This window comes from Pseudomonas sp. BN415, assembly GCF_029871195.1.
Classification (GTDB): domain Bacteria; phylum Pseudomonadota; class Gammaproteobacteria; order Pseudomonadales; family Pseudomonadaceae; genus Metapseudomonas; species Metapseudomonas resinovorans.
The window spans coordinates 1-46,089 of the sequence record NZ_SSOK01000039.1; the positions used below are offsets into that span (position 1 = coordinate 1).

At 63.7% G+C, this 46,089-nt stretch carries 36 protein-coding genes; 16 read left to right on the forward strand and 20 right to left on the reverse strand.

Going from position 1 to position 46,089, the window contains the following annotated elements; genetic code table 11:
• Positions 1 to 1,376, forward strand: a 1,376-nt coding sequence (locus E8F20_RS10220) for an L-serine ammonia-lyase (protein ID WP_280283624.1), incomplete at its 5' end; no start/stop codon positions are given.
• Positions 1,377 to 1,772: 396 nt separating this feature from the next.
• Positions 1,773 to 2,873: a GlxA family transcriptional regulator gene (locus tag E8F20_RS10225; RefSeq protein WP_028630517.1), complete on the forward strand. Its 1,101-nt coding sequence runs from the start codon at positions 1,773 to 1,775 to the stop codon at positions 2,871 to 2,873.
• Between the two features lie 216 nt (positions 2,874 to 3,089).
• Here E8F20_RS10225 and E8F20_RS10230 read toward each other — a convergent pair whose 3' ends face one another.
• The 7 genes from E8F20_RS10230 to E8F20_RS10260 form a co-directional block, all read right to left on the reverse strand.
• Positions 3,090 to 3,335: a hypothetical protein gene (locus E8F20_RS10230; protein ID WP_028630518.1), complete on the reverse strand. Its 246-nt coding sequence runs from the start codon at positions 3,333 to 3,335 to the stop codon at positions 3,090 to 3,092.
• A gap of 31 nt (positions 3,336 to 3,366) precedes the next feature.
• Entirely contained in the window at positions 3,367 to 4,146 is a 780-nt protein-coding gene (locus E8F20_RS10235) for an electron transfer flavoprotein subunit beta (protein ID WP_280283625.1), read from the reverse strand.
• Positions 4,136 to 5,368 carry an electron transfer flavoprotein subunit alpha/FixB family protein gene (locus E8F20_RS10240; protein WP_280283626.1) on the reverse strand — a complete coding sequence of 411 codons (1,233 nt, stop codon included), beginning with the start codon at positions 5,366 to 5,368 and terminating at the stop codon, positions 4,136 to 4,138. Before E8F20_RS10240 ends, E8F20_RS10235 begins: the two co-directional genes overlap by 11 nt.
• A 130-nt stretch (positions 5,369 to 5,498) precedes the next feature.
• Entirely contained in the window at positions 5,499 to 7,457 is a 1,959-nt protein-coding gene (gene dgcB / locus E8F20_RS10245; RefSeq protein ID WP_280283627.1) for a dimethylglycine demethylation protein DgcB, read from the reverse strand.
• Positions 7,458 to 7,621: 164 nt separating this feature from the next.
• Positions 7,622 to 9,682 (reverse strand): dimethylglycine demethylation protein DgcA, encoded by a 2,061-nt coding sequence (gene dgcA, locus E8F20_RS10250; RefSeq protein ID WP_137823423.1) that lies wholly within the window; start codon positions 9,680 to 9,682, stop codon positions 7,622 to 7,624.
• A gap of 15 nt (positions 9,683 to 9,697) precedes the next feature.
• Positions 9,698 to 10,228 carry a DUF5943 domain-containing protein gene (locus tag E8F20_RS10255; RefSeq protein ID WP_028630523.1) on the reverse strand — a complete coding sequence of 177 codons (531 nt, stop codon included), beginning with the start codon at positions 10,226 to 10,228 and terminating at the stop codon, positions 9,698 to 9,700.
• 152 nt (positions 10,229 to 10,380) lie between these two features.
• On the reverse strand, positions 10,381 to 11,358 hold the full coding sequence (locus E8F20_RS10260; protein WP_028630524.1) for a dipeptidase: 978 nt from the start codon (positions 11,356 to 11,358) through the stop codon (positions 10,381 to 10,383).
• Positions 11,359 to 11,861: 503 nt separating this feature from the next.
• Between E8F20_RS10260 and E8F20_RS10265 the strand changes: the two genes are divergently transcribed.
• Genes E8F20_RS10265 through E8F20_RS10280 form a run of 4 tightly spaced genes read left to right on the forward strand, consistent with a single transcriptional unit; the run spans position 11,862 to position 16,988 of the window.
• A complete protein-coding gene (locus tag E8F20_RS10265; RefSeq protein ID WP_280283628.1) occupies positions 11,862 to 12,344 on the forward strand; it encodes a formate dehydrogenase subunit gamma in 483 nt (160 codons plus the stop codon).
• On the forward strand, positions 12,338 to 13,897 hold the full coding sequence (locus tag E8F20_RS10270; RefSeq protein WP_280283629.1) for a formate dehydrogenase beta subunit: 1,560 nt from the start codon (positions 12,338 to 12,340) through the stop codon (positions 13,895 to 13,897). The genes E8F20_RS10265 and E8F20_RS10270 overlap by 7 nt, the downstream gene beginning before the upstream one ends.
• Positions 13,894 to 16,770 carry a formate dehydrogenase subunit alpha gene (gene fdhF, locus E8F20_RS10275; protein WP_280283630.1) on the forward strand — a complete coding sequence of 959 codons (2,877 nt, stop codon included), beginning with the start codon at positions 13,894 to 13,896 and terminating at the stop codon, positions 16,768 to 16,770. The genes E8F20_RS10270 and fdhF overlap by 4 nt, the downstream gene beginning before the upstream one ends.
• Positions 16,767 to 16,988 (forward strand): formate dehydrogenase subunit delta, encoded by a 222-nt coding sequence (locus tag E8F20_RS10280; RefSeq protein WP_137823420.1) that lies wholly within the window; start codon positions 16,767 to 16,769, stop codon positions 16,986 to 16,988. Before fdhF ends, E8F20_RS10280 begins: the two co-directional genes overlap by 4 nt.
• Positions 16,989 to 17,079: 91 nt before the next feature.
• On the opposite strand, the gene E8F20_RS10285 is transcribed toward E8F20_RS10280, so the two are convergent.
• Entirely contained in the window at positions 17,080 to 18,048 is a 969-nt protein-coding gene (locus E8F20_RS10285; RefSeq protein ID WP_280283631.1) for a GlxA family transcriptional regulator, read from the reverse strand.
• A gap of 225 nt (positions 18,049 to 18,273) precedes the next feature.
• Between E8F20_RS10285 and choX the strand changes: the two genes are divergently transcribed.
• The 4 genes from choX to E8F20_RS10305 all read left to right on the forward strand — a co-directional run bounded on the left by choX (position 18,274) and on the right by E8F20_RS10305 (position 21,841).
• Positions 18,274 to 19,212, forward strand: coding sequence for a choline ABC transporter substrate-binding protein (choX, locus tag E8F20_RS10290; protein WP_028630413.1), 939 nt, complete (start codon positions 18,274 to 18,276; stop codon positions 19,210 to 19,212).
• 71 nt (positions 19,213 to 19,283) lie between these two features.
• A complete protein-coding gene (locus E8F20_RS10295) occupies positions 19,284 to 20,168 on the forward strand; it encodes a 3-keto-5-aminohexanoate cleavage protein (protein ID WP_028630414.1) in 885 nt (294 codons plus the stop codon).
• Positions 20,169 to 20,323: 155 nt separating this feature from the next.
• A complete protein-coding gene (locus E8F20_RS10300; protein ID WP_280283632.1) occupies positions 20,324 to 21,289 on the forward strand; it encodes an L-carnitine dehydrogenase in 966 nt (321 codons plus the stop codon).
• A gap of 72 nt (positions 21,290 to 21,361) precedes the next feature.
• On the forward strand, positions 21,362 to 21,841 hold the full coding sequence (locus tag E8F20_RS10305; RefSeq protein ID WP_280283633.1) for a thioesterase family protein: 480 nt from the start codon (positions 21,362 to 21,364) through the stop codon (positions 21,839 to 21,841).
• 27 nt (positions 21,842 to 21,868) lie between these two features.
• Here the strand turns inward: E8F20_RS10305 and E8F20_RS10310 are convergent, their stop codons facing one another.
• Positions 21,869 to 22,501 carry a response regulator transcription factor gene (locus E8F20_RS10310; protein ID WP_028630417.1) on the reverse strand — a complete coding sequence of 211 codons (633 nt, stop codon included), beginning with the start codon at positions 22,499 to 22,501 and terminating at the stop codon, positions 21,869 to 21,871.
• A 411-nt stretch (positions 22,502 to 22,912) separates the two neighbouring features.
• Here E8F20_RS10310 and E8F20_RS10315 point away from each other — a divergent pair, with 411 nt between their 5' ends.
• A complete protein-coding gene (locus E8F20_RS10315) occupies positions 22,913 to 26,620 on the forward strand; it encodes a transporter substrate-binding domain-containing protein (RefSeq protein WP_280283634.1) in 3,708 nt (1,235 codons plus the stop codon).
• On the opposite strand, the gene E8F20_RS10320 is transcribed toward E8F20_RS10315, so the two are convergent.
• Positions 26,614 to 27,810 (reverse strand): EAL domain-containing response regulator, encoded by a 1,197-nt coding sequence (locus E8F20_RS10320; RefSeq protein ID WP_280283635.1) that lies wholly within the window; start codon positions 27,808 to 27,810, stop codon positions 26,614 to 26,616. The genes E8F20_RS10315 and E8F20_RS10320 overlap by 7 nt on opposite strands.
• Positions 27,811 to 27,976: 166 nt before the next feature.
• Here E8F20_RS10320 and E8F20_RS10325 point away from each other — a divergent pair, with 166 nt between their 5' ends.
• Positions 27,977 to 28,612 (forward strand): response regulator transcription factor, encoded by a 636-nt coding sequence (locus E8F20_RS10325; protein ID WP_280283636.1) that lies wholly within the window; start codon positions 27,977 to 27,979, stop codon positions 28,610 to 28,612.
• Between the two features lie 21 nt (positions 28,613 to 28,633).
• Here the strand turns inward: E8F20_RS10325 and E8F20_RS10330 are convergent, their stop codons facing one another.
• From E8F20_RS10330 to gbcA, 5 genes are all read right to left on the reverse strand, one after another.
• Entirely contained in the window at positions 28,634 to 31,099 is a 2,466-nt protein-coding gene (locus E8F20_RS10330) for a fimbria/pilus outer membrane usher protein (RefSeq protein WP_280283650.1), read from the reverse strand.
• A gap of 214 nt (positions 31,100 to 31,313) precedes the next feature.
• The gene (locus E8F20_RS10335; protein ID WP_280283637.1) at positions 31,314 to 32,054 is read right to left on the reverse strand and encodes a molecular chaperone; all 741 of its coding nucleotides are present in this window, start codon (positions 32,052 to 32,054) and stop codon (positions 31,314 to 31,316) included.
• Positions 32,055 to 32,127: 73 nt separating this feature from the next.
• Entirely contained in the window at positions 32,128 to 32,697 is a 570-nt protein-coding gene (locus E8F20_RS10340) for a fimbrial protein (protein WP_280283638.1), read from the reverse strand.
• Positions 32,698 to 33,182: 485 nt separating this feature from the next.
• Positions 33,183 to 33,503, reverse strand: coding sequence for a hypothetical protein (locus E8F20_RS10345; protein WP_280283639.1), 321 nt, complete (start codon positions 33,501 to 33,503; stop codon positions 33,183 to 33,185).
• A 503-nt stretch (positions 33,504 to 34,006) separates the two neighbouring features.
• Complete coding sequence (gene gbcA / locus E8F20_RS10350) at positions 34,007 to 35,296, reverse strand: glycine-betaine demethylase subunit GbcA (protein ID WP_280283640.1); 1,290 nt, start codon at positions 35,294 to 35,296, stop codon at positions 34,007 to 34,009.
• 363 nt (positions 35,297 to 35,659) lie between these two features.
• On the opposite strand from gbcA, the gene gbcB reads away from it, so the two are divergent.
• Entirely contained in the window at positions 35,660 to 36,763 is a 1,104-nt protein-coding gene (gene gbcB, locus E8F20_RS10355) for a glycine-betaine demethylase subunit GbcB (RefSeq protein WP_280283641.1), read from the forward strand.
• Between the two features lie 294 nt (positions 36,764 to 37,057).
• Positions 37,058 to 37,663 (forward strand): glutathione transferase GstA, encoded by a 606-nt coding sequence (gstA, locus tag E8F20_RS10360; protein ID WP_280283642.1) that lies wholly within the window; start codon positions 37,058 to 37,060, stop codon positions 37,661 to 37,663.
• A 294-nt stretch (positions 37,664 to 37,957) separates the two neighbouring features.
• On the opposite strand, the gene fusA is transcribed toward gstA, so the two are convergent.
• Positions 37,958 to 40,051, reverse strand: a complete 2,094-nt coding sequence (gene fusA / locus E8F20_RS10365) for an elongation factor G (RefSeq protein ID WP_280283643.1) — start codon at positions 40,049 to 40,051, stop codon at positions 37,958 to 37,960.
• Positions 40,052 to 40,820: 769 nt separating this feature from the next.
• On the reverse strand, positions 40,821 to 41,861 hold the full coding sequence (locus E8F20_RS10370) for a low specificity L-threonine aldolase (RefSeq protein WP_280283644.1): 1,041 nt from the start codon (positions 41,859 to 41,861) through the stop codon (positions 40,821 to 40,823).
• Positions 41,862 to 42,067: 206 nt separating this feature from the next.
• Here E8F20_RS10370 and E8F20_RS10375 point away from each other — a divergent pair, with 206 nt between their 5' ends.
• The gene (locus E8F20_RS10375) at positions 42,068 to 42,370 is read left to right on the forward strand and encodes a hypothetical protein (protein WP_280283645.1); all 303 of its coding nucleotides are present in this window, start codon (positions 42,068 to 42,070) and stop codon (positions 42,368 to 42,370) included.
• 101 nt (positions 42,371 to 42,471) lie between these two features.
• Here the strand turns inward: E8F20_RS10375 and E8F20_RS10380 are convergent, their stop codons facing one another.
• The 3 genes from E8F20_RS10380 to E8F20_RS10390 are packed head-to-tail and all read right to left on the reverse strand — an operon-like array spanning position 42,472 to position 44,206.
• Positions 42,472 to 42,891 (reverse strand): thioesterase family protein, encoded by a 420-nt coding sequence (locus tag E8F20_RS10380; protein WP_280283646.1) that lies wholly within the window; start codon positions 42,889 to 42,891, stop codon positions 42,472 to 42,474.
• A gap of 1 nt (position 42,892) precedes the next feature.
• Complete coding sequence (locus tag E8F20_RS10385; protein WP_280283647.1) at positions 42,893 to 43,795, reverse strand: alpha/beta hydrolase; 903 nt, start codon at positions 43,793 to 43,795, stop codon at positions 42,893 to 42,895.
• A 12-nt stretch (positions 43,796 to 43,807) separates the two neighbouring features.
• Positions 43,808 to 44,206 carry a thioesterase family protein gene (locus E8F20_RS10390; protein WP_280283648.1) on the reverse strand — a complete coding sequence of 133 codons (399 nt, stop codon included), beginning with the start codon at positions 44,204 to 44,206 and terminating at the stop codon, positions 43,808 to 43,810.
• Between the two features lie 528 nt (positions 44,207 to 44,734).
• Between E8F20_RS10390 and E8F20_RS10395 the strand changes: the two genes are divergently transcribed.
• Positions 44,735 to 46,089: L-serine ammonia-lyase (locus tag E8F20_RS10395; RefSeq protein WP_280283649.1), on the forward strand; the 1,355-nt coding region annotated here is incomplete at its 3' end.

Here is a 46,089-nt window from a genome sequence, read left to right on the forward strand (position 1 = left end):
TGGCTATCAGCGTGTTCGACCTGTTCAAGATCGGTATCGGCCCTTCCAGCTCGCACACCGTGGGCCCGATGCGGGCGGCGGCGCTGTTCGCCACGGCGCTGCGCGAGCGCGGCCTGCTGGAGCAGGTGCGACGGGTCGAGGTGCGCCTGTATGGCTCGCTGTCGGCCACCGGCGTTGGCCACGGCACCGACCGCGCCACCCTGGTGGGGCTGATGGGCGAATGGCCGGACCGCGTCGACCCCAAGCAGATCGCCCCGCGCATCGAAGCGCTGCAGGCGTCCCGCGAACTGCTGCTGGACGGCAGCCACCCGGTGGTCTTCGACTGGTCGCGCGACCTGCTGCTGCTGGACGAGAACCTGCCCTACCATCCCAACGCCATGACCCTGATCGTCGAAGGCGAAGGCGGTGAACTGCACCGCGACACCTACTACTCCATCGGTGGCGGTTTCGTGGTCGACGAAGCCCAGGCCAAGTCTGGGCAACTGGACCAGGACCACACCGAACTGCCCTACGACTTCTCCAGCGCCGAAGAACTGCTGGAGCTGTGCCAGCGGCACAACCTGCGCATTGCCGAACTGATGCTGGCCAACGAAAAGGCCTGGCGCAGCGAAGCGGAGATTCGCGCCGGGCTGCTGAAGCTCTGGGACGCCATGCAGGAATGCGTGACCAACGGCCTCGGCCACGAAGGCATCCTGCCCGGCGGGCTGAACGTGCGCCGGCGCGCCGCCAAGCTGCACCGCAGCCTGCAGGAGCTGGGCAAGCCCAACGTCATCGGCTCGACCATGAGCGCGATGGAATGGGTGAACCTCTACGCCCTGGCGGTGAACGAGGAAAACGCCGCCGGCGGGCGCATGGTCACCGCGCCTACCAACGGTGCGGCGGGGATCATCCCGGCGGTGCTGCACTACTACATGCGCTTCAACCCCGAGGCCAGCGAAGACGACGTGGTGAACTTCTTCCTCGGGGCGGCGGCCGTCGGCATCCTGTGCAAGAAGAACGCCTCGATCTCCGGTGCCGAAGTCGGTTGCCAGGGTGAAGTCGGTTCGGCGTGCGCGATGGCGGCGGCGGGCCTGGCGGAAGTGCTGGGAGCGACGCCGGCGCAGCTGGAGAACGCGGCGGAGATCGGTCTGGAGCACAACCTGGGGCTGACCTGCGACCCGGTGGGCGGGCTGGTGCAGGTGCCGTGCATCGAGCGCAACGCGATTGCTGCGGTGAAGGCGATCAACGCGGCGCAGATGGCACTGCGCGGCGACGGCGAGCACTTCATCTCGCTGGACCGGGTGATCCGCACCATGCGCGACACCGGCGCCGACATGCACGACAAGTACAAGGAAACCTCCCGCGGCGGTCTGGCGGTCAGCGCCATCGAGTGCTGACCTGTCATTGCCCGGCGACTCCGTCACCGCCCCGCGATGGTGCGCAATGCGCCGAACGGTGGTGTGACTCGATAGTCACTGTAGGAACCGTTCGTCTGTTACTGAAGGTGTGGCCTGCGGCACGGGGTGACATCCGCCTGCACCATCAGTGCTACCTAAGTCCCCAGGGCCCAGCAAGCGCGGGCTCTGGCGGTCGCAAACAGAAAACTTCTGTCGCTCTCGCCTAGGCCCACTGGCACGGGCCTTGGATGCATTCAACTGTTTTTAATTGAATGATCAATCAAGTTAGGCACGGCCTTTGCCTATATTTGGTATTCCCTGGTTTCGCAGTACCAGGCCATAAGAAAAAGCCTCGAAACGGGGCTCCGCTCCTTGCCTAGCCTGAGGGTTTCACTGATGTCACAGTTCAACCAAGGGGCTCAACCCCAGAACCGTGTTCCCCAGTCCATCGGTTTCCTGCTGCTGGACAACTTCACCCTGATTTCCCTGGCGTCCGCGGTAGAACCGCTGCGCATGGCCAACCACCTCTCCGGTCGTGAACTCTACCGCTGGTACACCCTCAGCCAGGACGGACGCCCCGTCAGTGCCAGCGACGGCCTGCAGATCACCCCTGACAGTGGCCTGGATAACGCACCGGCCCTGGACGCCGTGATCGTCTGTGGCGGTGTCGACATTCAGCACAGCGTCAGCCGCGAACATACGCACTGGTTGCAGGTGCAGGCCCGCCAGGGTCGCCAACTGGGCGCCGTATGTACCGGCAGCTGGGCGCTGGCCAAGGCCGGTCTGCTCGACGGCTTCGAGTGCAGCGTGCACTGGGAGTGCCTGGCCGCGATGCAGGAAGCCTTCCCCCGTGCTGGCATCAGCACGCGCTTGTTCTCCATCGACCGTAACCGCTACACCTCGTCCGGCGGCACTGCGCCGATGGACATGATGCTGCACCTGATCGCCCGCGAGCACGGCCGCGAACTGGCTGCAGCCATCTCGGAGATGTTTATCTACGAGCGCATCCGCAACGAGCAGGATCACCAGCGCGTGCCGCTCAAGCACATGCTGGGCACCAACCAGCCGAAGCTGCAGGAAATCGTCGCGTTGATGGAGGCCAACCTGGAAGAACCCATCGACCTCGACGAGCTGGCCTGCTACGTCGATGTCTCGCGCCGCCAGCTGGAGCGTCTGTTCCAGAAGTACCTGCACTGCTCGCCGTCGCGTTACTACCTCAAGCTGCGCCTGATCCGTGCACGCCAACTGCTGAAGCAGACCGCGATGTCCATCATCGAGGTGGCCTCGGTGTGCGGCTTCGTTTCGACTCCGCACTTCTCCAAGTGCTACCGCGAGTACTTCGGCATCCCGCCGCGTGACGAGCGCGCCGGCCAGAATGCCAACGTGGTGGCGCTGATGCCGGTGCCGGACGAACTGGTGCGCAATCCTTCCACCGCGGGCGTGGCCCTGAGCCGCGCCCAGGGTGAGTCGACCTTCGCCAGCGTGCGGGTGGTCTGAGCGGCGCACCTGGGCGAATGATCTGCGATTTGCAATGGATTGCCTGTAGGGGCGGATTTATTCGCCCAGCGGGCCGCAGGTCCGCCCTTCTGAGCTTGAATGGGGGCAGCTTCGCTGCCCTTGGCAAATGAATTGGCACCTACAAAGTTCGAGTGTTTTCGCTCCCACGAAAAAGGGCGCCTATGGCGCCCTTTCTCGTTTCCGGTGTATCGGCTCTCAGCGCGGCACCAGGGCCGGCAGCAGGGTGCGCGAAATGGCTTCGCGCACATTGGGCAGCAGGGTGGCGCTGCCACCGAGCAGCTCTTCCACCAGGCGCCGCAGGGCCAAGGCGCGCTCCGGGCTAAGGCCGCTCACGGCCTGTTCGCAGGCCTGCTCGGCAGTGACCCCCGGCGGGATGCTGATACCCAGCGCCACCAGGCGCTCTCGAAAATCTTCCTGGTCGATCAGATCGGCATGCATCATCGCGCTATTCCTCCCAAATGGTGCCGCGCGGTCAGCGCAGCACGCCTTCTTCCAGCAACAGTTTGAAGATAGCTTCGGCCCCGGCTTGCGGCGAGACGTCCTTGAGAACCTGGCCGCCGCCACCGGATGCCTTGGCAGTGGCCGCCTTCATCCGCTCGGCGCCGGTTTTGGCCTTGATCACCTTGAGCCGTTTGGGCCGTGGGCGGGCCGGTTGCAGCTGGGCCTCGGCGAACAATACATCCTCCACCAGCTCCACGTCCTCGGCCTCGATACGACCGCGACGGGCAGGGCCGAATGCGCTCTGGCGTGCGGTAGGGGCGGCGTTGTCGACGCTGGCGACGAAGGGCAGGCGCACCTTCAGCCGGCGACGCTGGCCGCGGGGCAGGGCTTGCAGCACCTGGGCCACGCCGTTATCAACTTTTTCCACTTCGGCCAGGCCCACCACCAGTGGCCAGCCCAGGCGTTCTGCCAGCAGGTAGGGCAGCATCCCTGAGCCTTCGCCGGTTTCCGCCTGGCTTCCCGTGAGAACGAGCTGGGCGCCGCTCTCGCGGAGGAAGTCGCCCAGCGGCGGCAGGGCGTCGTCCTGCGCACTCTGCTCGAGGACGATGAGGTCATCCAGGCCCATGCCCAGGTAAGCACGCAGGGCTTCCTCATGCGGATTGCCGGCGTGGACCACGCGCAGACGCGGGCCGGCCAGGCGCAGGCCGAGCTCCACGGCGCGGGCGTCCTGGTCGGCGCGGCGTGCGCGGCCCGAGGTCGGGTGCGCGCCGATGGAGACCAGGCTGACGATCTTCAGTGCGTCATGCGGCATCGCGTGCCCCTCCCTGACGGTATTCGGTGGCCAGTTGGATCAGGGCGGCAAGAACGGCACCGGAGTCGCCGATCACCGAGAGGTCGGCGCGTTTGATCATGTCGCAGCCCGGGTCCATGTTCACCGCCACCACTTTGTCGCAGGCACCAATGCCCTGCAGGTGCTGGATGGCGCCGGAGATACCGACGGCCAGGTAGACCCGCGCGGTGACCCAGGTACCGGTGGCGCCCACCTGGCGGTTGCGCGGCATGAAGCCGTCGTCCACCGCCACGCGGGAGGCACCTTCGGTAGCGCCGAGGGCCACGGCGGCCTCGTGGAACAGCTGCCAATCCTTGACCCCGTTGCCACCGGAGAGGATGAACTCCGCCTCGGCCATGGGAATCTGCGCCGGGTCCACGGCCACCGGGCCGAGGTCTTCGATGCGCGCCAGGCTGTGGGCGATGTTCGTGGCCAGTTCCAGCGGACGGGCTTCATGGCGGGTTTCGCTGACCGGCTCGGCGCATTCGGCAGCGGCAAGGATCAGGCGCGGTACAGCGCGCACCAGGTCTTCGCGGCCGGCACCGGCGCGGCCGATAGCTTGCTCATTGGCGACTTGCCAGACGCGAGTGGCCGGGCGCTCGCCAAGCTTGGCGGCCAGCCGGCGGCCCAATTCTCCGCCGCCGGTGCGGCTGTCGGGCAGCAACCAGTGACGCGGGGCGAGCTGGCTTTCCACGGCGCTCAAGGCCAGCACGCGCGCTTCGGGAGCATAACCGTCAAAGGCCTCGCCCTCGATGCGCAGGACGCGGTCGACGCCGGCGGTGTCGAAGGCGGCCTCCTTGTCTTCGCCGAAGAGCACGGCAACCACCACGCCTTCGCTACCGGCCAGCTTGTTGGCCAGGCCCAGCAGGTCTTTGTCGTGGCTGGAGAGTCGGCCACCGACCATGTCCGGTACCACGCAGATGTGGAAGGCCGGTTGCTCGACTACATGCAGCGGCAGCTGCACCACTTCGGTTGTAGCGCTGCGCTTGCCAGCGGTGCCCTGCTGGGCGCCGCTGCGGTCGATCCGTTTCAGGCCATTGGGGCCTATGAAGCCGGCGGCGATCGCATGTGGATTCTTGCGGATGACGCCGTTGGGGCCCATCCAGCTCGTCTGCCCCTGCTGCTGCATGGCGGCATGCAGCGGGTGCAGGCGGTTGCGGGCGATCCACTCGGCACGCGGGTCGCGGCGGATGATGTCGCTCATGGGCGGACCTCCAATGGCGAGTGGGTATGCATCGTAGGAGCGAGCTTGCTCGCGAAGGGGGTGACGTCGGCGCGGTGCCGGTTCGCGAGCAAGCTCGCGCCTACACCTGCTGCTGGTGCTGTGCGTACCATCACGCCACCTCCACGGCAGCTTTAGCCGCCGACGGCTTTTTTGCTTCCACCGTTGTCTCGATCAGTACATCTGCCACCAGTTCGGCGATGTCCTTGATCTCCGGACGCGGCGCCACAACACCTTCGAGCATCGCGGTGCACTGCGGGCAACCCACGGCCACCAGTTCGGCGCCGGTTTCCTTGATGTCCACCATGCGCATGTCCGGAATCCGCTGCTTCCCGGGAATGTCGGTGATCGGCGCGCCACCGCCACCGCCGCAGCAGCGTGAGCGGAAACCGGAGCGCTGCATTTCCTTCACTTCGATACCGATGGCCTTGAGCACGTTGCGCGGCGCCTCGTACTCGCCGTTGTAGCGGCCCAGGTAGCAAGGGTCGTGGTAGGTCACGCTGCCGCCCTTGTGCTGGCCAAGATTGAGGCTGCCGCGCTGCATCAGCTCGTCGATGTAGGTGCTGTGATGCTGGACCTCGTACTGACCGCCCAGGGCGCCGTACTCGTTCTTCAGTACATGGAAGCTGTGCGGGTCGCAGGACACGATCTTTTTGAAGCGGTACTGGTTCAGCGTGGCAATGTTGCGCTTGGCCAGTTGCTGGAAGGTGGCTTCATCACCCAGGCGACGGGCCACGTCACCGCTGTCACGTTCTTCCAGGCCGAGCACGGCGAAATCGACGTTGGCGGCTTTCAGTACTTTGACGAAGGCGCGCAGGGTGCGCTGGTTGCGCATATCGAAGGCACCATCGCCGACCCAGAACAACACCTCGGCCTGTTTCTTCTCACTCATCAGCGGCAGGTTCAGGTCGGCGGCCCAGTTCAGGCGACCGCCAGGCGCGAAGCCGCCAGGGTTGTCGGTGGCGATCAGGTTCTCCAGCACCTCGGCGCCCTTGTTCGGGGTCGCGCCCTTCTCCAGGGTGAGGTGGCGGCGCATGTCGACGATGGCGTCGACGTGCTCGATCATCATCGGGCATTCCTCGACGCAAGCCCGGCAGGTGGTGCAGGACCAGAGGGTCTCGGCGGATACCAGTGCCTTGCCTTGCAGGGACACGATCGGCTGATGCGGGCCGCCGCTGTGTTCGCCCAGCGGGATGCCTGGATAGGGGCTGCCAGCGAACTTGGCGTCGTTGCCACCGGCGAGGCCGATGACCATGTCCTGGATCAGTTTCTTCGGGTTCAGTGGCTGGCCGGCGGCGAACGCCGGGCATACCGCCTCACACTTGCCGCACTGCACGCAGGCATCGAAGCCGAGCAGTTGGTTCCAGGTGAAATCGGTGGGCTTTTCCACGCCCAGCGGGGCATTCGGATCGGCCAGGTCCAGTGCCTTGAGACCCGTGGAGCGCCCACCGCCGAAGCGTTCGGCGCGACGGTGCCAGGCCAGGTGCAGGGCACCGGCGAAGGCGTGCTTCATCGGGCCGCCCCAGGTCATGCCGAAGAACAGCTCGGACACGCCCCAGGCCACGCCGATGGCCAGGATGCCAGCGAGGAACCAGCCGCCGAAGCCTTCCGGCAGGATGCCGGCCACCGGCAGGGTGGCGATGAAGAAGCTCGCCGAAAACATCAGCAAGCTCTTCGGCAGGCGCATCCACGGGCCTTTCGACAGCCGCGCCGGCGGGTTGCGCCGACGCTTGGCGACGAACAGCGCGCCAACGAACATCAGCACGGTGGCGGCGAGCAGGGCGAAGCCGAGGATGCGGTTATGCAGGCCGAAGCCGTGCACGACGATCGCCAGCAGGGCCGACAGCACGAAGCCGCCAGCCGTGGCGACGTGGGTCTTGGACATGTACTTGTCGCGCTCGACCACGTGGTGCAGGTCCACCAGGTAGCGGCGCGGCATGGCCATGAGGCCGCCGATCCAGTCGACCTTAGACGGTCGGCCCCGGCGCCACATGAAGAAGCGCTTCGCGGCACCCAGCACGGCGAGTGCCAGGGCAGCGAAGAGCAGGATGGGAAGAAGGGTGTTCAGCATTGTTGGTCTCCTTGCAGGGACCGAAAGGGGTGCTCCGAACCAGTCCCCTCTCCCTGAGGGAGAGGGTTAGGGAGAGGGGGATGCCGGAAACGCTTGAGTCGCCGCCTTGCCCTCTCCCCCCGCCCTCTCCCGCAAGCGGGAGAGGGGGCCGTCCGTGTGTGCGCTTAGAAGTCCTTGCACAGACGCAAAGCGTCGTAGATCGCCGCGTGGGTGTTGCGCTGGGCCACGCAGTCACCGATGCGGAACAGCAGGTAGCCGTCGCCGGGCTGGCTCAGGCAGGGCTGCGGCTTGATGGCGAACAGCGCCTCGACGTCGATCTGGCCCTTGTTGCGCGAGCCCTGCTTGAGTGCGTAGTACAGGCCCTCGTCCGGCCGTACGCCGTTCTCGATGACGACCTGGTCGACCACGCGCTCTTCCTTGGCGCCGGTGTACTCGTTCTCCAGCACAGCCACCAGCTTGTCGCCCTCGCGGTAGACCTTCTCCAGCATCAGGTCGCCGGTCATGATCACTTCCTTGGGGTACATGCTGCGGTAGTAGGTCGGGAAGGAGGTCCCGCCCACGGCGATGCCTGGCTTGATGTCGTCGGTGACGATCTCAACCTGGGCGCCCTTGTCGGCCAGGAAGTCCGCGACCGACATGCCGCCGAACTCGCAGATGGTGTCGTATACCAGCACGTTCTTGCCCGGTGCCACGGTGCCATCGAGGATGTCCCAGCTGCTGACCACCAGGCCTTCTGCAGCCCCCCAGTGCTCGTTCTGCTCGATGAACGGATGACCACCGTTGGCCAGGACGACGATGTCCGGGCGCACGTCGAGGATGGTGTCCGGGTCGGCCGCGGTGCCCAGGCGCAGGTCGATCCCCAGGCGCGCCAGTTCCAACTGGTACCAGCGGGTGATGCCTGCGATCTGGTCGCGCTGCGGTGCTTTGGAGGCAGTGGTGATCTGGCCGCCAAGTTGGTCCTTCTTCTCGAACAGGGTGACGTCGTGGCCGCGCTCGGCCGCCACGCGGGCCGCCTCCATGCCAGCTGGGCCACCACCGACGACCACTACCTTGCGCTTCACGCCGGTGGTCTTCTCGATGATGTGCGGCACGCCCATGTATTCACGGGAGGTCGCGGCGTTCTGAATGCACAGCACGTCCAGGCCCTGGTACTGGCGGTCGATGCAGTAGTTGGCGCCGACGCACTGCTTGATCTGGTCGACCTGGCCCATCTTGATCTTGGCGATCAGGTGCGGGTCGGCGATGTGCGCGCGGGTCATGCCGACCATGTCCACGTAGCCGCCTTCGAGGATACGGGTGGCCTGGTTCGGGTCCTTGATGTTCTGCGCGTGCAGTACCGGCACGTTGACCACTTCCTTGATACCCGCCGCCAGGTGCAGGAAGGGCTCCGGCGGGAAGCTCATGTTGGGGATCACGTTGGCCAGGGTGTTGTGGGTATCGCAACCCGAGCCGACCACGCCGATGAAGTCGAGCATGCCAGTGTCGCTGTAATACTTGGCGATCTGCTTCATGTCCTCGTGGGACAGGCCGTCCGGGTGGAATTCGTCACCGCAGATACGCATGCCGACGCAGAAGTCGTCGCCCACTTCGGCGCGCACGGCCTTGAGCACCTCCAGGCCGAACTTCATCCGGCCTTCGAAGGTGCCGCCCCACTCGTCGGTACGCTTGTTGACGCGCGGGCTCCAGAACTGGTCGATCATGTGCTGGTGCACGGCGGACAATTCCACGCCGTCCAGGCCGCCTTCCTTCGCCCGACGCGCGGCCTGAGCGTAGTTGCCGATCACCCGCCAGATTTCTTCGACCTCGATGGTCTTGCAGGTGGCCCGGTGTACCGGCTCGCGGACGCCGGAGGGCGACATCAGGGTCGGCCAGTTGAAGCCGTCCCAGCGGGAGCGGCGGCCCATGTGGGTAATCTGGATCATGATCTTGGCGCCGTGCTTGTGCATGGCGTCGGCCAGATTCTGGAAGTGCGGGATGATGCGGTCGGTGGACAGGTTCACCGAGCTCCACCACTCCTGCGGGCTGTCGATGGCCACCACCGAGGAACCGCCGCAGATGGCCAGGCCGATGCCGCCCTTGGCCTTCTCTTCGTAGTACTTCACGTAACGGTCGGTGGTCATGCCGCCATCGGTGGCATAAACCTCGGCGTGGGCGGTGGACAGCACACGGTTGCGGATGGTGAGTTTGCCGATCTGGATCGGCTGGAACATTGCTTCGAATGCCATTTCCCGAGCCTCGCCTTACAGAGGTTTGACGATGAACAGGCCGTCGTCGTGGCCTTCTTCCGAGCCGCTGTACAGCTGCTCGGCGACGGTGCGCACGCTGCTGCCGCGGGCCTGGAGAATCTGGTCCATGGCGCCGGCGAACCAGCCGGTGAACATGTAGTCGACCTTGCGGCCGACCTTGCCGTAGACGTAGACGAAGGCGGAGTGCTTCAGGCGTACCTGGGCGGTGCCCTTGTCCAGGTCGATGGATTCGATCTGGAACAGGCCCCAGCCGCGTTGGGACAGGCGCTTCATGTAGTGCTCGAACACCGCGACACCTTCCAGGCCATGGCACTCGGCTTCTTTTTCGCACCAGTGCCAGGCGGACTTGTAGCCGGCCTTGTAGAGGATCTCGGCGTAACGCTCCGGGCCCAGCTCGGCTTCGATGCCCATGTGGTTATTCACGAAGAAGTGGCGCGGCACATACAGCATGGGCAGGGCGTCGGTGGTCCAGACGCCGGTTTCGCTGTCGACTTCGATGGGCATTTCAGGGGCGTGTTTGGCCATGTGGATAACTCCGAATTCAGGTTGGGTGTCGGGTGGATCGGGGCGCGTAGCTGGCGCTTTATCCATCCACCGCAGAGGTGAGGCACCGGGCGGTGACCGGTGGATGAACAGAGCGTCATCCACCCTACGGTCGTGTCCGGTTCGGGTCGGCGTTATTCGCCCCAGACGTCCTTGAGCACACGTACCCAGTTCTCGCCCATGACCTTGCGCACCACGCGCTCGGGCATGCCGCGTTTAAGGAGGGTCTCGGTGAGGTTGGGGAACTCGCCCACGGTGCGGATGCCCAGCGGGTTGACGATCTTCCCGAAGTTGGTCAGGCGGCGGGCGTAACCCTTGTCGTGGGTCAGCCACTCGAAGAAGTCCTGGCCATGGCCCTGGGTGAAGTCGGTGCCGATGCCGATGGCGTCTTCGCCCACGATGTTCATCACGTACTCGATGGCTTCGGCGTAGTCGTCGATGGTCGAGTCGATGCCCTTGGCGAGGAAGGGGGCGAACATGGTCACACCGACGAAGCCGCCGTGGTCGGCGATGAACTTCAGTTCTTCATCGGACTTGTTGCGCGGGTGTTCTTTCAGGCCTGACGGCAGGCAGTGGGAGTAGCAGACCGGCTTCTTCGATTCGAGGATCACTTCCTCGGAGGTCTTGGAGCCCACGTGGGAGAGGTCACACATGACACCGACGCGGTTCATCTCGGCGACGATCTCGCGACCGAAGCCGGACAGGCCGCCGTCACGCTCGTAGCATCCGGTGCCGACCAGGTTCTGGGTGTTGTAGCACATCTGCACGATGCCCACGCCGAGCTGCTTGAACACTTCCACGTAGCCGATCTGGTCTTCGAATGCGTGGGCATTCTGAAAACCGAAGAGGATGCCGGTCTTGCCCTGCTCCTTGGCCTTGCGGATGTCGGCGGTGGTGCGCACGGGGATCACCAGGTCGCTGTTCTCGCGGATCAGCTTGCTGCTGGCGGCGATGTTGTTCACCGTCGCCTGGAAGCCTTCCCAGACCGACACGGTGCAGTTGGCCGCGGTCAGACCGCCTTTGCGCATGTCTTCGAAGAGTTCACGGTTCCACTTGGCGATGATCAGACCATCGATGACGATGCTGTCGGCGTGCAGTTCGGCTGGGCTCATCAGGCTGTCCCCTGTTATCCATGCGCCGAATCTTCTGCCGGCGCTTTGGGGGGAGCATATCCCCGGGGGATTCGGCGCTATCGCGCAAAAGCGACCGGGGTATTGCCGAAAGCGTCAAGCCGGTCGCGAATGGGCAAGCCGGGTTCGGAAGGGGCGCATTCCATGGGGCTGGGCGAGCCCACAGGTAATCCCGCGGCAACCGCAGGTCCGCCCCTCGCCAATCTTCTGTCCGAAGCACCTATAAAGAAGGAACGAGCGTTCAATTTTCCCCACCCGTCAGCCAAGGTCGGTTTCAGGACGCGAAGGGTCGTTGGGGTGCAATTTCTGAACGGCGGGGATGGCAAGCTCCCCGAATGCCCCGGGCTAGTGCGCGTAGACGCCCGGCCGGGATGCAGGGACGGCCACCAGCAAGGCCACGCCTCCGTGACGTGGTGGGTGAGTCGCAGCCGAGACCTCCGGACGACCGGTTTCAGCCTGTCGTTCGTGAAGCAGAGGAACGCTGTATGCCTGATGAGACGCTTCACCTGCCCCTGATCCACAGCGTGCTGGAGCGCGAGAAGGACACCCCCGGTGCCCTGCTGCCGATCCTCCACGCCATCCAGGAAGGCGCCGGGTACATTCCCGACGTCGCCATTGCCGAAATCGCCCACGCCCTCAACCTCAGCCTGGCCGAGGTGCGCGGAGTGGTCAGTTTCTACCACGACTTCCGTACCACGCCGCCGGCGCGCCATATCCTGCGCCTGTGCCGCGCCGAGTCTTGCCAGAGCATGGGCGCCGAGCGCCTGGCTGCGCAGCTGCGCGAGCACCTGGAGCTGGACGACCATGGCACCAGTGCCGACGGGCGGATAAGCCTTCGGCCGGTTTATTGCCTTGGGGCCTGCGCTTGCTCGCCGGCCCTTGAGCTGGACGGTCAATTGCATGCGCGACTCACCCCCGAGCGCTTGCGCTCCCTGGTGAACGGGTGCCTGGAGGACAGCTCATGCTGAGGCTGTGCATCCCCTGTGATTCCGTGGCCCGTGCCGTAGGTGCCGACGAGCTGGCCGAGGCCGTGGCCCGCGAAGCCGAGTGCCGGCAGCTGCCGATCGAACTGCACCGCACCAGCTCCCGTGGCCTCTATTGGCTGGAGCCGCTGCTGGAGCTGGAAAGCGCCGAAGGTCGCCTGGGCTTCGGCCCGGTTGCGCCGGAGGACGTTCCTTCCCTGCTGGACGCCCTGCAGGGCGATGCCAGCACCCATCCGCTGGCCCTGGGGCCGGTGGAGGAACTGCCATACCTGAAGAGCCAGCAACGGCTGCTGTTCGCCCGCGCCGGCATCACCCGGCCGCTATCCCTGGATGACTACCGTGCCCACGGCGGTTTCGAAGGGCTGGCGCGCGCGATTGGTTTGAGCGGCGATGACATCGTCACTGCCGTGCTGGATTCCGGCCTGCGTGGTCGGGGCGGCGCAGCCTTCCCGGCAGGCATCAAGTGGCGCACCGTGCGTGGCGCCGCCGCCGCACAGAAATACGTGGTCTGCAACGCCGACGAAGGCGACTCCGGCACCTTCGCCGACCGCATGCTGATGGAAGGCGATCCCTTCCTGGTGATCGAGGGCATGGCCATCGCCGGCCTCGCCGTCGGTGCAACCATGGGCTACATCTACGTTCGCTCCGAGTACCCGCAATCGGTCGAAACCCTGCGCGCAGCCATCGAAATCGCCCGCGAAGCCGGTTACCTCGGCGCCAACGTCGGCGGCAGTGGCCGTGCCTTCGACCTGGAAGTGCGGGTCGGCGCCGGTGCCTATATCTGCGGCGAGGAAACCGCACTCCTGGATTCCCTCGAAGGCAAGCGCGGCGTGGTCCGTGCCAAGCCGCCGCTGCCGGCGCTGGAGGGCCTGTTCGGCCTGCCGACGCTGGTGCACAACGTGCTCACCCTGGCCTCGGTGCCGGTTATCCTGGCCCAAGGCGCGCAGTTCTATCGTGACTTCGGCATGGGCCGTTCGCTGGGCACCATGCCCTTCCAGCTGGCTGGCAACGTTCGCCACGGCGGCCTGGTCGAGCGCGCCTTCGGGCTGACCCTGCGTGAGCTGGTGGAAGGCTATGGCGCCGGTACTGCCAGTGGCCGCCCGCTGAAGGCCGCCCAGGTGGGCGGCCCGCTGGGCGCTTGGGTGCCGCCGTGGCAATTCGACACACCGTTGGACTACGAGGCCTTCGCCGCCATGGGCGCGATGCTCGGTCACGGTGGCGTAGTGGTCGCCGACGACACGCTGGACATGGCCCATATGGCCCGCTTCGCCCTGGAGTTCTGCGCCGAGGAATCCTGCGGCAAGTGCACGCCATGCCGCATCGGCTCGACCCGTGGTGTGGAAGTGGTGGACCGGCTGATCGCCGCTACGGACATCACCGCTCGCGAGGAGCAGGCCCTGCTGCTCAAGGACCTCTGCGACACCATGACGTACGGTTCGCTCTGCGCCCTGGGTGGCATGACCGCCTTCCCGGTGACCAGCGCGCTCAAGCACTTCCCTGCCGACTTCGGTCTTGAGCCCGTGGAGGCCGACCAATGATCAATATCTTCGATCCCGCCAGCGATATCGACCTCGGCACCCCAGCCCGTGAAAGCGAGGTGCAGGTCAGCCTGAGCATCGACGGTCGTGAGATCAGCGTGCCCGCCGGCACCTCAGTGATGCGTGCCGCCGCGCTGCTCGGCACCACCATTCCCAAACTGTGCGCCACCGACAGCCTGGAAGCCTTCGGCTCCTGCCGCATGTGCCTGGTGGAAATCGACGGCATGCGTGGTTACCCGGCGTCCTGCACCACGCCTGTAACGGAGGGCATGGTCGTCCACACCCAGACGCCCAAGCTCGCCACCCTGCGGCGCAACGTGATGGAGCTGTACATCTCCGATCACCCGCTGGACTGCCTGACCTGCTCGGCCAACGGCAACTGCGAGCTGCAGACGGTCGCCGGTCAGGTGGGCCTGCGCGAAGTGCGCTACGGCTACGACGGTGCCAATCACCTGGACGAGCAGAAAGACGTCTCCAACCCCTATTTCGACTACGACCCGAGCAAGTGCATCGTCTGCAACCGCTGCGTACGCGCCTGCGAGGAAACCCAGGGCACCTTCGCCCTGACCATCAGCGGACGCGGCTTCGAGTCCCGCGTGGCAGCGGCCGGCGGCGACAACTTCCTCGACTCCGAATGCGTGTCCTGCGGCGCCTGCGTGCAGGCCTGCCCAACCGCCACGCTGATGGAAAAGAGCGTGGTGGAGATGGGCCAGCCGGAGCGCAGCGTCATCACGACCTGCGCCTATTGCGGCGTCGGCTGCTCGTTCAAAGCCGAAATGAAGGGCGACCAGCTGGTGCGTATGGTCCCGGACAAGAACGGTCAGGCCAACCACGGCCATTCCTGCGTAAAGGGGCGCTTTGCCTGGGGCTACGCCACCCACCCAGACCGCATCACCAAACCGATGATCCGCAAGCACATCGATGATCCCTGGCAGGAAGTCAGCTGGGACGAAGCGGTGACCTACGCGGCCAGCGAGTTCCGTCGCATCCAGCTCAAGTACGGGCGTGATTCCATTGGTGGCATCACCTCCAGTCGCTGCACCAACGAAGAGACCTACCTGGTGCAGAAGCTGGTGCGCGCCGGGTTCGGCAACAACAACGTCGACACCTGCGCCCGTGTCTGTCACTCGCCCACCGGCTACGGGCTCAAGCAGACTCTGGGCGAGTCCGCCGGCACCCAGAGCTTCGACTCGGTGATGCAGGCCGATGTGGTCCTGGTGATCGGCGCTAACCCCACGGACGCCCATCCGGTGTTCGGCTCCCAGCTCAAGCGTCGCCTGCGCCAGGGCGCGCGACTGATCGTCATCGACCCGCGCCGCATCGACCTGGTGGATTCCCCCCACGCTCGCGCTGAGCTGCACCTGGCGCTGCGACCGGGCACAAACGTCGCCATGCTCAACGCCCTGGCCCATGTGATCGTCACCGAAGGACTGGTCAAGCAGGACTTCGTCGACGCGCGCTGCGAACCGGCGGACTTCGCCCGCTGGCGCGACTTCGTCGGCAATCCGGAGAACTCGCCGGAGGCCATGGGGCCGATCTGCGGTGTGTCGCCTGACGATATCCGCGCCGCTGCCCGTCTCTACGCTACCGGCGGCAATGCGGCGATCTACTACGGCCTGGGCGTCACCGAGCACAGTCAGGGCAGTACCGCCGTGATGGGCATCGCCAACCTCGCCATGGCCACCGGCAATATCGGCCGCGAAGGTGTCGGCGTGAACCCGCTGCGCGGGCAGAACAACGTCCAGGGCTCCTGCGACATGGGCTCCTTCCCGCATGAATTGCCGGGCTACCGCCATGTCTCCAACGACACGGTACGCGCCCAGTTCGAGCAGGCCTGGGGGGTGACGCTGCAGCCCGATCCGGGTCTGCGCATCCCCAACATGTTCGAGGCGGCCCTCGGTGGCACCTTCAAGGCGCTCTACTGCCAGGGTGAGGACATCGCCCAGAGCGACCCCAACACCCAGCACGTCACCGCCGCTTTGTCGGCGATGGAATGCGTGGTGGTGCAGGACATCTTCCTCAACGAAACCGCCAAGTTCGCCCATGTGTTCCTGCCGGGCAGCTCGTTCCTGGAGAAGGACGGCACCTTCACCAACGCCGAGCGGCGCATCTCCCGCGTGCGCAAGGTGATGGACCCGCTGGGCGGCAAGGCTGACTGGGAAGCCACCGTCGCCTTGGCCAACGCCCTGGGCTACAAGATGGACTACAAGCATCCGTCCGAGATCATGGACGAGATCGCCCGCCTGACGCCGACCTTCACCAAGGTCAGCTACGCCCAACTGGACCGCCATGGCAGTCTGCAATGGCCGTGCAACGAGGCCGCCCCGGATGGCACGCCGACCATGCACATCGACGCGTTCGTGCGTGGCAAGGGACGTTTCATGCTCACCGGCTACGTGCCCACCGAGGAGAAGGTCAACAACCGCTACCCGCTGCTGCTGACCACCGGGCGCATCCTCAGCCAGTACAACGTCGGCGCCCAGACGCGGCGTACCGACAACGTCGCCTGGCACGAGGAGGACCGCCTGGAAATCCATCCGACTGACGCGGAGAGCCGTGGCATTCACGAAGGTGACTGGGTGGGTGTGGGCAGTCGTGCGGGGCAGACGGTGCTGCGCGCCCGGGTCAGCGAGCGGGTCGCGCCGGGGGTGGTGTACACCACCTTCCACTTCCCCGAATCGGGGGCCAACGTGATTACCACCGACAACTCCGACTGGGCCACCAACTGCCCGGAATACAAGGTCACTGCAGTGGAGGTCACGCGGGTCTACCAGCCTTCCGAATGGCAGAAACGCTATCAGGAGTTCAGTGACGAACAGCGGCGCCTGCTCAAGGAGCGCCGCAGGACCGAGAAAGCCGAGGTACGCCGATGAGCACCGACAACCTGATCAAGATGGCCAACCAGATCGCCCAGTTCTTCGCCACCGAACCGGACAAGGACCAGGCGGTGAAGGGGGTCCGTACCCACCTGCAGAGCTTCTGGACGCCGGCCATGCGTATTGAGCTGATGGCCTGGCAGGTGGAGCACCACGGAGAGAACTTGCACCCCCTGGTGCAGGAGGCGCTGGCGGAGCAGGGGAGGGCGGTCTAGCCCTGCGCGTCCGCAGCTTGCGGCAAATACCTGAAGGGGCGAATGAATTCGCCCCTTCAACACACCAGTAGCCCCGCAGGTTCCTTGTCGCTCAGCCCAGCTGCCGAGCAGGCTCCTGGTCCGGGTGCTCGTGCCGGTCCTGGCTCGGGCGAGTGGCGAACCGCGTGCGGTAGGCGCGGGAGAAATACGAAGAGGATTCGAAGCCGCAGGCCAGAGCCACTTCCAGCACACTCATATCGGTCTGGCGCAGCAGTTGGCGGGCCTTGTCCAGGCGCAGGCCGAGATAGAAGTTCGACGGCGTTTCCTTCAGGTGCAGACGGAAAAGCCGCTCCAGCTGGCGTGGCGTCACGCTCACCAATTCGGCCAGTTCGCGTGAGCTCAGCGGCATTTCGCTGTGCCGCTCCATCTCCCCGATCACCTGCACCAGTTTCTTGTTATGCACGTTGAACCGGCTGGCGATCTGCATGCGCTGGTGGTCCTGCTGGGTGCGGATGCGACCCAGTACGAACTGCTCGGAGACCTGCAGTGCCAGGGCTTCACCGTGGCTGCGGGCAATCAGCGTGAGCATCAGGTCGAGACTGGCGGTGCCACCGGCGCTGGTGATGCGCCGACCATCGATTTCGAAGAGTTCCTGGGTGACGCAGAGCGCCGGGTAGCGCTCGTGAAAGGCTTCAATGGCTTCCCAGTGCAGGGTCAGACGTTGGCTGGTGAAAAGTTCGGCCTCGGCCAGCACGAAGCTGCCCGTGTCGATGCCACCCAGTCGCAGCCCCTCGCGCTCGGCCCGGTTGAGCCAGTGAGCCAGGCGTGGGCCGAAGTTGGCCAGGGGATCGAAGCCGGCCACCACGAACAGGCAATCGGCCTCGGGCGGTACATTCAGCCCCCCATCCACGTTCAGCGACATTCCATTGCTGCTCGGTACCGGGCCGCCATCCAGGCTCAGTAGGCGCCAGCGGTAAAGTTCGCCGCGAAATCGGTTGGCGACCCGCAAGGGTTCGACTGCCGACATCAGGCCCATCATGGAAAAGCCTGGCAACAGGAGGAAACTGAAGGTCTGGGGCATGGACGCTTTCCGCGAAGGCGATAACGCACTAAAAGGCACTGTGCCCATGCGCGCAAGAAAGGTGGTCGCTCCTGTTCAACAGGTAGTCGTTTTAGTTCGAATCGGGCGCTTCGGCGCTGCGTAATTTGTGTCCATCGGGTTGAAGTGGCGCCCGAAAACGGAAGGAGTCGCCCCCGACTCCTGCACAACAAATACATGAACCGTTTGGCCGCAAGGGGAGCATCAATGAAACGTCTCACCGCATTCGCTGGTTGCTGTTTGTTCGCCCTCTCCAGTTCCGCCGCATTCGCCGCCGAAGACGCTAGTTGCCAGAAGATCCGTGTGGGTGTGGTCGGCTGGACCGATGTCGTCGCCACCACCGCCGTCGCCAACGAGTTGCTCGGCAGCCTGGGCTATCAGACCACCCAGACCCAGGCATCGCAGCAGATCATCTTCGCCGGCATCCAGAAGAAGCAGGTCGATGTCTTCCTCGGCTACTGGAAGCCGATCATGGACGACAACATCAAGCCGTTCCTCGAAACCAAGTCGGTGAAGGTTGCCGCAGAGCCTTCGCTGAGCGATGCCATCGCCGTACTGGCCGTACCCACTTACACCGCCGAGCAGGGGCTGCGCACCTTCGCCGATATCGCCAAGTTCAAGGATCAGTTGGACGGCAAGATCTACGGCATCGAATCCGGCTCCGGCGCTAATACCGCGATCCAGAAGATGATCGATACCAACCAGTTCGGCCTGGGTGGCTTCAAACTAGTGGAGTCGAGCGAGGCCGCCATGCTGACCGCAGTCAAGCGCGCGGTGAAGAACAACAAACCGGTGGTGTTCTTTGGCTGGAAGCCGCATCCGATGAACATCCAGATGCCCATCACCTACCTGACCGGCAGCGAGGGTGTGTTCGGCCCCAACGATGGCGCTGCCACCGTCTCCACTGTCAGCGCGCCGGACTTCGCCCAGCGCTGCCCCAACGCCGACCGCCTGCTGACCAACCTGCGCTTCACCAGCGCGCAGGAAGCAGAGCTGATGCAGCCGATCATGGATCGCAAGGACCCGGCCAAAGTCGCCCGCGAGTGGCTGAAAGCCAATCCTGAAGTGGTCAAGGGCTGGCTCGCCGGTGTGACCACCTTCGACGGCAAGAGTGGCATAGACAGCGCTCTCGCTACCCTCAAGTAACTCAATGCAACGCCACGTGCGCGGTTCGCCGCGCGCGGTTTCCGATCGCCTCGCAGAAGGATGAAACAACCGTGAACTATGAAGTCATCGTCACCTGTGCAGTTACCGGCGCCGGCGATACCGTCGGCAAGCACCCGGCCATTCCCGTTACCCCGAAGGAAATCGCCGCTGCCGCCATCGAGGCGGCCAAGGCCGGCGCCACGGTTGCCCACTGCCATGTGCGCGACCCGAAGACCGGCAAGCCCAGCCGCGATGTGGCGCTGTACCGCGAGCTGGTTGAACGCATCCGCGAGAGCGACACCGACATCATCATCAACCTCACCGCCGGCATGGGCGGTGACCTCGAGATCGGCAAGGGCGAGCAGCCCCTGGAGTTCGGCACCGGTACCGACCTGGTCGGCCCGCTGGAGCGCCTGGCCCATGTGGAGGAACTGCTGCCGGAAATCTGCACCCTGGATTGCGGGACCCTGAACTTCGGCGACGGTGACTTCATCTACGTCTCCACCCCGGCACAGCTGCGTGCTGGCGCCAAACGCATCACCGAGCTTGGGGTCAAGGCCGAGCTGGAAATCTTCGACACCGGCCACCTCTGGTTCGCCAAGCAGATGCTCAAGGAAGGCCTGCTGGACGACCCCTTGTTCCAGATCTGCCTGGGCATCCCGTGGGGCGCACCGGCTGACACCACCACCATGAAGGCCATGGCCGACAACCTCCCCGCGGGCTGCACCTGGGCCGGTTTCGGTATCGGCCGCATGCAGATGCCCATGGTCGCCCAGGCGATGCTGCTGGGCGGCAACGTGCGTGTGGGCCTGGAAGACAACATCTGGCTGGATCGCGGCGTGCACGCCAGCAACGGGCAGTTGGTAGAGCGTGCCATCGAGATCATCCAGCGCCTCGGCGGCCGTGCCCTGACCCCGGCCGAGGGGCGCGAGAAGATGAACCTCAAGCGCCGCTAGCTTTTCTCCCCTCTCCCTCTGGGAGAGGGGCCGGGGGTGAGGGTGGCCAGATTCGCGCCTTGCCCTCTCCCACAGGTTTCGTAGCCCGGATGGCCTCCGGGAAGTACCAGACGACCACCCCGGATTGCATCCGGGCTACATGATCAGGAGCCTCCATGTCCTTCGTCACCCAGATCAAGACCTTCGCCGCGCTCGGCAGCGGCGTTATCGGCAGCGGTTGGATCGCCCGCGCCCTGGCCCACGGCCTCGATGTCATCGCCTGGGACCCGGCCCCCGGCGCCGAAGCCGCCCTGCGTGCCCGCATCGCCAACGCCTGGCCGGCGCTGCAGAAACAGGGGTTGGCCCCTGGCGCCTCCCAGGCGCGCCTGTGCTTCGTCGAGACCATCGAAGAATGCGTGCGCGACGCCGACTTCATCCAGGAGAGCGCCCCGGAGCGCCTCGATCTGAAACTCGACCTGCATGCAAAGATCAGCGCGGCGGCGCGGCCTGACGTGATCATCGGTTCCAGCACCTCGGGCCTCTTGCCCAGCGAGTTCTACGCCGACGCCCGCCACCCGGAGCGCTGCGTTGTCGGTCACCCCTTCAACCCGGTCTACTTGCTGCCGCTGGTGGAAGTGGTGGGTGGCGAGAAAACCGCGCCGGAGGCCGTTCAGGCCGCCATCGAGATCTACACCGCGCTGGGCATGCGTCCGCTGCATGTGCGCAAGGAAGTACCGGGCTTCATCGCCGATCGCCTGCTCGAAGCCCTCTGGCGCGAGGCGCTTCACCTGGTCAACGACGGCGTGGCCAGCACCGGTGAGATCGACGACGCCATTCGCTTTGGCGCCGGCCTGCGCTGGTCGTTCATGGGGACCTTCCTGACCTACACCCTGGCGGGCGGCAACGCCGGCATGCGCCACTTCATGGCCCAGTTCGGCCCGGCACTGCAGTTGCCCTGGACCTACCTGCCAGCCCCGGAACTCACCGAAACCCTGATCGACCGGGTGGTGGAGGGCACTGCCGAACAGCAAGGCTCGCGCAGCATCGCCGAATTGGAGCGCTACCGCGACGACGCCCTCCTGGCGGTACTCGGTGCCATCAAGGAGACCAAGGCCAGCCACGGCTTCGCCTTCGCCGACTGACCTTCAATCTTCCCGCCACTCCGTAGCGGCGCCCTCTCTCCAGGGAGGCGGCGCCTCGTTGGGAGCTTCTGCATGAGTCACGCCCTGACTACCTACCGCACTGCCATTCTGCCCGAATGGGTGGACTACAACGGCCACCTGCGCGATGCCTTCTACCTGCTGATTTTCAGCTACGCCACCGATGCGCTGATGGACGAGATCGGCCTCGACGAACAAGGTCGTGCCGCCACCGGCCATACGCTGTTCACCCTGGAATGCCACCTCAATTACCTGGCGGAAGTGAAGCTGGGGGCCGAGGTGGAAGTGCGCACGCAACTGCTCGCCCATGACGCCAAGCGGCTGCAGATTCACCATGGGCTGTACCTGTCTGGTGGAGAGGAGCTGTTGGCAGCCAGCGAGCAAATGCTGATGAACGTGGATGCCGGGTCGTCACGCTCGGCGGTCTTGGCTGCGCCTGTGGCTGCGCGGGTCGAAGCCATTGCGGCGGTTCATTGCGAGCTGCCGCGGCCTCGTCATGTGGGCTGTGTGATAGGTCTGCCGCCGCCTCGTTGAGGCGGCGTCGACCGTGGGGAGGGATGCTCAGGGGGTGGGCATTACGTAGCGGCGGGCGAAATCGATCAGGTCGACTTGGTTGCGGGTCTTCAGTTTGTCCATCAAGCGGGATTTGTAGGTGCTGACCGTTTTGTGGCTGATGAATAGCTGCTTGGCGATTTCCTGGTTGTTCTTGCCGTTGGCCAGGTTCTGCAGCACCGCCAGTTCGCGGTCGGAGAGGCATTCCAGCAATTGGCTGTCATTGGCCTCGCCGGGCTGTGACGTGCCAGGCAGGTGCACCGTGCTGGGGAACAGGCTGTAGCCGGAAAGCACCGAGCGCACCGCGGAGATCAGGCTGACCGCCTGTTCCTGCTTGGACAGATAGCCCGTGGCGCCTGCCTGAAGGCAGCGGTTGGCATAGAGCGACGCTGGCAGGGAAGTGAGTACCAGCAGTTTGAGATTGGAGTCCATGGCGCTGAGCCGTCCGAGGACTTCCAGGCCGTCGAGTTTTGGAATGGCGATATCCAGGACGACCAGATCGGGCCGCAGTGATCGGGCCATGCTCAGGCCTTCGACACCACTTTCCGTTTCGCCGACTACGTCGTAGTCCTCGCGTTCCAGTAGTACGCGAGTTGCAAAGCGGAGCATCGGCTGGTTGTCGATCAGCAATACCTTGTTCATTCGTTGGTTCTCCTTATCAGGTTTCCCAATGAGTACGGAGGGCGCGCGGCCTTCTGAAGGGTGCCGTTGGGAGCTGGGTTCATCGATATTGGCTGGCCACGCCTGCCCGGTGGGACAGATGGTCCAACTTTTCGGAAGCGTAGGAAGTCAAGTTGGCTTGCTCTGAAAACTTCTTCAGAATTGAGCAAGTTGTTCTTCGGACTACGCCGAGTACTGCGTACTAACTTTCACCAAGTTTGAAACGTGCCGCTCCGTCATAGGGGGCGACTCGAAGAAACCAGTGAATCTGCAGGCCGAGAAGTATATTGGTGGTTTTTCTTTTGATCGGTCGTTTAGGAACTTTCCTACAGGCTATGTAGGCGGCTTGCTTGCGATGGGCTCAGACGCTACACAGACGCCCTCTTTGAACTAATGTTCTGTCCTTTCAATCCCTCGACGCAGGCCGGCCAGGTGCCCATTCTTTCTATCTCCCGATCATTTGTGCGGCTCGACTGGATCGCATTTTGCCTGGCCCTGTTTGGCACCGGCGCCCACGCAGGGCAGGAGGTCCATCGTTTAGCCTTGTCCAGCCAACTGGTGGTCGACCAGCAGGACCTGGCCGTCACGGAAGAGGACTGGCACTGGCTGCGACAAAAGCGCGATCTGGTGCTGGGAGTGGCTGGCGATGGCACGGCTCCGCTCGAGATCATCCAGCGAGATGGCAGCTACGAAGGCATTGCCGCCGATACCGCAGCCCTTGTCGGGCAGTGGCTGGGGATGCGGATCACGCTGCGGCAGTATTCCGACCGTCCGGCCTTGCTTCGTGCCCTGGCTGACGGCGATATCGATCTGTTCGTGGGTGATGGGCAGGACGGCGAGGGACACGCGATTGCCCGCAGCCTGCCTTTCTCCACCGACCGGCTGGCCCTGTTTCGACGCTACGACGACGCGCGCACATTCCCCGCGGACCTCGACGGGCTGCGCATCGCGTTGGTGCCCGGCCACGACCAGTCGCTGGGCCAGCGCTTTCCTGGTGCGCAAGAGGTTGTCGCCAAGTCCGTGGAAGACGGCATGGCGGCCGTGGCATTCGGACAAGCCGACTTGCTCCTTGGCGATGTCGTGCCGGTGTACTTCCAGCTCAACCGAAGCTTCTACGGTCTGGTGAAGTTCGACCGCTTTATCGAGCACCCCGATGTCGGTGTCGCCTTCGTCCTGCGTGAGCGCGATCAGCGCCTGTTGCGTGGCATCGATGCCGCCCTGCGCGCGGTTGGCCGTGCACGTCTGGATGAGGTTTCGCGGCGTTGGGTGGGGAGCGGCCTGACACCGGTCGGCGAGCGGTTGCCGTTGTCCACGGAGGAGCAGCGCTGGATCGAACGCCATCCGTTGGTGCGCCTGGTGCTCGACGACGATCTGGCGCCCCTGGCGTTCTTCGACGACGACGGGCAATTCCGCGGCATCGCGGCTGATCTGTTGGAAGTGGCATCCCTGCGAACTGGCCTGCGATTCGAGGCTGTCAGCCGGGCTGGTGGCTTCGCCAAGCAGATCGACAGTCTGTTGAATGGGGACGCGGACCTTGCGATTCTCGCTGCCAGCAAGGATCGGGAGACGCATCTGCGCTTCTCCCGCCCCATTTCCAGCGTCCCTTTCGTGCTGGTGGCGCGCGCTGGCCCGGGCAGCTCTGCGCCGGTGCCCGGTAATGGCAGCGGCCTGCGGCTCGCGCTGGGAAAGGGCAATGTCGCCCAGGCAGAAATGAAAGCGGCCTACCCCGGCATGCAAGCGGTGGATGCTGACTCCTACCTGGATGCGATGAACCTTGTCTCGGCCGGGCGGGCCGATAACGCTCTGGTTCCTGTGACCACGGCGCGCTACTACATCACGCGGCTTTTCCCCGGGCGTCTGGTGATCACGGGCCTGGCCGGCATTGAGCCGGTAACCGCCAATTTCGCCGTGCGCCGTGCCGATACTGAGTTGCACAGCATCCTCGACAAGACCCTGGCCAGCCTTGCGCCGGATGAGTTGAATGCGATTTCCAACCGCTGGCGTGGCAACCCGGGGATGAGTCCGCAAACCTGGCGGGATTACGGCACGCTGATCCAGCGCATCGTCATTGGTGCGGTGCTGGTGCTGCTGCTGGTACTGGGTTGGGTTCTCTATTTGCGTCGAGAAGTACACCTTCGCAAGACCGCGGAACGGCAGCTGAATGACGAACTGCGCTTCATCGAGACGCTGACAGACAGCATGCCGCCACCGCTTTATGTGCGGGATAGCGAAGGGCGCCTGCTGTCCTGCAATCGCAGCTACCTGTCCAGCGTTGGACTTGAGTTGGCGCAGGTGCGTGGGCTGACGGTGGAAGCGCTGCCCGTCGAGTGTTTCGAATCCGCACCGGAGTTCTCGCAGCTCTATCGCCAGGCGATGGCGGAAGGCCGGATGCTCCAGGGCGTGCGCTCGGTGTCTCTGAATGGACGGACACGCTGGATCGATCACTGGGTCCAGCCCTTCCAGGACTCCACCGGCGTCGTGAAGGGTGTTATCTGCGGCTGGCTCGATATCACCGAGCACCGGCAACTGGTACAGGAGCTGGAAGCGGCGAAGAACCTGGCCGATGAGGCCAGCCGTGCCAAGACCACTTTCCTGGCAACCATGAGTCACGAAATCCGCACGCCGATGAACGCGGTGATCGGCATCCTCGAGCTCGCCCTCAAGCGCGCGGGGGAACAGCCCATCGACCGCTCGAGCATCGAGGTCGCCTATGGTTCGGCACGCAGTCTGCTGGTGCTCATCGGCGACATCCTCGACATCGCTCGTATCGAATCCGGTCGCCTCAGCCTTGCGCCGCAGCGGGCCAATCTGCGTGAACTGGTGGAGTCCGTTGCGCGCGTGTTCGATGGCTTGGCACGACAGAAGCGGTTGAACCTGGTCCTCGATATCGACTCCAGCATCCAGGGCGATGTGCTGGTGGACAGCATGCGTTTCAAGCAGATCTTGTCGAACCTGGTCAGCAATGCGATCAAGTTCACCCGCGAGGGTAGCGTCCGCTTGCAGATTCATGGTGAAGGCACGGAGCCCGGCCTGTTGAGTGTGAGCCTCAGTGTCGAAGACACCGGCATCGGTATCTCCGAGGAGGACATGAGCCGGTTGTTCCGCCCGTTCGCCCAGGTGGAGCGTGGCTACCGCCAGACGGAAGGCGCGGGGCTGGGGCTGGTTATCTGCCGTTCGCTCTGCGAAATGATGGGCGGGCGTCTGACGCTCACCAGTTCCCCCGGCAAGGGCACGCGGGTTGATGTGGAGCTTCGCTTGCATCGCCTTGACCCGGCCGCGGAACCCGTCGCCACCGTGGCTGCGCACGTGCAGTCACAGCGCCGGCTTTGCGTGCTGGTGGTGGATGATCACCCGGTGAACCGGCAGATTCTCGCCCAGCAGCTGGGCTTCCTCGGGCATGACGTCGTGGAGGCTGAGAACGGCGATGAAGCCCTGGCATTGTGGCAGACCCGGCATTTCGATGTGGTGGCCACCGATTGCCACATGCCGCGCATGAGTGGTGCAGAGCTCGCGCGTGCCATTCGCAACGATGAGCGCGAGCGACCTGGTGCCCCGACGCTGATTCTAGGGTTGACTGCCGACGCCCAGCCCGAGGAAGTCGCGCGGGCCATTCAGGCGGGCATGGACGACTGTGTGATCAAGCCCATCGGCCTCGATGTGCTGGAGGAGAAGCTGCGTGCCGCGTCGGGCAGTGCACCGACGATCGAGGACCGATCACCTGCTGTGCATGAGGATGGCGCGAGCGAAAGCGCACTGTTCGACCTGACCCCGCTTGCGCCCCTGACCGGTGGTGATCCGGTGCTGATTCGCAACCTGGTCAACGAGCTGCTGGAGACCAATCGTCGTGACCTGAAACCGCTGCAAGACCTGGCCAATCAGGGTGATGTGCCGAATTTGCTGGAACTTGCGCACCGGCTCAAAGGTGCTGCCCGGGTGGTCAAGGCTACGCCGCTGATCGCGGCCTGTGTGAATCTGGAACAGACCTGCAGAGCGCCGACGCTGGAGCCGGAGGCGTTGCAGGAAACCGCTGAGGCGCTGCGACAGGCGATGCTGGAGTTGGAGCGGGCGCTGGCGGCGCGGATAGCGGTAGACGATCAGTGAGACCCAGCGGTGAATGTGCTCGACAGCAGGGTGCAGAAATCGTCGCGGTTCTGTGGGCGGGCAAAGAGGTAGCCCTGGGCCACCCGGCAACCAAGCGACAACAGTCGTTCGCGCTGCTCGGCGGTTTCCACTCCTTCCACGACCAGCGCCATGTCCATGGCATCGGCCAGCGCAACGGCGCTGCTGATGATGGCGCCGTTGCGGGGCTGATTGATCAGTTTGCGGACAAAGGCCGCGTCCAGTTTGATTTGGCTGAAGGGCAGTTCGCAGAGCCGGTCGAGCGAGGAGTAACCGGCGCCGAAGTCGTCCATGGCCAGGCCGCAGCCCAGCAGGCGCAGCCTCACCAGGCTTTCCAGGCTAGCCGCCGGGGCTTCCAGCAGGCCAGTTTCGGTGAGTTCGAAGGTCAGGCCCTCGCCAGGCAACCCGGCGCCTGCCAGGGCTCTTCCGACGTGGTCGGCGAGGTCCTGGTCGCTCAATTGCTGGGGCTGGAGGTTGAAGGCGAGGTTCACGCGTTGTCCGTGGCGGGCAAGATCCTGCTGCAGCGTGAGGCCTTGCGTGAGGAGCTGCCAGAACAACCGGTCGATCAGCCCATGGACCTCCATGGCCGGCAGGAACTGGGAAGGAGGGAGCACGCCGCGCTGTGGATGACGCCAGCGGGCCAGGACTTCAGCACCCTGCATCGCCTCGCTCTCAAGGTGGAATTTTGGCTGGAACCAGGCTTCGAACTCGCCCTGCTCGAGGCCTCGAAATATCTCGTCCAGGCTTGGTGGATCGATGAACTCCAGATTGCGCGCGGTTTCGAGTGGCGGCGGTGTATGCCGCTCAATCAGGTTAGCGGCGCGGCCCATATCGAAGGGTTTGCCCAGATCCCCCAGGAAATTCAATCCCAGGCAGCGGATCATGGAGATCGTCGCCTGGCGCAACTCAGGCTCTACCTCGCTGCTGAGAATGACCGAGCGGACAGTGCCCGCCTGGCTGGCATGGCGCAGGAAGGCCAGTCCATCCATGCCCGTCATGCGCAGATCGCAGAGCACGATGTCGACGCCACCGCAGGCATCCAGTCGGGCCAGGGCCGCGGCGCCGTCAGCGGCTTCATGTATCTGTTCGAACCCCAGTTGCCGCAAGCCAGTCACTGCGATCAGGCGCTGGAATGGTTCGTCTTCCAGAACCAAAATGCTGAAGTTTTTCATGGTGGGCTCGACAGGGATTGGGAGAGCAGCCAAGTTACTGAGGACGAAGTACCCTCAGCTAGGCGTCTCTTCCTGCGGGAGTGTAGGAAATTTCATCGGCATCCGATTCGGGGCCGTAATCAAGGGCAGCGCCAATGGCGCCGGCCCCACTGGATTCGAGGTTGCAATGAGAAGTGCGCTGATCGTCGATGATCATCCTGTCATCCGTATGGCTGTCCGCATGTTGCTGGAACGCAACGGGATGGACGTCGTTGGCGAGGCGGACAATGGTGTCGACGCCATGCAGCTAATCCGCCAGCACGAGCCGGATATCGTCATCCTGGACATCGGGATTCCGCGTCTCGATGGGCTCAATGTCATCTCGCGAATTCGCGCATTGGGGCTCGATAGTCATGTGCTAGTGCTTACGTCCCAGCCGGCGGAGAGTTTTTCCCAGCGCTGCTTCCTGGCGGGCGCCAAGGGGTTTGTCAGCAAGGAAGAGGATCTGCAGCACCTGCTGACCGCCATCAACGCTATCAGTGCCGGCTTCACCGTTTTCCCCTCCAGCACGTTGAATGGCGGCCAGTTGCCTAGCCTCAGCGAGGGCGAACTGGTCGAGCGTCTGTCCAACCAGGAGTTGATGGTGCTCCAGTACCTGGCAACGGGACTTTCCAACAAGGAAATCGGTGAACGGATGCTGCTCAGCAACAAGACCGTCAGCACCTACAAGACCCGCATCCAACAGAAGCTGAACTTGGGGTCCCTGCTGGAGTTGATTGAGTTCGCCCGGCGCAACGACCTCACGGCACGCCGGGAGGGCTAACGATTCGCTTGACCCAGCCCCTTAGCCCTGACAACTGAGACGGTAGCGCTCGTAGTTGGAGAGCTTGTCCTGCGGTGGGAGCGCGTAGGCTGCGGAACACTGGTTGCCGCTCCACTTGATGGTCAGTGTGGCCTGCTCCTCTTCGACCAGAGCCAGAGCCCGGCCGCTCGGGTCTGAGATGGCGAGCTGCTTGCCGCTGGCATCCTCCAGCGAAGCGCCAAACGGAATCGGTTTACCCAGGCTGTCGAACAGCTGGAACTGGACGCGGCGACCCTTTTTCCCTTCAAAGCGCGCCAGCACAATGGCACCACGCCGTGGCACAACCTGTTGGGTCGCGTTGTCGATCTCGATGTCGCCGCCAAGGTTGCGTGTATCCAGAGTGACCCAGTTGACCCGATAGGGTTGGGCGTTGGGGACAATTGCATAGCCGTTGTAGCCAGTGCTTGCACCGCTGTAGCTACTGATGCCAACACCTGGAGTGTCGGGCACTTCCGCCAATGCGAACGTTTCGCCCACCGGCTGGCCCAGGTTGATACCGCCCGCATGGGCCACCAGCGAACCCGCCACTGAAAGGCTCTCCGACCTATAGTCGCGTCCTTTGCTGTAGCCCAGGGAAACGTCCGCCATCGAGGTACGACCCATCAGGGTGGCCGAGGCCGCGCCGCCGGTGCCGCTGTTCCTGCTGCCTTGCACCGAATAGGACAGGTCGTTCTCATCCGACAGGTAACCGTTCACCCCCAGCTGTGAACTGTCGCTGTCCTTGCGGTGGGAGGTCGACGCGTAAGCTCTCGGCGCGCGTGGCTTCGAACCCAATGGGAAGGACACGGACAGGTTGAATTGAGTGTCGTTGTTCGAGGGGGTGGCGCCGCCGATGTTGCGGGACTGGCTAACGCTGAAATTGTAGCTGACGTCACGCCAGCCATTGGAGTAGCCGGCGGAATAGCTACGCGAACCGCCGCGGTTCCAGTAGCGCTCGTCGCTGGCGTTGACGTAGAGGTTGCCGTACTTCTGGGCACCGAGGGTTTGACTGACGGTTAGGTCGGTGCGGATTTTCGAACGGCCATAGGTGGCTGGAAGGCCGCTGCTGAGTTCCTGCACATGATCGGAAAGCGTCCGGTATCCCTCGGTGGAGTATCGATAGGCCGCCAGGGTAAAGCTGGTGTCGGTACCCGTGAACGTCTTGGCATACAGGGCTCGCAAACTGTTCCCGCGTGCGGAAAGGCCCTGCACTCGACTCGCTGAGTGGGTCAGGTCGACTGATACGGCTCCGAGAGAAGTGTTACGACCTGCACCGACCGACACGGCGTTGAAATTCTGGGTTGCCTGGGCTCCGACGATGCCGGTGAAGTTACTGCTCAGACCGTAGGTGAGGGTTGTGCTGACGAATCCAGGCGTGTTCTGGTCATCACTGTTGCTGTTGAACTGACCGGCCGAAAGGCTGTATTTCAGTTGGCCTTCCCGGACCATGGTGGGCAGGCTGGAGAAGGCTTGCAGGCTTACGCGGCGGCGACCATCCGCCTCGATGATGGTGACTTCGAGATCGCCGTTGGAGCCGGTGGGGAAGATGTCGCTGATCTCGAATGGACCCGGCGACACGTTGGTTGAATAGAGGATGTAGTCGTTCTGGCGGATCTCGACCGTCGCATTCGTCTCCGCCACGCCGCGGATGACCGGCGCATAGCCGCGCTCGCTGTCCGCCCGCATGCCTTCGTCCGACGCCAGCTTGATGCCGCGATAGCGCACGCTGTCGAACAGATCGGAATCCGAATAGATCTCGCCCAGGGTGAATTGCCCCTTTAGCCGGGTGACATCGTGCTGGAGATAGGTGCGATTGCTCTTGAAGGTATTCCGTTGCCCGGTGCCTGTCCGGAAGTTGGACTCGTTGCGCAGACGCCAGGAGCCGAGGTTGATGCCGTTTCGCAGCCCCAGGTTGTTGGAGGTTTGTCGGCCGTAGCTGTCGCGGTTCCGGTAGGTGTTGAGCTGATAGTTGACGAACGCGGCATTGACACCGTTGTCCCACAGCGCTGGGTCAACGTAGCCGCGCCGTCCACGGAGCATCGCGATCTGTGGAATGCTGGCGTTCAGGCGCAAGCGCGTCGAGTCGTAGCGCAGCACTGCCTGATCGATCAGTGAGGCCAGATCGTAGCAGGCGTCAGCGACTTCCGGATCGAGCCTCCCCTGTTCCATCAGTTTGGCGATATCGATGCCCAGTAGTTGAAGAAGGTCGAGGTTCAGGCACGCTTCGACGACACCTGTCTGTGGATTGCGCCGAAAGTCCACGTCCTTGCGACCAGCCAGCACTCCGTTGTTGTAGAGGTCCACTCGATAGTTGCCCGGTAGGACGCTGTTTGTCTGCAGCAGTTGCTGCAGGTCCACGGCTGAAGGGGCGCCTTTCAGGAACGTGGTGTTGAACGATTCGATCTGCAAGGCTTCAACCGGCTGCGGTTCGGGATGTTCGGTGCCGAAGGACAGCGCAGGAAGTGCCATGGAAATGGCTAGCGCGAGTCCGTTGGGGCGCTGCGTCGATGGGGCTTGCTGCCGGGTTGCTGCCAACCGCGCGCGCGCTCCGTCGGTTTGACAGGGCAGATTGCTCATTTCTCAATGCCTGAAGAAGCCTGGTCTACCCCCGGCAGCACGCTTGGTGAGATGCACGAAAGAGCACCACCTGAAAGGGCAAAGTCAGGGAGTTGGGGATGGGCCGTTAAGAAGTCCGGTCGTTGCGCTTTGCTGCAGTACTGGCGGAACCACCGACCGGAAGACGTGCGGAGTAAGGGACCTGCGCCCCATAGTCGTTAATGCTGGAGAACGTCAGATCGATCGTGCCTGCGGGAACCGCACGCTTAATGGGGAAGGCTTTCTCTTCGCCTGGCGCAACCATCGTGGACTCGACGGCTACTTCGCTTCCGAGTTTCAGATCACTCATGGATACGTGGTACTTGCCGGGATTTCGCACCCGCAGCTCGGTCTTGCCTGCCTGGGACACCAACTGCCATTGCAGTTCCTCTGGAGCCTGACTGGCTTCTCCTGCAAGACCTGCCGGGCGGAAGAACACCTTGATGCGTTGGCGTACTGCCAGTTGCAGCTTGTTATCGCCAGCACTGGACTGGGGAATTTCCTGGACATTGAGCCACACGACGGATTCCCGGTCGGTTGGCAAGCCGCTGCCTTCGTACAGGATGCGCAGCAACTGTTGGTCGTTTGCCGGTACTCGGGCCAGAGGTGGGGCAACGGCGAAGGGGGGAGGAGTTTCCGAGTCGTTTCCGCTATCGAGCCAGGACTGGATCAGTACTTCCTGGCCGCTGTTGCGGACCGTGATGCTCGCCTCTTTGTTGGGGCTGTTGAAAACGATGCGCGTGGCGTTCAGGGATATTCCCGCGTAAGCGTGGGAGGCCAGCATCAGGCTCAGAGCGCCCAGGCAAGCGGAGATTGTGTGACGGAGCATAGGTTTTACCAACGGGAACCAAGGAGGTGGCGAGGCCAGTTGGCCTCGCCAGTCTTCAGGGGCGCAGTACGGCTTATTCGTACTGCAGGGTGAACGGCAGGGTCGCGTTACCGCTACCCGCGGTGGCGGTGGTTGGGTCGGCGGTGGTGACGTAGGCGGCGGCGAAGTTCAGGACTGCATCGCCGCCGTTCAGGTTGCCTTCGATCTTGGCGGTGGCAGGGGCGCTCAGGTCGATGATCTGGCCTTCGCTGTTGAGCAGGGCGATACCGACGTTCTTGGCGGAGTTGATGCCGGGATTCAGGGCCAGGACCTGCTTGCCCGGCACTACGCCGGAGCCGGAGCGGGCGTCGAACAGCATCGAGACCTTGGTGCCTGCGTTGCAGTTGACGTTCAGGTTGAAGTTGGCGGCGCCCAGGCGGCCGGCGTTCGGTGCGGTGTCGGTGCCCATGTCCTTGATGGAGACGTTGCCCAGGTCTACGGCAATGGCTTTTTCACGGCCGGTGCTGCCGTCAACCGAGCAGGCGTCGTTGTTGATTATGCCGGTGAAGTTGATCTGGCCCTGACCAGCATCGGTGGCGGCGAAGGCGGAACCGCTGGCGGCGATGACGGACATGGCGAGGAACGCGAGGGAGAGCTTTTTCATTCTTTACTCCAGGATAAATTGATCACGAAAAGTGCTGCACCGAAATGCCCAGCCACGATAATCATCTGTGTGTTTTGGGTATATCGGACCAAGTTATTGGATCTGTAAGGAATGGCCGACGTGAGCGGTAGCCCGTTTCTTGATGGTTCTTCCAGGCCCCGATTGACGGGGGGGAAGCGAAGCGGCTGGGCGGGATGAAAGTATTGCCAATGCTGGAGCTACGTGGGTTTTGGCGATCCTTTCGGACGCAATGCCGCGATCGAGGGAAGGCGGGGTAACCGCGCCCTGACCCATGTGAAAGGGTGGTTGATCACGCTGGTGGAATCAGCTGGCTACCAAGGGTTGGCCCGCCCTCGCACCCGGTGATGTAGAGAGCTGGTGCCAACACTTCGTGTTGGGCACTTGCCTGGCTGGCCACGGGAAGCGTCAGGTTCCGCTCCTCATGCCGGGCAGAAATGGCGCTATCCCGTGGCGGCCTCGTCCTTTTAGTTGAAGGTCACCACGACCACCCTGCCGCGGACCGTTGTGCTCGATCTGGCAGCGACTTCATGGGTGCTGATGGAGGACGTATCGGCGATCCCGGCGCACACACTGCTTGAGGCCGGAACGGCGCCAGCGTTCCTTGGGCTGCTGCCGTCGGAACGACCGGTATGCCGGTACCAGTCGGCCGTTGAATAATCACACGGAGCCCTATTGATACTTCCTACAAAGTGAATGACCCCGTGGATCGTCTTTTCTTCTGTGGCGTGGGAAACCGCTGAGAGTGCGGTCAGCACAAGAGAAATAACTATCAGGATTGTTTTCATGATTTGACTCTCCTTCTGACTTAGGGTCAGTAAAAATCAGAAGGCTCTTACCTTCCACATCCTGGGCGTCCGGTTTTTCTGTAGGAATTATGTCCTTGTCTGAAGGAGCCTCGCATTTCTCGGACGATTCCTATGCGGAATGTGTACTTTTCCTCAATTCATTCTGATTAGGAAAGTTCCCACATCCGCTCTCTCGCGATGACGGGGCATCATTGAGAGTTTTCCCAAAACTATCTGGAGGCGTTTTCTGTCAGACATTCGCCGCTGGCACATCGCTCCGGGTTCTTTAAGGCAAAAAAAGCCCCCGCTGGAGCCGACATCCCAGCGGGGGCGAGGGTGGTCCTTGAAGGACCTCAGTGTGAGCGTTCGGACCAGGCCTTGAGCAAGCTCGAGGCCAGTCCATAAAGCGTCAGGAGGATGGCGAAGCCGAGGCAGGTGGACATGGCTGTTCCCCCAGCGCCACGAGGTCGGTCGAAGCCGCCTCGTGGCACTCCCTGGATGGATTACTCGTTGACTTGGCGCAGCTTGGTGGCCGGGGTGTCTCCGAGGTTGTTGAGTACGCGTTCGCTGTACCAGTCGAGGAAGTTGATCACACCGAACTCGTAGGTCTTGGAGTACGGACCGGGCTGGTAGGCGGTGGAGTTGATGCCGCGCTGGTTCTCTTCGGCCAGGCGACGGTCCTGATCGTTGGTCGCATCCCAGACTTCACGCAGTCGGGCAACGTCGTAGTCCACACCCTCAACCGCGTCCTTGTGCACCAGCCATTTGGTGGTGACCATGGTTTCCTGGGCGCTGATGGGCCACACGGTGAATACGATCAGGTGATCGCCCATGCAGTGGTTCCAGGAGTGCGGCAGGTGGAGGATGCGCATGGAGCCCAGGTCCGGGTTCTTGATGCGGCCCATGAGTTTCTTCGAGCCCTGCTTGCCGTCCATGGTCATGGAGACAGTGCCGTCGAGCAGGGGCATGCGCACGATGCGGTTGCGCAGGCCGAAGCTGGCGTGGGCGTAGGGGATCTTCTCCTCGTCCCAGGCCTTGGTGCAGGCGGCGACCTGATCCTTGAACGCCTGGCTGGCGCGTGGGTCGGTGACGTCGTCCCATTCCAGCAGGGTCTTCAGCAGTTCCGGGTGCGAACCATTGCAGTGGTAGCACTCGCGGTTGTTCTCGATCACCAGCTTCCAGTTGGCCTTTTCCATCAAGGTGGTCTGTACCGCCACCTTGGTGTTCTCCATGTCGTAAGGCTCCATGTAGTGAGCCAGGGTGGCGAGGAAATCGTCGATGGCCGGCGGGTTCTCGGCCAGCGAAATGAAGATGTAGCCGCCAGCGGTTTTCACGTTGACCGGCTTGAGGCCGTATTCCTTCATGTCGAAGTCGGCGCCCATCTCGGTGCCGGCGAACAGCAGGCGGCCGTCCAACTCGTAGGTCCACTGGTGGTACGGGCAGACCAGCTTGGCAACCTTGCCCTTGTCACTGACGCACAGGCGCGAGCCACGATGGCGGCAGACGTTGTGGAAGGCATGCACCTGACCTTCGGCGCCACGGATGACGATGATCGGGTTGTCGCCGATCTGCAGGGTCAGGTAGTTGCCCTTGGCGGGGATTTCGCAGGTCATGCCGGCGATCAGCCACTCCTTGTGGAAGATCTCCTGCATGTCGATCTGGAACAGGCGCTCGTCGTTATAGAACGGCTGCGGCAGGGAGAAGCTGTGGTCGCGTTCGCGGAGCATGTCGGCCGTGGCCTTGCGTGCGGGTTCAAGCGGATCGCCCAGGCTCAGGGTGGAAGTGACGTCCATCGGTAACTCCTCAATGGCTGGTCGCGTTCGCGACCGCCGCAATAAGTGGCTGGTTCGGTTGTCACGCAAGGCGGCGTGACCTGCCCTCGTTTCTCGCCTGCCGATTGGCTGCCCTGCTGCGGGTGCGAGGGTGGTTCGCTCAAATGCCTTATGGTTCGGCTGGAGCTGAGTGTGCTGGCGCGCAGAGGTACGACCTTATCCACGGGCGACATAGGAACATCCGTTTCCGACGCGCAAGCCCCGGTGGTTGCTGGCAGGTCGCGATGAGCATGTGAATGTCGCGGACAGGTAAATGGGCCGTTTTTGCGTTATTCACAATCCGCCACATTAGGCCGATATCCGGCCACGCGCGGAGCAGCGTCCATGACGAACAATTTCCTCAATCCCATCACGACCCAGACCTGGACCAACGGCCGGCACATGGTTCGCTGCGTCAAGGCGATCCAGGAAACCTGGGACGTGCGCACCTTCTGTTTCATGGCCGACCAGCCGATGGTGTTCTTTTTCAAGCCTGGGCAGTTCGTGACCCTGGAGCTGGAGATCGACGGCCAGCCGATCATGCGCTCCTACACCATCTCCAGCTCGCCCTCGGTGCCCTATAGTTTTTCCCTGACCATCAAGCGTGTGCCCGGCGGCAAGGTGTCCAACTGGCTGCACGACAACCTGAAAGAAGGGGATGTGATCCCGGTGCACGGCCCGGTGGGCCTGTTCAACGCCATCGACTTCCCGGCGGAGAAGGTGCTGTTCCTTTCCGGCGGTGTCGGCATTACGCCGGTGATGTCCATGGCGCGCTGGTTCTTCGACACCAACGGCGCGGTAGACATGATCTTCGTCCACAGCGCGCGCACACCGAAGGACATCATTTACCACCGCGAGCTGCGCCACATGGCTTCGCGCATCAACAACTTCAAGCTGCACCTAATCTGCGAGAAGTACGAAATCGGCGAAACCTGGTCCGGTTATCGCGGCTACCTGAGCCGCGCGATGCTCGACTTGATCGCCGGTGATTTCATGGAGCGCGAGATCTTCTGCTGCGGCCCGACCCCCTACATGGCGGCGATCAAGCGCCTGCTGGAAGCGGCCGGCTTCGACATGAAGCGCTATCACGAAGAAGCCTTCGGCCCGACGCCGCCGGAAATCCGTGCAGAAGTTAATGAGCATGCCGCCGAGGCGGCCGAAGCGGCCGCCGAAGTACCGGCTGGCGATATGAATCTGGTGGAGTTCACCGGCACCGGCAAGAGCATTCGCATCGCTCCCGGCGAGACCGTGCATTCGGCCGCCGCCAAAGTAGGACTGCATATTCCCAAGGCCTGTGGCATGGGCATCTGTGGTACCTGCAAAGTGATGAAGACCGCTGGCGAGGTGGAGATGGAGCACAACGGTGGCATCACCGACGAAGATGTCGCCGAGGGTTACATCCTTTCCTGCTGCAGCATTCCCAAGGGCGACGTGGCCATCGACTACTGATGGTTTTCTGAGCATCTCTCGCCAGCCCGCGCCCCCCGCGGGCTGGCGCCATCTGTCCACAGCTTGTGGGCGTAGCGGTGCACAGTTGCTGTGCGCAACTCTCTGAATTTGCAGAAAAAATAACCAAACCTCGGCAGGTTCCGCAGGCCGCGGCCAGGCGCCAGGGACGAACAGCTTGTCCACAGGCTGGTCCACTGTTCGTGGGGGCAACCCCCGCTATGCTTGTCCGGACGCTTCATCCACTGGCGCGCTGCCTGCGCCAGTCCCTTGCGACCTGCCTGAGGTGCCCATGCGATGAAACTCTACTATTCCCCCGGAGCCTGTTCCCTCGCCGTGCATATCGTCCTGCGCGAGATCGGCAAACCCTTCGCCCTGGAAAAGGTCGACCTGGGTGCCCACAAGACAGCCGCCGGCGATGACTACTACCGCAGCAACCCCAAGGGCTATGTGCCCTTGCTGGAGCTGGACAACGGCCAGACGCTGACTGAAGTGCCGGTGATCTGCCAGTACCTGTGCGATCAGGCCGGCCGCACCGATCTGATGCCGGCCGCTGGCTCGCTGCTGCGCTACCGCGTCATGGAATGGCAGGCGTTCATCAACAGCGAGGTGCATAAGTCGTTTGGCGCCCTGTTCAACCCGGCGCTGGACGAAAAAGCCAAGGCGACCTACGCAGGAATGGTGCACCGGCGCCTGCAGTGGGTGTCGGAGCAACTGCGTGGCCGGCAGTTCCTCACCGGTGACGACTTCACCGCAGCGGATGCCTATCTGTTCACTGTGACCAACTGGGCGGGCTTCCTGAAAATGGATATCTCCGACTGCCCTGAGCTCCTGGAATTCCAGGGGCGCGTGGCGAGTCGTCCGGCTGTGCAGGAGGCGCTGAAAGCGGAGGGGTTGGTCTGAGTGGCAGTTTCATTGGGGGGGCGAATTCAATGGCTCTGACTGCATGACGAGTTGCAAGCAGCAGTATTGCCCGTAGGCGCTGGCTTGCCGGCGAATGGCTCCGTTTCGCTGGCAAGCCAGCTCCTACAAGGTTTTTGGCCCGGTGGTAATTCTCTCGCTACAAGCTAATGCAGACAGAGTGAGGTCATTCGCCAAGGTCGGCGTAGCTGCCCCCTGGTATTTCAAGGGGCAGGCCTGTGGCAGGCATTGCCATTGAAATCGCCCCCACAAAGAAACGCGCATCCACCTTCTGGTTCAATCCTCTTCCTGCACCGCCTTGTAGGTTCCTGCCAGTTTCTGCTGCACATCCTGTGGCGCGGGGCTGTAGTGGCTGAGAACCATGCTGAAGGCGCCGTGGCCCTGGGTGATGGCCTTGAGTCGCCCGGCGTAGCCGTCCAGCTCAGCCAGGGGCACCTGGCCGAAGACCAGGGCCAGGCCCTGGGACAGGGACTCGGTCCCGGTCACCTGGCCGCGGCGGCCGATCAGGTCAGTGGTGATATCACCCAGATTCGCCTCCGGCGCCGTCACTTCGACGGTGACTACGGGTTCCAGCACGACCTCGCCGCCCGCGCGCAGGGCGTCGAGCATGGCCTTGCGTCCGGCGGCCTGGAAGGCGATGTCCTTGGAGTCCACGGGGTGGTGTTTGCCGTCGTGTACTGTGACTTTGACATCCTGCACCGGAAGCCCGGCCAGCGGCCCGCAGGCCAGTACCGAGCGGACGCCCTTCTCCACCGAAGGGATGAACTGGGAAGGGATCACGCCGCCCTTCACTTCATCGATGAAGGTAAAGCCACTGCCCCGGGGTAATGGCTCGACGCGCAGGAACACCTCGCCGAACTGGCCCGCACCGCCGGTCTGCTTCTTGTGCCGGCTGTGGCCCTCGGCAGGGCGCGTAATAGCTTCTCGATAGGGGACCTTGGGTGGGCGGGTCTCCACCTCCACCTTGTACGACCCGGTGATGCGGTCCAGCAGGTAGCGCAGGTGCAGTTCGCCCATGCCGCGCAACACGGTCTCCTGGGTGGAGGCCTGGTAGTCGAGTTTCACGCAGGGGTCTTCGGCTTGCAGGCGGTTCAGCACTTCGGCAATGCGCTGCTCGTCGCCACGGCGCTTGGCCTCGATGGCAAGGCCCTGCATGGGCGCTGGGAAATCCAGGGCCTTGAGGTGGATCTGGTCCTCGTCGTGGGAATCGTGCAGCACCGAGTCGAACTCCACGTCGTCCACCTTGGTCAGGGCGCCGAAGTCGCCCGGTATCAGCCGGGTCACTTCCTCATGGCGCTTGCCTTGCAGGCGTAGCAAATGGCCGAGCTTGAAGGGTTTGCGGCCGTCGCCGACGAACAGTTGCATGTCCCGCGCCAGGGTGCCCTGGTGCACCCGGAAGATGCCGAGCTTGCCCACGAAAGGATCGATTACCACCTTGAACACGTGGGCCAGCACATGTTGCTGCGGGTCAGGCCGGGAGCGGAAGGCCTTGGCGTCCGCTCCCTCGCCCTTGAGAAAGAGCGGTGGGTTGCCCTCGGTGGGGTTGGGCGCCAGGCGCGCGAGGATATCCAGTAGCTCGGCCACCCCGGCGCCGGTGCGTGCGGAGGTGAAGCACAGGGGGATCAGGTGCCCTTCACGCAGGGCCCGCTCGAAGGGCTCGTGAAGTTCCTCCGGGGCGATCTCGCCCTGTTCCAGGTAACGGGCCATCAGGTCTTCGTCGACTTCCACCACCTGGTCCACAAGCGCCTGGTGTGCGTCGGCCACGGAAGAGAAGTCGGCTTCGCCGGCAGGTGTGAAGAAGCAATCCACCACGCGGCTGGCGTTATCGGCCGGCAGGTTGAGCGGCAGCACTTCCTTGCCGAAGACCTCGCGCAGATTGGCCAGCAGGGCCGGCAGGTCCACCCGCTCGGCGTCGATCTTGTTCACCACCAGCATTCGGCACAGCCCGCGCTCGGCCGCCATGGCCATCATTCGGCGGGTGGTGAGCTCGATGCCGTTCTGCGCATTGACCACGACCAACGCGGTTTCCACCGCAGCCAGGGCGGCGATGGACTGGCCGATGAAATCCGGGTAGCCGGGGGTGTCGATCAGGTTCAGCTCGGCGTCGGCGTGGCTGCAGTGGGCCAGGGCCGAGGCGAGGGAGTGGCGGTATTCGCGCTCCAGCGGGTCGAAGTCGCACACCGTGTCGCCGCGCTCCAGGGTGCCGGCGTTGGGGATGGCGCCACTACGGTGCAGCAAGGCTTCCGTCAGGCTGGTCTTGCCGCTGTCGCCGTGGCCGACCAGGGCGATCGTTCGAATGGATTCCACCGAGTAGTTCGCCATGAGTACCTCCGCGCGCTGGGGTGTTTCCAGTATAGGCAGGCGCGCCATGGCTGCTCCGGATGCTCGGGTTTTGCCGCAACGTATTGATATTGATCGAAAAATGTACGAGATCCGCTAAGCCGCGCCGTTTCTGGCGCTGCAAGGGCTCTGTACAGCTTATGCACAGAAGACTCCACTGGCTTTGTGAGTAAAAGTGCGGTTTTCCACTGTTAGAGATGACGTGCAGGCCGCCCAATGGGAATAAATACCGGTCGAGCGACAACTGATCGATGCTCTGTACAGCCCGTGTTTACTGCGTCCGGTTGATTTACAAACGGCTTTTCCACAGGGATATGCACGGATTGTGTGCGCAAGTTTTTGGCGGGCAGGTCCTTTTGTGCATCAAATTGGCGGGACGCCAGGAATGACGGGGCCTGAGCTATACAGCGGCATCAACAGCATTTCCACAGGATTATCCACAGTGCCAGGGGGTAATCGTGGTGGCGCGGGGTGATGGTTAATAAGTGATCAGGTTGATGTGCCTCACGTGGGACGAGGGCTACAGGCTGTTTTCCACAGCTTGTGTACCTTTCGCTACACAGAATCTGTGTGGAAGAAGAGCCAAGTTATTGAAATAGATCAGGAAATATACAGAGCGCGGGAAGCCGCGGACGGCGTGGCCTGCAGCGGTGGCTCTACAGATTGTCCACAGGTTGGTCCACGGAAAACGGGGGTAAAGCGAAGATAAGGAGTGGCGGAAAGAAACCTGTCGGCGCAATAGGGCAGCTGCGCTGCCCTTGGTGAATGAATTCGCCCCTAAGTTGGTTCAAGGCGTGGATCAGGTACCCATCGCCGCGCGGATATCCACGGCCAATTCACGAACCCGATCCATTTCGGTATCCCAGGAGCACATGAAGCGGGCACCGCCGGCGCCAATGAAGGTGTAGAAGCGCCAGCCCTTGGCGCGCAGGTACTCCAGCGCCGGTTCGGACATCTGCAGGAACACGCCGTTGGCTTCCACCGGGAACATCAGGCTGACGCCGGGCACGTCGCTCACCAGTTCCGCCAGCAGTTGTGCACAGGCATTGGCGTGCCTGCCGTAGTGCAGCCAGGCGTCGTCTTGCAGCAGGCCCACCCAGGGTGCGGCGAGGAAGCGCATCTTCGAGGCCAGTTGGCCGGCCTGTTTGCAGCGGTAGTCGAAGTCCTCGGCCAGGTCGCGGTTGAAGAAGAGAATGGCCTCGCCTACCGCCATGCCGTTCTTGGTGCCGCCGAAGCAGAGCACATCCACCCCGGCCTTCCAGGTCAGGTCGGCCGGCGAGCAGCCGAGGAAGGCGCAGGCATTGGAGAAGCGCGCACCGTCCATGTGCAGGTTCAGGCCCAGCTCCTTGCACACCTGGCTGATGGCGCGGACTTCTTCGGGGCGGTAGACGGTGCCCACTTCGGTGGCCTGGGTGAGGGTGACCACGCGGGGTTTGGGGTAGTGGATATCTTGGCGTTTCAGGGCGATCTCGCGGATTGCCTCGGGGGTCAACTTGCCGTCGGTGGTCCTGGCCAGCAGCAGCTTGGAGCCGTTGGAGAAGAACTCCGGTGCGCCGCATTCGTCGGTCTCGACGTGGGCTGTCTCGGAGCAGATCACGCTGTGGTAGCTCTGGCACAGGGAGGCCAGGGCCAGGGAGTTGGCGGCGGTACCGTTGAAGGCGAAGAAGACTTCGCAGTCGGTCTCGAACAACTGGCGGAAATGGTCGGAGGCGCGGGCCGTCCACTGGTCTTCGCCATAGGCGCGCTCATGGCCGCGGTTGGCCTCGGCCATCGCGGCCCAGGCCTCCGGGCAGATACCGGAGTAGTTGTCGCTGGCGAATTGCTGGGTCTGGTCGGTCATGTCCTGGTCCTTCTGTCCGTTCGCCTGCAGGCACAGGCGTATGGAGGCTAACTTTACGCCAGGTTTGACGCGCGGGATTCGCTCGAGGCGACATCCTTTTCTGCCAGCGGCGCCTGGTCAGGAATCGGGAACTCAACCCTCACAAGGCACCTCAGAATCCTAGAGCGCGCTTCAAGGCGACGCCCCACCCAGGAAGGAGAACCGCCATGCGTTACGCAACCCTGATCGCCCTGTTCGTTCCCGCCCTGATCGGCTTGCCGGCTGTTGCCGCCGAGTGGCCCAGCGGCGAGCGCGACCACTTCATCCAGGAGTGCAAGACCAGCGCCCAGGCCAGCATCGCGCAGGACAAGCTGCAGCGGTACTGCAGTTGTGCGGCCGACCAGGTCAGCAGCGAGTTCAGCAGCACCGAGCTGGAAACGTTGAAGGACCAGAAGACCCCACTGCCTGAGCAGACCCACCAGCGCCTGCTGAAAGTGTCCCAGGCCTGCCTGAGCCAACTGAACGGTTGATCAAAATTCGATCGGTCGTCGGCAGGCCAGGCAACACGCGGGCTGTGCGGCCGATCCCACAGTTTGTCCACAGGACCGTCCACGCTTTATGGGGATAGACCTCAGTCGGCCGGTTGCCAGGCGGCGGCACGCTCGCGGATATCGGCGGGAAAGGCCCGCGCGCGGCGCGCCAGGGTGTCCAGGTGAACGCCCACCAGGGTGGTGACGGCGGCGATCTCGCCGGTTTCGTCGTTGCGCATCTCATGACGGAAGCGGATCGACTTCTCCTTCATCTCCAGCACCTGGGAGCGGATGGATACGACATCGCCTGCGTGCAACTCGCGGCGGTATTCGATCTGCTGTTCCACCGCCGCCATGCCGGCGTTCTCCTCGCGCAGGCGCGACGGTGCCAGGCCCAGCAGGGTGAAGAGCTGCCAGGTGGCCTCGTCGAACTTGCCGACGTACCACATCACGTTCATGTGGCCCATGTGGTCGCAGTGCCAGGGATAGACCGCGCCGCGATAGGTGAAGGTGTCGCTCATGTCAGGCTGCCTCGTTCTGCTTGGAGTGACTGAAATCCGCCAGCACCTGGGGGAACTGGTTGATCGCGATGGAGAGATGGCCTTCCTGTGGATAACTCCGCAGGTGCGCTTGTGGCAGCCGTGCCTGCAGGTGGCGGCCCATGACCGCCGGTACATGGCGATCCTGGCCGCTCTGATAGAGGTGCACCGGCACCGGGATCTCCTCCAGGGCGAAGTGGCGGGGTGAGGCGATCAGTGCGGCTTCCGTGCAGGCACCGCGGATGCCCTGGCGATAGGCTTCGGCGAGAAACGCCGCGAAATCCCCGGCGGCCTCCGGGGCGGCTGCCAGCAATTGGCGGTCCGGTTCGGCCAGCAGACCGGCCAACGCCTTTACCGCCCGTTCCGGGTTATGCCTGAACAGCAGGCTGTCCAGCGCCAGGAGCGGACTGGCCAGCCCGGGATGGACGCGGGCCAGGCCGAACATCAGCTTGAGTGCCGGCAACTGCGCCGTGCGCAGTTCGGGGATGTCCATTGGTCCCATGCCGGCCAGCAGCCCGACGTAGTCCAGCCGCTCACCCATCTGATGGGCACAGGCCAGCGCATAGGGGCCGCCACAGGACACCCCGAGCACGCCGAAGCGCCGGTGGCCGAGGGTATCGGCCATGAACGCCACATCCTCGGCCCAACCGAGGATGCTGCGACCAGCCTGGTAGTCGGACCAGCCGAAACCGGGCCGATCCGGCGCTACCAGGCAGACGTCGGCCGCCAGGGCTTGCTCATGGTGCAGCGCGGCTTGCAGGCGACTGCCGGGAAAACCGTGGAAGTAGTACAGCGGGCGGCCTTCGCTGGCGCCGTAGAGCTGGTAGGCCAGGGTGCGGCCGTCTGGCAGCCGCAAGCGCCGGGGCCGGGCATCGGGTCGTGTCATGGGGAATTCGGTTCAGCGTTGGTTGCGGGAATGGGCCCCGGCGAGCAGCCGGTCGGTGGCGACGATGGCGCGGCTGTGCTGGCCCTCGCCAATCAGGCCGCCCTCGTCAAAGGCTTCGACCTTGAACAGGTAAAGCTTGCCTTCCTGACCGAGGAAGGTGGCGCGGGCCGATACGCGGACGCCCACCGGGGTGGCGCCGAGATGGCGGATATCCACACCGACGCCCACCGAGAGCTGGCCGTCCTGCAGCAGGGGACGCATGCAGCGCGATGCCGCCAGCTCCATCAGGGCGATCATGCGAGAGGTGGCGAACACCTCGGGGAAATCGTCGTCAGGGGAAACGGGCAGGGCCTTGGCGGTGTCGCTGGGCAGGACGATGAAATCAGCCTCTGCCTGGGTGCCGGGATTCATGGGGCGGGTCTCCGTTGTTCTTGTGACTTGAACGTTAGCCTGGGTTTCAGGCTGCTCATAATTTGAACGGAAACTTTTATACCAGCAGCCAAAGCCCGGGTTGGCGTGGGTTACAAAATTTAAGCGTGTGTTTAATTTCTCCCAAGCTGTGCATTTACTGATCAGTTCCGGCAGAGGCCCCGGCCACCGGGCCCCTGGCCGGACGCTCACATCTTATCCACAAGCCCCTGCACAGATTCTGGGGGCAGCTCTTTCCGCAAGTGGCTGAAATAGCTCAAGAATTGACCATTCGGCTGGAAGCGGCGCAGTGCCTGGGGCGGGGCGGTAGCTCTACAGCTTATCCACAGCATGATCCCCGACTTCTGTGGGTGAGGCGGTGGAGGGGTGCATTTTCGGGTCGGATACGGACAGATTTCCCCGGCGTTGGATCGGGAGAATCGCCGTAGGGAAGGGCAGGTCTGCGGCCCGCATCGCGAATGATTTCGCTCCCACCTATTGCTCCTACATTGCCTCAATCGGGGAACCGGCATGGCTATCAGCGTGTTCGACCTGTTCAAGATCGGTATCGGCCCTTCCAGCTCGCACACCGTGGGCCCGATGCGGGCGGCGGCGCTGTTCGCCACGGCGCTGCGCGAGCGCGGCCTGCTGGAGCAGGTGCGACGGGTCGAGGTGCGCCTGTATGGCTCGCTGTCGGCCACCGGCGTTGGCCACGGCACCGACCGCGCCACCCTGGTGGGGCTGATGGGCGAATGGCCGGACCGCGTCGACCCCAAGCAGATCGCCCCGCGCATCGAAGCGCTGCAGGCGTCCCGCGAACTGCTGCTGGACGGCAGCCACCCGGTGGTCTTCGACTGGTCGCGCGACCTGCTGCTGCTGGACGAGAACCTGCCCTACCATCCCAACGCCATGACCCTGATCGTCGAAGGCGAAGGCGGTGAACTGCACCGCGACACCTACTACTCCATCGGTGGCGGTTTCGTGGTCGACGAAGCCCAGGCCAAGTCTGGGCAACTGGACCAGGACCACACCGAACTGCCCTACGACTTCTCCAGCGCCGAAGAACTGCTGGAGCTGTGCCAGCGGCACAACCTGCGCATTGCCGAACTGATGCTGGCCAACGAAAAGGCCTGGCGCAGCGAAGCGGAGATTCGCGCCGGGCTGCTGAAGCTCTGGGACGCCATGCAGGAATGCGTGACCAACGGCCTCGGCCACGAAGGCATCCTGCCCGGCGGGCTGAACGTGCGCCGGCGCGCCGCCAAGCTGCACCGCAGCCTGCAGGAGCTGGGCAAGCCCAACGTCATCGGCTCGACCATGAGCGCGATGGAATGGGTGAACCTCTACGCCCTGGCGGTGAACGAGGAAAACGCCGCCGGCGGGCGCATGGTCACCGCGCCTACCAACGGTGCGGCGGGGATCATCCCGGCGGTGCTGCACTACTACATGCGCTTCAACCCCGAGGCCAGCGAAGACGACGTGGTGAACTTCTTCCTCGGGGCGGCGGCCGTCGGCATCCTGTGCAAGAAGAACGCCTCGATCTCCGGTGCCGAAGTCGGTTGCCAGGGTGAAGTCGGTTCGGCGTGCGCGATGGCGGCGGCGGGCCTGGCGGAAGTGCTGGGAGCGACGCCGGCGCAGCTGGAGAACGCGGCGGAGATCGGTCTGGAGCACAACCTGGGGCTGACCTGCGACCCGGTGGGCGGGCTGGTGCAGGTGCCGTGCATCGAGCGCAACGCGATTGCTGCGGTGAAGGCGATCAACGCGGCGCAGATGGCACTGCGCGGCGACGGCGAGCACTTCATCTCGCTGGACCGGGTGATCCGCACCATGCGCGACACCGGCGCCGACATGCACGACAAGTACAAGGAAACCTCCCGCGGCGGTCTGGC

What these genes read in the sequence shown, in the direction of transcription:
- E8F20_RS10270 (WP_280283629.1), top strand. Translation starts at nt 12,338, where the DNA reads ATGCTGAGGCTGTGCATCCCCTGTGATTCCGTGGCCCGTGCCGTAGGT.
- E8F20_RS10370 (WP_280283644.1), bottom strand. Translation starts at nt 41,861, where the DNA reads ATGACCGACCAGACCCAGCAATTCGCCAGCGACAACTACTCCGGTATC.
- E8F20_RS10285 (WP_280283631.1), bottom strand. Translation starts at nt 18,048, where the DNA reads ATGCCCCAGACCTTCAGTTTCCTCCTGTTGCCAGGCTTTTCCATGATG.
- E8F20_RS10345 (WP_280283639.1), bottom strand. Translation starts at nt 33,503, where the DNA reads ATGAAAACAATCCTGATAGTTATTTCTCTTGTGCTGACCGCACTCTCA.
- E8F20_RS10240 (WP_280283626.1), bottom strand. Translation starts at nt 5,368, where the DNA reads ATGAGCGACATCATCCGCCGCGACCCGCGTGCCGAGTGGATCGCCCGC.
- fdhF (WP_280283630.1), top strand. Translation starts at nt 13,894, where the DNA reads ATGATCAATATCTTCGATCCCGCCAGCGATATCGACCTCGGCACCCCA.
- gbcA (WP_280283640.1), bottom strand. Translation starts at nt 35,296, where the DNA reads ATGGACGTCACTTCCACCCTGAGCCTGGGCGATCCGCTTGAACCCGCA.
- E8F20_RS10390 (WP_280283648.1), bottom strand. Translation starts at nt 44,206, where the DNA reads ATGAATCCCGGCACCCAGGCAGAGGCTGATTTCATCGTCCTGCCCAGC.
- E8F20_RS10335 (WP_280283637.1), bottom strand. Translation starts at nt 32,054, where the DNA reads ATGCTCCGTCACACAATCTCCGCTTGCCTGGGCGCTCTGAGCCTGATG.
- E8F20_RS10310 (WP_028630417.1), bottom strand. Translation starts at nt 22,501, where the DNA reads ATGAACAAGGTATTGCTGATCGACAACCAGCCGATGCTCCGCTTTGCA.
- E8F20_RS10260 (WP_028630524.1), bottom strand. Translation starts at nt 11,358, where the DNA reads ATGAGCCCAGCCGAACTGCACGCCGACAGCATCGTCATCGATGGTCTG.
- dgcA (WP_137823423.1), bottom strand. Translation starts at nt 9,682, where the DNA reads ATGGCATTCGAAGCAATGTTCCAGCCGATCCAGATCGGCAAACTCACC.
- E8F20_RS10230 (WP_028630518.1), bottom strand. Translation starts at nt 3,335, where the DNA reads ATGATGCATGCCGATCTGATCGACCAGGAAGATTTTCGAGAGCGCCTG.
- fusA (WP_280283643.1), bottom strand. Translation starts at nt 40,051, where the DNA reads ATGGCGCGCCTGCCTATACTGGAAACACCCCAGCGCGCGGAGGTACTC.
- E8F20_RS10280 (WP_137823420.1), top strand. Translation starts at nt 16,767, where the DNA reads ATGAGCACCGACAACCTGATCAAGATGGCCAACCAGATCGCCCAGTTC.
- E8F20_RS10305 (WP_280283633.1), top strand. Translation starts at nt 21,362, where the DNA reads ATGAGTCACGCCCTGACTACCTACCGCACTGCCATTCTGCCCGAATGG.
- gstA (WP_280283642.1), top strand. Translation starts at nt 37,058, where the DNA reads ATGAAACTCTACTATTCCCCCGGAGCCTGTTCCCTCGCCGTGCATATC.
- E8F20_RS10300 (WP_280283632.1), top strand. Translation starts at nt 20,324, where the DNA reads ATGTCCTTCGTCACCCAGATCAAGACCTTCGCCGCGCTCGGCAGCGGC.
- E8F20_RS10340 (WP_280283638.1), bottom strand. Translation starts at nt 32,697, where the DNA reads ATGAAAAAGCTCTCCCTCGCGTTCCTCGCCATGTCCGTCATCGCCGCC.
- dgcB (WP_280283627.1), bottom strand. Translation starts at nt 7,457, where the DNA reads ATGCTGAACACCCTTCTTCCCATCCTGCTCTTCGCTGCCCTGGCACTC.
- E8F20_RS10325 (WP_280283636.1), top strand. Translation starts at nt 27,977, where the DNA reads ATGAGAAGTGCGCTGATCGTCGATGATCATCCTGTCATCCGTATGGCT.
- E8F20_RS10235 (WP_280283625.1), bottom strand. Translation starts at nt 4,146, where the DNA reads ATGCCGCATGACGCACTGAAGATCGTCAGCCTGGTCTCCATCGGCGCG.
- E8F20_RS10315 (WP_280283634.1), top strand. Translation starts at nt 22,913, where the DNA reads ATGTTCTGTCCTTTCAATCCCTCGACGCAGGCCGGCCAGGTGCCCATT.
- E8F20_RS10380 (WP_280283646.1), bottom strand. Translation starts at nt 42,891, where the DNA reads ATGAGCGACACCTTCACCTATCGCGGCGCGGTCTATCCCTGGCACTGC.
- E8F20_RS10375 (WP_280283645.1), top strand. Translation starts at nt 42,068, where the DNA reads ATGCGTTACGCAACCCTGATCGCCCTGTTCGTTCCCGCCCTGATCGGC.
- E8F20_RS10385 (WP_280283647.1), bottom strand. Translation starts at nt 43,795, where the DNA reads ATGACACGACCCGATGCCCGGCCCCGGCGCTTGCGGCTGCCAGACGGC.
- gbcB (WP_280283641.1), top strand. Translation starts at nt 35,660, where the DNA reads ATGACGAACAATTTCCTCAATCCCATCACGACCCAGACCTGGACCAAC.
- E8F20_RS10320 (WP_280283635.1), bottom strand. Translation starts at nt 27,810, where the DNA reads ATGAAAAACTTCAGCATTTTGGTTCTGGAAGACGAACCATTCCAGCGC.
- E8F20_RS10255 (WP_028630523.1), bottom strand. Translation starts at nt 10,228, where the DNA reads ATGGCCAAACACGCCCCTGAAATGCCCATCGAAGTCGACAGCGAAACC.
- E8F20_RS10265 (WP_280283628.1), top strand. Translation starts at nt 11,862, where the DNA reads ATGCCTGATGAGACGCTTCACCTGCCCCTGATCCACAGCGTGCTGGAG.
- choX (WP_028630413.1), top strand. Translation starts at nt 18,274, where the DNA reads ATGAAACGTCTCACCGCATTCGCTGGTTGCTGTTTGTTCGCCCTCTCC.
- E8F20_RS10330 (WP_280283650.1), bottom strand. Translation starts at nt 31,099, where the DNA reads ATGGCACTTCCTGCGCTGTCCTTCGGCACCGAACATCCCGAACCGCAG.
- E8F20_RS10225 (WP_028630517.1), top strand. Translation starts at nt 1,773, where the DNA reads ATGTCACAGTTCAACCAAGGGGCTCAACCCCAGAACCGTGTTCCCCAG.